Origin of the sequence: Streptomyces sp. NBC_01775, assembly GCF_035917675.1 — a bacterium.
Lineage (GTDB): Bacteria > Actinomycetota > Actinomycetes > Streptomycetales > Streptomycetaceae > Streptomyces.
Genome location: NZ_CP109105.1, coordinates 1 through 56,376, shown reverse-complemented (window position 1 = coordinate 56,376; position 56,376 = coordinate 1). Strand labels below are relative to the sequence as shown.

Genomic DNA, 56,376 nt, shown 5'->3' with positions numbered 1-56,376 from the left:
CGGGCAGGTGATCGGCGGCACCGTCGTCCTCGGGCACGGGCAGGTCGGTCGGCAGGCTCATGTAGTCGCTCATCACGTCCCCTCCTTCGTCGGCCGGTGCGATGCGGCTGTTGCGGTGGGCGGCCCGGTTCAGGTGCGCGATCAGAGCCGCTCGGCGCGCGGTGAGCCCGTCGATCCGCTGGCTGAGCTCGTCGATCGCCTCCCGGTACTCGGCCAGCGAAGCCGGGCAGTCATCGGCGTGCTGATGGCCGACCGCGAGACAGTCCAGGAACGGACGGGTGCGCTCCACGGGGATGCCGAGCCTGCCCAACGCTCGGATCTCCCCCACGAGTCGCACATCACGCTCGGTGTAGTTCCGGTAGCTGTTGGTCAGCCGCTCAGGCGTCACCAGGCCCAGTGATTCGTAGTAACGCACCGCCTTGGTCGTGACGCCCGCCCGGCGGGCCAGCTCGCCGATCCGTATCTGTCTCACCTCGCAGAACCTAAACCTTGCCCCTGAGGGTAAGGTCAAGCCGACCAGCCAGGCCGCGCGAGCGGAGGCGGCAGTCCTTCCCTGTTGAGCACACGCAGGGACGGTGTTCCGGGATGCCGTCTCGGCGCTTAGGACGACGCCAGGCACGAGAAAGCAGATCAGCGTGAGACCAGCGCCGTCGGCGCAACGGCGCACTCCCAGCGCGTACCGCCGATGGCGTGAATACCACCCAATCCAGGGCCGCCCTATTCTCTCGGGCCATGAGAATCCTGATCACCGACACGCTGGTGGACCTGCTGATCGCCACGGTGCACCGGATTGGCGCCCGCGCCGAGCAGAGGGTGACCAAGGAGCTGATCAACGCCTTCAAGCGGGTCTCGGGCAAGGAGAACATCCTGTTCGCGATCGCCGAGGCGTCGCTGGGCGCCCCCGACCAGGAGGTGCGGGAGGTGGTATTCCCGGCGGTGCGCGGGGGCGAGCAGACGCTGAAGGAGCTGGTCCACGAGGGAGGGGCATGTCATCGGCGAGCACGGAGACGGCGCAGTCATCTGTGCCTCCGGCACACGCGTCAACGGCCAGCCCGTCACCGTCCCCCTCCAGCACATGTCCGAACACCTCCGCACCCGACCCGGGCACATCAGCGCCGGGGTCGGCCGCACCCGCTCCGGGCCTGCCGGGGCAGTGGTCTCCACCTTGCGCAAAGCCCTCGCCCTCGCCCACGGCACCGAGGAACTCTCCGTCCCCTACAAGGACAGCTGGCTGGGAACTCCCGTCCGCTTCCAGGCCGGCGAACCTCTAGCGTGCCTCCCGGACCTCGACGCCCGCGAACAGCGCCGGTTCGACACCGCCGCCACCCGACTCCGCGACGCCTACAGGAGGTGTGGACGATCGAGGCCCCGGTGGACCGGGACATCGCCCTGGACGGGCGGGGCGCGGTGCTCGTGCCCACCTTCCACTGGACGGGACACCCTCTCGTCGCCGACCGGCCGGGCCACCCCCTGCACCTGACGTATCCGGCAGGCACCGGCCTGCCCCTCGTCCCGGACGGGCCCGGCGGGCCCCTCACTCCGGACGGGCCCCTCACTCCGGACGGGCGCAGCACGGCGGGCGGGCCCGGCCCGGCGGAGGGCGCGCTGGCCGGCGTGCTCGGGCGGACCCGCCTCAACGCGCTCCTCGCCCTGACCGCCGAGCACACGACGAGCGAGCTGGCCCGCCACCTGCGCGTCAGCAACGCCACCGCGTCCGCCCACGCGACCGCGCTGCGTGGCGCGGGCCTCATCACCACGGCCCGCGCGGGCCGCGCCGTCCTGCACCGGCGCACGGCGCTGGGAGACTTGCTGGTCCAAAGGGGCACCATCCACCCCGGTTGAGCCGAAGGGCACGGGTGGCCCGCCAGGAACGAGCGGCCCGCCTGGAACGAGCGGCTCGCCAGGAACGAGCGGGAGGGAAGCTGCGATGGGCGGGCCGTCGGTGGGGCTGTGGCTGCCGGAGGAGCGGAGCGCGCTCGACGCGGTGCCGTGGCTGGAGGACTTCTGCGGGATACGGCCCGAGGGCGATGGCTCCGGCGCGTTCGACTTCTCCGTCCTGCGCACCGCTTCCCTCGACCGGGCCGGCCTTCCCCGCCTGCGCGGCCCGGAGGAAGCCGCCGTCGGACCGTTCCACCTCGGCCCGGAGTCCCTGGAGGACGAGCGCGCGTGCGGCTTCCCCGGACTCGGCCGTCCGCCGGCCGTCGAACTGGCCCTGCTCGCCTACAGCTCGGGCCCGGACAACCATCTGCTGCTCGGGCACCTCGCCCTCTTCCTCGGCGAACACTTCGACGCCCTGATCGACTTCGGCGGCCTGCTCAGCCCCCTGCCACGGTCCCCCCTCCCGGGCCGGCTCCTGGAAATGCCCTACGCCATGGAGGACGGCACCCCCGGCTACAGCCATGTCGCGGACCGCGTGTTCCTGAGAGCGTGGCTCGGCCACGAAGGCTTCCGGATGGTCAAGTAGCAGGAGGGGCCGCGGCCGGCTGCCTTCGCGCGGTGACCGCAGCCGGTCCGCCACCGGGCGGCAAAGCCCGTCGGTCCGCTACCGGGCGGCAAAGCCCGTCGGTCCGCTACCGGGCGGCGGAGCGCAGGTGGTCCGCCGCCTTGTTCGTCAGCTGTGAGATCAGGGCCGCGTCGTCGCTCTTGGAGAAGTTCAGCTCGACGGTCGCGGCGCCCACGCGCACCAGCACGTCGCCGAAGGGCATGCCGAACACACTCATCTTGTTCCCCACGGTCTCGTCACCGGCCCGCGCTGTCGACCACCGGGCGAAGGTGACCTTCGCGCCGTCCTTGGTCACCCCGGCGGGGCACTCCCCGGAGACGTTCCGGAGCTGGCTCATGGCCCGCTCGGCGGCCTCGGGGCTGCGGTAGTCGACGACGCGTGCGGTGACGTCGCCCGTGCTGCTCTCTTTCAGCGTCCGCTCGACCGCGAGCCGGGGCTTGCCGATGGCGCGGTTCGTCCGGTCGATGAAGGACCGGCACGAAGCGGACTTCGCCTTCATGCCGAAGAGGTTCTGCTGCACGTGATACTGGCCGTCCAGGTGCTCCTCGTCCACCGTCCCGCCCGCGGGCAGGTCATCCACGTTCAGCAGCGCGTTCCGCGCTTCGGCGACGGACAGCGGCGCCGCGACAGGGGACTTGTGCCGCACGCGGGGCTTGTGCGGCTTGTGGAGCTTGCCCTGCCGGTGGGACTTGTGCGCTTCCGCTCGGGCCGACTTGGAGGCCCGCGCCGTCTTCTTGCCAGCCTTTTTCCCGTGCACGCTCCCGCAGCCCGTCGCGCCCAAAATCACCGCGAGCCCGACGGAAACTCCTGCGATCCACCTGTTGCGCAACTGCCTCTCCCCCGTAGTGGCGCTCTCCCAGGAGAGTGCCGGCCGACTGCCGTCACGGCCCATGCGCATGCCTTATGCCCATGCCGGACCTCATGTCCATGACCGCGTGGCGGCCGAGCGTAGTCCACGTCTCTCCGCCCACCCATGCCCCCTCGCGCCGAGGATACGTGGTCACAACACGCGATCGCGCCGGGACGGGCTGGCGGACCCGCTACGACGTCTACGTCGCCGCCGGGACGCCCTCCGGCGTGCCCGTGCGGGAGGTCTGAGAGCGTCCCGTCGGCAACGTGGACGCGGCGACCCCCACGTCGGCACGCGGCGACCCCGGCTTCGCCCGGGTCGACGTTTCCGCGGCCCGGATGAGGTCCGTATCGTCGGTTTCCGTACGGCCCACACCGGCGACGGACACGGCCGCAGACACGGACATGGCCACGGACGGACATGGCCATGGCAGACGCGGCAGACGCGAGAGAAAGGCGGGCGACGGCGTGCGGGAACAGTCCGGAGGAACCGCAGGAGCCGAGGGACCCGGAGGCGGCGGACGCCCGTACGGCCGGGGCGGAGGTCATCAGCGCGGCCGGGGCGGCGCGGGTCAACGCGGCTACGGCGGGCCCCCGCGCGACCGGGGCGATCGCGGCTACCGGGGCGCCGGTGGCGGTCGCCGCGACCACGACGACCGCCGCGCCTCGGCATGACACAGATGCTGTTGGAGACCGGCGTCAGCAACCACGCTGCCCTCGCGTTCTACTCCGCCTGCGGATACGTCCCGGTCCAGCCCTACGTGGACGGCCGAAACCCCGACATCAACCGCGCACTGCGGAAGGACCTCGACGGGACGGGCATTGAGCACTGATGAGGGTCAGCCGGTCACCCACGAACCCCGCTGACCCTTCGCGAATGCGTAAGGCCGATCCCGGCAGCTCTGGACTCGTGAGGAGACCATGGAGGACTTGGACGGGGCGCTCAAGGACTCCGTCGCTGCCTGACCGGTTCCCTTGGCGGCCATGATGAACGCACATGCCCGACGTGTGCCACATGGCATGGGCCACCGCACGCTGGCGCGGCCTTATCCGGTCGGCCGCTCCAGGTCCTGGGCCGGAAGCCTGGTCGCCACGCGCCCTCAGACCAAATGGAGGTGCGCGCCGAGCCGGACCGCGAGTCGGGCTGAGGAATGGCGGACGTGCCGGGCGCAGGGTGACTGGGGAAGCACGTCCTGCCACTTGGCCCAGGGCTGCCGGCTCCAGGACCGCGCGCATGGGGTTGGCACGCTGTTTCAGGGCGTCATCGATGACGCCCAGGCACCTGGTGGTGAAGCCGTAGTCACCAAACCGTTGCGGGACGGGGGGCTTACTGCCTTTCGTGGTCATCGGGTAACTCCTCGGGCCAGGAGGGCGATCAGCGTGCCGAGCACGGTCAGGTAGAGGACCTGTGTCCAGAACTCGGGCGGCGGGGGAGTTCGTGGCGGGGTGTGCGGTTCGCGGCCCAGGGCCGCGAACAGGACCAGGGCCGCGGCCAGACCCGTGTGCAGGCTGGGTGGCTCGGGCATGCTCTCCCTGAGCCGGTCCGGGCTGGCGTCGCGGTGGTGTCGGGCGGCGTGGCGCTGGAGGCGGCGGGCATAGCGGGCTGAGGCGCGCCACGAGGCGCCGACCGGGTCGCGGGCTGCAACGGCTGTCTCCAGCAGGGCCGCGCGCCGCTCGTGCTGGTGCATGTCGGCCCACCGGGCGCGCAGGTAGGGGTCCCGGGCGGCGGCCTGCGGGGTGTTGCCGTACTCGGGCAGGGTGTCGATCAGGTGCGCGATGATGGCCAGGGTGCCGGGCGGGGACCCGATCGGACGGTCATCCATCTTCGCCCTCCTCCTTGTCGGGTTGCGGCACCGCCTCCAGACGGCGCGGCTGGCTGGCGTGCTTGGCTCGGTGCTGAGCCAGTCCGTTGGTGAGCACCTGCGCGAGAGTCCGCTCGTCGCGGTTCTCGGCGGCGCGGATCATGTGTCCGTACTGGTCGCACATCGGACAGGGCCTCGGTTCGGTACGCCGGGCTGCTCCGTTGTCGGGGCCGGGTGTCGGGGTTGCCACGGGTTACCGGCGCTGTCGGGTCTCGCCCGGCCATCGCACGATGCGTGGTCGGGCGTTGGCGAGCTGCACGCTGCGGACGATGTTGATGGTCTTGTGGCGGCCGAGCACGAAAACGTTGCCGTCGCAGAACTCGATCCGTTTGCGTCCGCCGGCCACATCACGCACGTCGATCACGGTCAGCGGGATGCCGCCCACGTTGATGCTGTCGCCTGTGTTGATGCTGGTGCCCGTGACGGTGAGGGCCTGGACGGAAGTCGCTTCAGGCATGGTCGGCTGCTCCTTGCCGGGTCTGGCGCGGGCCGGGCAACAGCTCGGCCCGTCGGGGCTGCTGGACAAGGAGGTAGGGGCGCACCAGGGCGACCGCGCCCTCGTCCTCCTCGGTGTGGGTCTCCAGCTCCTGCGTGTGCTCGGGCAGGCGGTGGTAGGCGTGCGCCAGTGGAGAGGCCGGAGCCTGGCGGTGGGCCGGTGCACGCAGGTTCAGGCGCCGGAGGGAGTACCAGGACTGCCGTCCCAGCCAGATGCCTACGCACTCCGCCAGGTCGAGCAGCAGAGGAGGAAGGGGCGGGGGTGGGCTGGCCTGGGGTACAGGGTCACCTGCGCGTGGTGGGCTGTCACCTGTCCCTGACCCGCGCTCCTCGGCCCGGGTCACAGCTCCACCGCCGGGGATCGGGCGGCCACCAGTTCCAGGGCTGCGCCCAACTGAGCTGTCAGGTCAGGGAGGTTTTGGGGGTCCACTTCGTAGCGGCTGACGGGGGTCTTGCGTGCGTGGGCGCGGGCTTCCCGGCGCAGTCGCCGTGGGTAGAGGGCGGTCAGTTCGGCATCGGGGTGGCAGTCTTCGGCCAGGTCGGCGAGCATGCGGGCGCGCTCTGGCCTCGGGGTGGATTTCCACGCGGCGGTCACGAATTCGGACCGGAGCGCGAGAGGAACACTCCCGTGGGAGCCCATGGCTCTGGCCAGGACGCGCATGAGGGACCGGTGCGGGTTGTATCGGTGCTCGGTCATGTGTCCTCGGTCGGGGTGGGGGTGCAGGTGCAGCGGCCGAAAATCAGGGCCCGCCAACCGGTGTGGGGCTGCACGTGCCGGAGGCCTCCGCAGCGTGAGCACGGACCGGTCTCGACGCTCGCTGCGCGGACGGTGCGGGGCACAGTCGGATCAGGTGCCATTGCGCTCGTCCTCCAGCGCCTCCAGCTCCGACCACACCCGCTTGCCCCAGCCGAAACGGTCGGTGCCCCACTTAGCCGACAGCGCCTCGACCAGCGCGAGACCGCGGCCGTCTATGTCCTCCAGGCTGGTGACCCGGCGCGTCGGCAGGGCGCGGGACATGTCGATCACGGCCACCCGCACGCGCTGGGGGGTGAGCCTGGTGAACGTGACCCGGATCAAGGCGCCTCGCGCGTGGTCAGCGGCGTTCGCCACGAATTCGGTCACCACGAGTTCCGCAGACTCGGCGAGCAGATCGAGACGCCAGACCGCGAGCGCGTGGGTGGCCAGCCGCCTGGCGAGACTGGCGGACTCCGGGAGACGGGGCAACGATTCCGTGTATGCCGGAGCGCCGATCGCAGACGATTGGGCGCTCACGTACCTGTACCCCTTGTTCCTGCAAGGACCGGACGGTGGGGTCTCCAAGAGGTACGAGCTGAACGGTCTGTCCGTGATCTTCTTCGTATTCGCCATGATGCTCACGCCCCAGCCTCAGACTCGGTTCGGCGTCGGCCTGGCGCGGTCGAAGCAGACGGGAGCGCGTTCCTTGTTGGTCATCCTGGGTCCCTCCCTGATTACAGGTAGTACGCAGACTCAACTGCGCGGCATCCTTGGAGGACCAGGGACAACTCGTTTCCTGCATACCGGTATTCGCCAGATGCATACCGGCGGTGGGACGAAGAGGACCAACCTGTATCAACGGTCAGGGGAGCCAATGCAGTGGACAGCCCTCACGGAGGCGTCCCGGGTCGGTGACTACGGGCGCGTGATCCAACTCGCCCGTGAGCAGACGGGCATCTCCCAGAGACAGCTCGGACAAGCCTGTGGGACGAGCCAGTCCGCTATCTCTCGGTTGGAGGGACAAGGAGCCGCAGCCCCCTACGACATGACCCGCCTGGCACGGGCCGCCACACACCTTGAGATCCCGCCGCGGCTAGTGGGTCTCGCTGACCACGTAGCGGTCAATGCCACATGCACGGATGGATCCGAAGTGGAACGGCGCAATTTTTTCGCGGGTGCCGCAGCAGTGGCCACCGCGCCCGCGCTCGCAGCACTCGACACCCGATCGGCGCGAGCTGCCGAGAGTGGCCAGGCTGCCGCGCTTCGACTCGCTACGACAGCCTTCCGGCGCATGGACGCAATCACGCCCTCGCGTCAGTTGGCGGAGCCGGTACTCGCGCACCTGCGCCTGGCACAGACCGTCGCGAGCGAGACCGAGGACAGAACACAGCGTGCTCGTCTCGCATCCGCCGCGAGTGAGGCAGCCAGCTTGGCCGGCTGGCTCTCGTGGGACATGGGGGACTACGGCTCCGCCCGAACCTGGTACGGGACAGCGATTCGCGCAGCACGCAGTTCGGGGAACAAACTGCTGGGGGCCTACCAGATCGGCAGCCTCGCCCAGTTCGAAGCCCACGCAGGCAACGCCGCCCAAGGTCTGGCGCACGTCCGTTCCGCGCGGCGGCAGCTCGGCCACACGCCACCAGCGGTGGCCGATGCGTGGCTGTTCACCATCGCGGCCCTCGCACATGCGGCTGCCGGAGACCGGCCGGCCGCAGACCAGGCGCTCAGGTGCGCGGAGGAAAGAGCCACCCGTATCCCCACCGATGACACACCGCCCTGGCCCTGGGTCTTCCCGTTCACGGGCAGCAAGGTCGCCGCCAGCCGACTCGCATGCGGTGCCCGACTCGGCCACCCGGAATGGGTTTTCGCGTCCCAAGACGATGCGGCCCCCGTGCTCACCTCAGGCCACGACAAGCAGCGGGCCCTCTACGTCCTCGACCTGGCCTCAGCACATCTCGCATCCGGCCGACTGGACGGCGCATTCGCCCTGGCGACCAAGGCCGTGGAAACCGGCGTGCGCTACCGCTCGGGGCGCATCGTGGAGCGAGCGCGCGCGCTGCGCCGCTCCTACACCTCGCCCACGCCGCCCAAAATCGTGCGCGATTTCGACGACAAGCTGTACGGCATCTATCTATGACCACGCGGAGGCAGACATGCGACTGGGAATCACGGGGCACCGAGGGCTCCCCGACAGGACAGCACGGCTTGTCCGCGAAGCTCTTCGAGCCGAGCTCGGAAGGCGTGCTGAGCAGGGGCTCGTCGGACTCTCCTGCATCGCTGACGGTCCCGACAGCTGGTTCGCCGAGGAAGTCCTGGGCCACAGTGGAAGCCTCGAAGTCATCATCCCCGCCAGCACCTACCGAGAAGGCCTGCCCACCTCCCACCACCCGGTCTACGACCGGCTCATTCACCAGGCCAGCGACGTGCACGAGACCGGTCTGACCGAGTCCAACGCAGAAGCCCACCAAGCCGGCAGCGAGATCCTCATCGGCCTGGCAGACGAACTCCTCGCGGTATGGGACGGCAAGCCCGCCCGCGGGTATGGAGGAACAGCCGACGCGGTCGACTACGCCCGGCGAAACGGTGTGCCCGTAACCGTCGTGTGGCCCGAAGGCGCCACCCGAGACTAGACAGCGAGGCTATGGGCGAGAGATCCGAAGCTCATGCTCCGGAGACCGTGCCAGCGCCACGGACACTGGGGGATGCAGCGCCACCGTCCCACCGTGCGTCCGGTGCTCGCCATCCCCCCGGAGATGCGGCTGGACACCTTCGTCCGGCGCCTCCACGGCATCCTCGCCCGCTCCGCTGTCGCCTCCAGCCGCCTGGCCTAGGCCCTCCAGGGCGAGGTCGACGCCTTCTGCGGGACAGCGACGCCTGCCATCTCGTCTCCCGCAGAGCCCCAACTGATCCGGAAGGAAACCCGTATGGCGACTGACCGGCATTTCCCCACTGAGGGTGTCGCTTCAGATCTTTGTGCACACCTTCGTGCGGCCCAATTTCCCGCACACCCATGTCCCGTTGGGCACCCGCTTGTCGACGCCGTACCAGGCCGCGACGGCTACACCGCGATTGTTGGTGACACGGACGCGCTTGCTGGTGTGAGCGTGACCGCCTGGCTTCCGGTAGCTCCAGGCCCGCGCGTGACTCCGCGACTGACGGGGCTTGCGGATATCCACCGAGAGGAGGCGCTCCCCGCGCCCGCGCGGGTCGGTCGAGACGGCCAGACACGTCGTGTGTCGGCAGTTGTGGTGGAGCCGTGATTTCGCCTCTGCGGGGGCCCCTCCCAGTAGTCCGGCCAGGAGTACACCGACCAAGACCGCGACGATCCGCGAACGCCTCATGGTTCTACCTTCCGTTTATCAGTCACTCGGGACCGGTGAACGGAAAGATCATTTGATGTGTCACGAAAACAGAGGAGAGTCCACTCGCTCGTGTCGATGTACGCGACTTCCTGTCCGGACCGGTCGAGCCGGGCGGCCGTGAGGTGTCGCTCTCGCACAGCAGCTGCTGCCACTCGGGGACGGCTGGTTCTGTAGCCGTCCGGTGGAAACACCCGTCGGCGAGTCTGAGGCACTCCTCTCGGCCCGCCGCCTCGGAGCAGCCGAAGGTCCACGGCATGGTCAAGAAGGAGGAGCGGTCGTGCTTCAGCGGCACGGTCCGATCATGGCCGCTGGGCCCGACCCCTATCGGTTGGTGCGCCTGCGGGTATGGCTTCTGATTCACGTGTGCAGCCTGGGGCGTTCACGCTCACGAGCGTGCGGTGTGGGCCAGGCGAGGTCCATGTGTGACTGCCGTTGCGTCTCAGGCCCTGTGTTTGCTCGGTCACTCAGTGCTGTTATGGTCACGTCAGCCACAGGGGAGGGGCGCCGGTGCGTGGAGTGAGATGGCTGTCGTGTGTCGTAGTGCTGGCTGCGGCGGCAGTGGGGTGCTCGGGGACCTCTGATGGTGGCGGGTCAGGCGGAGGTACTGGCGATAAGGGGGCGGCCAAGCAGGACCAGCCGCCGGAGCGTCTCAAGAAGCTCTCGGTGCCCAGCGACTACGACGGCACCCAGGGCTGGCAGCAAACGCTGAAGGGGCGTCCCCCCAATGCGGGTTCGGTACCCGTCACGGTGGCTGTGAAGTCGGATTCCCTCGCTTATCTGCTGACCGGGCCCAATGGTTACGTTCTCCAGAACCGCGCCCTCGACTCCGGGCGACTGCGCTGGTCCAGCAAGACGTGGAACCCGCCGACCCCGATGGAGAACGCCGCCGGTGATCCGGACACCGGCCAGAAGGCAGAGATACCTGACGTGATTACGGTGACGGAAGACGGACGCGAGTACGTCGTCGTCTGGAGCCACGGTATGAAGGGCAAGGACAAGCTGCACGACGGCCAGGAAGTCGTCCAGCTCTCGGTCTTCCCGGCTACCTCCTCAGGCAATGCCGCCACGCCCGAGCGCAGGATCACGGTCCCCGTCGACGTCAAACTCAGCGAAGAGCTGGAGGTCCGTGACGGCGGCCACGGCGTACTCGTCACCTGGGGCGGCCAGACCGCCGCAGCGAATATCCGGACCGGCAAGGTGACACCGTACGAGAAGGCCGACAAGCTGCTGGAGCAGTGCGACGACAGCGCGTGCTTCGACAGCAAGGTCCGGGCCCTGACGAGCGCCGGCCCCGTGGTAGGCACGGATGGCGGGAAAGGGTTCGGGGTGCCAGATCGCTGGTTCAGCGAAGACCACCCGCCGAGAGGGAAGACGAGCGGGGAACTGCTGGCAGCCACGGATGAGCATCTGATCGCCTCCTGGACAGAAGACGACAGCGGGTTCGGGGGAGACGGCTCGGATCCCGTCTTCGCCGTGCACGATCCCGAGACCGGTGCCATCGAAGCGCGCACGACGTGCACCGACGACGGCTACTCGGAAGGCAACATCTGGGACGGCGGCTCGGAACCCCCGCCATCCACCTCTCCCAACGGGCGCTATCTGGTAGCTGGGTCGGTGGCCTTCGACCTCAAGGAGAAACGAGGAATCTGTCTTACGGGAGACAGCGACACCAAGAAGCTTGTCCTCCTGAGCGTCCAGGACGACGGCACAGCATACGGCGGCACGTCCGCCGAGGACACGGACGAAGAACAGTCCACAGCAGTTGCGGTGCCGCTTACTTCGGGCCGTCCCAAGGCACTCCCAGAAGGCACCCAGGTGCCACTCGTCGTGAGCCGGGGAACGGGAGGCTTCTTGACAAGCAACAAGAACGACGAACTCTCCGTGGCAATCGTCCAGAAACGATGAACTTGCGCGGACGCCACCACCTATGGTCCGTGCCACGGCGGCGACGACGCTGCACTGACCACCACGCGCCATTCTGAGGACCCCACCGCCAGTTCGACCCGACGCAGAGGATGGTGCTACAGCAGGGTGACGGGCACGAGCCGGCCAGCAGCCGCCCTTCCGAGACTGCCCGGCCCAAGGCGCTGAACTGGGGAGCGGCGGACCATAGCGTCTCCGCGTCCAGCTGCCCCATCAGCAGCATCACGTGTCCGCTCGGAGCCACCAGGGCGCGCCATGCTTCCGGCACGGTCATCTGCCCGTCTTCCAGGTGGCGGCCGTCGGGTCCGTTGACCTGGAGCGCGTCTCGTGGGCCGACCCGAATCAACCAACCCGGGCTGGGGGCGGGGGCCTTGCCGAGCGACGGAAGGCGGTGCAGCCCTTGTGCCTGAAGCGCCTCCCCGACCGGGTTCGTCTCTTGTCCGTCGCTTCCCAGCAGCGTGACCTCCGCCTCGAATGCGAGCAAGAGCGCGGGCCGGATACCGCGGGGTGAGGGGATGCCGATCGCTCGCGGGATCAGCTCCGTGACCGACGGGCGAAGACTGCCCGCTTCGTACATTCGGACCTCGGAGGCCGAGCACCGCTGGTGCGCGATCGTGACCGATGTCAGCTCCGGGCTCGCCCGGACCACTACGGCTGCGTCCTCGTGCCGGACATCGCCGGGCGTCTCGCAATCCGTGCAGGTGAAGAGTGTGGTTCGTGTGCGGAGTCGGGCCGCGTGCTGCTGGCCGACGTACTCGGTGACCTCGGGGCTGATCACAAGCGTCACGCGGAACCTCCAGTCACCGTTGAACTGTGTGCCCGGCGGTTTCGGTGGAAGGCAGATCCTCGGGCAGTGAGGGCGGGCGGCACGGTATGCGTCATGCCGAGGTCCGCTTGGCGGAAGAGAGGATGTCGTCGACGACGGCTTCCGTCTCGGGCAGCATCTCGACATCCAGGCGTCGGCAGACCGCCTGGAGTTGTTCGACTGCCTGGTACACCCCGGCGCGGTTCCCGCTCGCTTCCTCGATCCGCATCCAGTCCTGGTAGAGCACATCTGCTGTGTCATCGACGGCGAGCGCGGTGATGACGGCGTGCCGGGCGGCGGCCAGATCGGGGTGGGGGCCGGTGCGCCGCCAGGTGGCGATCGTGTGGGCGACGTCGGTGACGCGGGAGAGCATCTCCTGGATGAGGGGCGCGGCCCAGGACAGGTCGGCGCCCGAGGGCCCGGACAGGGGCCTGCCGCGCACGAGAGCGAGTGCGGCTTCCAGATCGGGCAGCCCGTGCTCGGGTCCTTGGGCCAGGCCGCGCCGGGCCAGGGCCTGGAAACGTGTCCAGTCGCACCGTACCTGCGGGGAGAGGCGGTAGAGGCGCTGGCGGTCGCGCGGCAGGTAGGGCCCGCCGTCGGCACTGGTCCCCAGCCGGGCACGCAGCTCGCTGACGCGGGATTGCAAAGTGGCCTTGGACCAGGCGCGGTTGGGGTCCATCGCCTCGCACAGTTCCTCGGCGCCGCGCCCCGGGCGCAGATAGATCAAGGCTGCCAGCGCGGCCAGCTTGTAGCCGTGCCCCGAGGCGGCGACACCGGTGACCTCGACCGGACCCAGAACCCGGATCTCGGGTGCGTCCGGGTCCTCTTCCGGCGCATCCGGCTCGGCGTCCGGGGCCTGTCCGGGCAACTGGGCACCGCTGTCTTCCTCGTCGTGGAGGAGGGCCATGGCGGGCTCTGTGTCCCTGCGGGGGGCCGGGGTCTTGGGGAGGTGGGCCGGGTCCTTCACCGCAGCGAGCAGGGCCGGGAAGGGAGCGGCCTCCTCTCCTGCGGTGGTCTCTGCTTCTCCCCGTACGACAGCCACGGACGGCGGGGCAGGCGGGGCCGGCGGCGGGGCGGTGGCGGGCGGCTCGGCGCCGGGAACGTGCTGCCACTCCGCCTCGGCAGGGTGGGCGGGCTCCTCGGTGGTGCGCAGGCTGTCCACGAGCTGGGCGTAGTCCTGGTCAGTGACGCGGTTGAGGCGCAGCGGCTGGCCGATCACCGTGCACGCCTGTGGTCCGTCCTGCCCGGCATCCAGGCGCTCGGCTTCGGGGAACACCGATGTCAGGCCCTCGGCGGGCAGCACCAGAGCGACCGGAGCCGACCGGGCCGCGGCCAGCGCATCGGCGAGCGCCCACGCCTGGTCCGGGTCGGCCTGTGCGGCGCAGACCAGAAGCCACGGCAGGGGCCCGTCCGGGTCGTCCTCGGCCGCGCGCTGGTGGGCTTCGACCAGGACCTCTCCCAGGTCCCGGGTGGCGGCGGCCACATCCGGCACCGCCCGCAGCCGTCCCTTGGGCAGCAGCGTGGGCAACTCGTCACCGAGCCCGACGGTGAGGATCTCCGCGTGGTCGCTCCAGGCGCACGTGGCCGCGTCCAGCGCGATGGCCCGGGTCACCTCCCGTACCCGCTGGGGGGTGCCGTCGAGCAGCAGAGTGCGTACGTGCGGCAGATGCAGCAGAAGGTGCTCGCCGCTCTCGCCGGAGCCCGCCGTGACGAGCCCGGGGTAGGGGGCGGGAACCATGGCGAGCTGCTCGCCGGGTGGCAGCGCCGTGTCCGGGCCTGCTTCCCACCAGCCGTCGGACACGGGCACGAACGGCGCTGGCGGGGCGGCGGGTTCGGGGTCGTCGAGGAGGATCTGGACGCTGCGGGAGGTCACCCGCGCGGCCCGCAGCTGCGGCAGGGCCGTGCCGGAGGCAGCGGTGTGGTGGGCCAGGGCCCGCAGGGCGGTATCCAGCCGCTCGACGCTGCCCGGCTCGCCCGCTGCCGTCATGCGCTGCTCGGCCGCGGCCGGTTCCTTGATGGCGATGGTCTCTCCCGGGCGGCGGCGCCGCTGCTGGAGGATCCGCTTGACGCCCAGGGCCCCGCACAGCCCGGCGGCCAACAGCGCCCCGGCTCCCAGGATGTGCGGCGCGCTCACGGCACCGGAGTGCTCCTCACCGGCGCTGCTCGCATCCTGGGAGGGGCCGGCCTTGGGGGTTTGCGGGGGAGAGGCGGGAGCGGGCCGCTCGGTGCTGGGCTTGGCCGTCTCGGAGGCGTGCGGGGCCGGGGTGTGCTGCGGGGCGGGCTGCCCTGCCTCCTGCCGGTCCTTGCCCCGGTCGTCCTTGCTGGGCTCGTCCTTGTCCTCGCTCTTGTCCGGCTTGGTGTCCCGGTCGGCGGGTGCGCTCTTGCCGGGGTCGGGCTGATCGGCTTGCGGGCCGTCACGGTCCGGGGACGGCTTCTCGGCCTCGTGGCCCGGCCGCTGCTTCGGCTGCTCTGGTTCACCGCCGTTCCCGGCCGGCGGTGCAGACTCGGTCGCGTCGGGGAGGGTCAGCTTCTGTCCGGGGTAGATCAGGTCCGGGTCGGGCACCTTCTCCTGGTTCGCGCGGGCGATGTCCGGGTAGCGGCCCGGGTCGCCGTAGGTTTTCTCGGAGATGTCCGAGAGGTTGTCGCCGGTCCGCACCGTGTAGGTGCCATCAGCGGTCTCGGCAACGGGCTTGGGGCTGTGGGCGGCGGCGGGCCGCATCCCTTCTTGCCCGCCGGTGTGCTCGCCGGGCGGCGCCTCGGGCAGGAGCAGTTTCCACCCCGGGCGCAGGAAACGGGCGTCGAAGGTGGACCCGTCGGTCATCGTGCGGCCGTCGTTGGCGTCCGCGATCTCGTGCCAGGCGTCGAAGGACCCCAGCTCCCGCTCGGCGATGCTGCCGAGCGTCTCGGCCGGCCGCATCTCGCGCACCGTGTAGGTCCGCGAGCTGTCCGCCGCACTGGCCTTGGCCTGCTGGGCGTGCGCGGCGGCGGGGGAGTCGGCATGGCCGGTATGGGGGGAGGCTGCTGCCGGCGTCGCGAGGGCGGGGGTGGCCAGAGCGCTGCTGGTGGGCAGCAGTACCAGCACGCTGCCCACCAGCAGTGCGGCGAGCCGCTGGCTGGGGCCGAGCAGCTGGCGGCGGTGCGCTGCCCGGCCACGTACCTGGGCGGCGGTCTCCACCAGGACGGAGACGGCGAAATGGGCCCAGGCGATCCACCCGATGGCCAGCAGGACCATCAGCAGTGCGCCGCCGGTGTCCTGACGGTCCAGCAGGTGCGTCAGATCCGAACGGCTGGCCTCCCACACCTGCGGGGTGGCCCAGCCCAGCAGCACCGGCAGTCCTACCAGCGCGGCCAGCAGGACCAGCACACTCGCCAGCGCCCGCACCACGGCCAGACTGGAGCGCCCGCGCGAGGGTGTGGGGACCTTGGTGGTGCGGCGCGTGCTCACAGGCAGCTCTCTCTCGTCAACGACGGTGGCCGGAAGACTAGTTCTCCGGCTCAGTTACCCCATGCAGGAGGGTGGCGTCGCCCTCGCCGGTCACGGTCCGGGACCCGGGAAGGAAGCGGAACTGGTAGGTGTCGCGGACGAGGATGTGGATGTGCTTGCCGTCCTCGGAGACGGTCACCGAGCCGCTCTTTCCCGCCGAGCGCAGGTACTCCTGGGCGGCTGTGCGGGCTGCCGGCGGCTTCACCCGCAGTCCTCTTCCTTCGACGGCGTCGCCCTCGTCGACGGCCTGACCGCCTGCCCGGGCCGCCTCGCGGGCCAGGGCGTCAGCGTTGGCCGCCGCGCGCATCGTGCTGCCTCCGTCCACGATCAGCACACCCATCAAGGCGAGCAGCGAGGCGGTCATCACTGCCACGAAGACCGGGATCCCGCCCCGATCCCCCCACTCCAGCCAGCCCTGTTCCCGCACGGGCGGCATCCTCCTGCTCATGAGTTCCCCCGCTGGCGGAAGCGGTCGACGGTGCTGGTCCACGTGCCTGTCAGGGTCTTGGAGCCGGGGGCGGGCAGCAGCAGGTCGCTGTAGTCGACGGTGCAGCGCACCGTGACGGTGACCTTGGAGACCTGCCCGACGGGGACGTTCAGCGCCGAGGTGTCGGCCGAGACCTGTGTCGAGGAGCAGGCGATCTGCCCGGACAGGGACTCCCGTGCGGCCGAGAAGGCCGCCTGTTTCGCCGTCCCGGCATCACGGGAGATGGACGCGGCCCGCGATGCTGATTTGGCTGCCGCGTCCACTTCGCTGCCCGCCCGGACTATCAGGCCGGCGGCCAGAGCGAGGCACACCAGCATCACCAGGGCCGGAGTGAGGATCGCCGCCTCGACGGCCGCGCTTCCCCGCTCGGCGCCCCGCCCGCGCAGGGCGTCGATCCTGCTGCCCACCCACGCTGTCACTGGCCGGCCTCCCCCTGCTTGGTCCACCGCTCCACCGGTGCGGAAGCCGACTGGGTCACCCGCAGGCCGTCCATACCCGGCACCAACGAGGGCGCCAGCCCGGACACCTCGATGCGCACACGCGTGGCCGAACTCCCAGCGGTCGAGACCGTCGCACCGCGAAGGTTGTCTCCTGCCAGCCGCCCGACCAGGTCCTGGGCCTCGCGTGCCCCTCCGGCCGCTGACCCCTGGTACTCCGAGCCGCGCTGCGCTCCCTCCCGGGCCGCCGTCAGCGCGGCCTCCGCAGCCCAGTGCCAGGTGATCGCCTGGATACCGAGCCACGCGAGCACCAGCATCAAAGGCAGCACGATCGCCGTGGTCACCGCAATGTCGCCCCGGTCCGACCTCAAGGCGGCCTTGAGCGAGCGTCGGCGGCACGCGCTGCACCTTCCCCCCGGCATGGTCAGAAGACCGATTCCAGTTTGCCGTTGGCCTTCATGATGACGGCGGTGATGGTAGCCGCGATGGCGATCGCGCCGCCGATGGCCGCAGCCCAGATGATGACCGTGGACACGGCGATCTCGCCGGCGTCCGCGCGGTCCTGCATCTCCGCGCGTGCCGCCTCCCACTTGTCCGTGAAAGCCAATGCCAGCATGGTCACGCTGACGGCGAATCGGTTGATCACGTGTAACTCCTCTCCTCTTTCCGGCGGCGCCTAGCCGCCGATGGTCAAAATCCGCAGGACGGCCGGGAATCCCATCAAGAACATCAACAGGACGGCCACAACCGAGATCGGGGCCGTCATCTTTTCGCTGTCCGAGTTCGCCTCGGCCGTCTGCTCCTCCAGCAACTGGGTGCTCAGGCTCGCTGCGCGCTTGCGCAGGGTGTCGGCGACCGCAGCCCCGTCGTGGCTGGATTGCCGCATGATGTCGGCGACATCATCCAGCGCCGGAAGATCCAGCTCCCGGGTCAGTTCGCGCAGCGCCTGCCACGGCGGGATCTTCTCCACCTGGGCGCGCATCAGCGCCTCATCCACCCGGCGGAAGGCCCACCCGTCGGCAACCTTCGCCGTCCGCGCCAGGGCCTCGGTCGGTCCGCTGTCCGCCCCCCGCTGGAGAGCGATCAAATCCAGGTAGGCGGCCATCGCGTAGGCGAATTCGCGGCGGGCCCGCTTGGCCTTCGCCCGCACCTCCAGGTCCGGCACGATCCACGCCAGCGCGGCCGTCCCCAGACCGAAGACACCGGGCACGAAGAACGGCACTGGCAGGCCGACGAGCATCGGGGGAAGCAGGAAGAGCCACGGCCACATGAACCCCATGCCGGCCAGCGCCGCTTTCTTGAGGATCAGCTTGGCCGGGGACGTCCCGAGCAGTTCCAGCTCCCGCACAGGGAGCTTGAGGCCCGGCACGCCCGACAAGCGCCGCATCACCCACTGGCCCCACACCTCATCCCGGTCATAGCCGCCCGAGGCGCCCCGCGCCGAGCGGGAGGACGGGGGCTGAAGAACCTGCCCCAGTCCCGGACGGGCGGGCATGAGAGCCCGCACGAGGAGGGCCAGGCCCAACCCCATGCCGCACCCCAGCACGAGCGCGCTCGTGTTCATACCCGCACCTCCCCGGCGCCTGCGCCCACCGGCTCGTCCTCGGCCACGCGCGGGGGCAACTGCACGGCGCTGCGCGGGTCCGCGATCAGGAGACGGGGGGCAGATGAGGGGATCGACAGCTGACGGACCCACACCAGCGTGGCGGCCAGCAGCAGCGCGACGACCGCCAAGACCAACTGGCCCATCAGCGAGGCGTAGGGAGCGGTGTAGGACGGGATCATCAGGCCGAGGCCCACCACTCCCAGCAGGATGTAGATCAGAATTTTCAGCGTGGTGCGGGACTTCTTCCGCTGCGCTTCGATCTTCTGGCGGCTGGCGACTTCCGCGCGTACGGCCACCGCGTACAACTCCAGGGAATCAGCCAGCCCGCGGCCCCGGCCCGCGGAGGTCACCGCGAGAATCAGCGCCGCCGCCACCCGGTCTCCCGTCACATCGTCGATGTCGTCGGCGAAGGCACGCAGCGCCGTCTCCGGTGCCACCCGCAGCTCCAGCCGCTCACCCAGGTCCGCCACCGGCCCCGCGATCGGCTCCGGGCACCCGGTGCGGGAGTCCTTCATCGCCTGGAGCAGGCCCTTGCCCACGCGCAGTGCGTTGCTCAGGCGCTGCGTCCATTCCGCCAGCGCCTCCAACTGGTCGATGCGCACCGCCGCCTGCTTGATCGGCGCGAGCAGCCACGGGATACCCGCGAGCGCGCAGGCGCCCACCACAGCCAGCACGAACACTCCGGTGGCCAGCCACACCACCACGAACACGGCTGCGGCCAAGCCCAGCTGGACGCGGGTGCGCGCCCGCGCGTTCTGGCTCGCCGCCCCCGTGCGCCGGGCGGCCTGCCACCGGCGCAGCAGCCCAGGCCGGGCCGGCCGGCTCGTTCCGTACACGGCGTGGACCAGTCCGATCAGTCCCGCGCCGGCACCGAGCCCGTACAACAATCCCCACAACATCACCGGGCACCACCCCAGCGCAGGGGGAGCGGAGCTTCCCATGCCGGCCGGTCCAGCGCTTCGGGCGGCATGCCCGCGCGCAGCAGGTCCAGCTCGCAGGCCGGCGACATGAGGGGAACCGCCCGCACCTCCCCGGCCTCCTGGTCAGGGCCGAAGAGGGTGTTGGTGGCCGGTTTCCCGTCGGCGCTCTCCCCGCCGGTGATCTCCAGAACGTGGGAGATGTAGCGGTGCCGTCCGCCGCCGCTGCGCCGCTCGTTGATCATTTCGATGTGGACGATGAAGTCCAGTCCGTTACGGATCTGCCGGTAGGCCAGCGTCTCCGACAGGTTCTCCCTGGACAGCGCGTACAGCTCGGCGATCCGGTCGAAGACCCCGTAGGGGCTGCGCGCGTGGATGGTCGAGAGGCTGCCGCCCTCACCGCTGGTCAGGGCCTGCATCATCGCGATGATCTCGGCGCCGCGTACCTCACCGACCACGGTGCGCTGGGTGCCCATCCGCAGTGAGGGGGCGATCAGATCCTGGAGGGTGTACTCGCCGGCGGCGCGGCCATCAGCGGTGCTCTCCCCGGTGGCCTCCCGCCCTTCCAGGGCGATGACCTGGCGTGCGTGCTCGTTCTCGTGGGCGAACAGCTCGAACTCGCTCTCCAGCGTGGCGATGCGCTCGTCCGGGTCGTACTCGCGCATCAGCGCCCGCAGCAGCGTGGTCTTTCCCGACCCGGCCTTGCCCGAGATCATCAGGTTCTTCTCGGCGTGGATGGCCGCGACCAGGAACTGTTGCAGGGACCGGTCGAGCAGGCCCAGCTTGACCATGTTCTCCAGCGTCACGTCCCGGTGGCGGTGCTTGCGGATGTTCGCGCACGTCCACGGCGTGACTCCGGTGAACGCCTGGACGCGGGAGCCGTCATCCAGCCGCAGCGCCAGCTCCGGTTTGGCCTCCGGGGAAAAGATCTTCTCCTGCTGGCCGTGGCTGGTGTTGCGGGCCAGGTCCTGGAGGAGCTCGCGCAGCTCCTCATCCGACCCGGCCACCGGGGGCAGCCGCACGAGTTCGCCGCTGCCCAGGTCGCCCCATACCTGGTCGTACCGGTTGATGTGGATGTTCTCGAAGCGGGGGTCATCCAGCAGCGGCTGGAGGCGGCCTGCGCGGAAGAGGAGGTCGAAGACGTAGCGGGCGAGCGCGGTCTCCTCCTCGCCGCTGGGAGCCGTCCCGCGCTGGGCGGCCACCCGCCCGTACCACGTGGCGACTTCGTCGTTGATCCATCCCAGGCAGCGCTGTTCCCGGTCGGCCCGCGTCATGTGCGGATGGTCTTTCCGGGCCTGAGCGAGGTGCTGGCTGACGCGCTGCTTGATCTCCTGGGCGTCGGCCTCGCGCACCAGCGTCTGGGGCAGGTCCGCCTGCGGCCGTGCGGCGGGCACGCGGGAAGCGCCCAGGGCAGGGCCCGCCGGCGGGGGCGGCTGCACAGCCGGTGGTGGCGCCACCGGCCCGCCCGGGGGCTGTGCCGGGCGGCGCAGCGGTGCGTTCGGGTCAACTGGCCTACCCCGCATGGTTGACCGACCCCCTTCCGGTCACCTGCTCAAGGCGGCGGCTGTGCTGGATCCGGCGCTCGGCCATCTGCTGGACGAGGGCCTCGGCCAGCAGGCGGGCAGCGAGCATCAGCCGGCTGCGCTCGAAGCGCCGCTCGGGCGCCGCGCCGTGCGAGAAGAACCGCGCCTGCTTGGGCGCGTAGGGCAAGGTCCCCACCAGCGGTACTTGAAGACCGCGCTGCTTGCGTAGCTCGGCCAGCGCATGGGTGGCGGGGTGTTCCTCCTCGATGAGGACGAGCCCCAGGTGCCGGACCTGTTCGCGTAGTCCCTCCAGCCGTACGGCGGCGGCCTGCAAGGAGGGGAGGGTGGTGCGGGCGATGAGTACGACCGCATCGGCCCGGCGGGCCAGCACAGCTGAGGGGCCGAAGGCTCCCGAGCGGCCCAGGTCGACCAGGACGTCGTGCTGATGGGACTCGATCCCGGCGAACTGGTCGGCCAGCAGCCCCCATACCGGCGCGAAGCCGGGGGCCTCGCTCAGCGGGTTCGCGAAGCCGGGCAGTACCGCCCGTCCGGGACGGGGCTGCGTGTTCTGCTCGTCCTCCAGGGCGACCAGTTCGCTCCAGAACGCCGTATGCAGGTCCTGCGCACCGCGGCGGCCGGGAATGGTCAGGTTCCCCAGCCCGTACCCGGTGCCCAGCCGTCCTTGCAGGGCGCCGCTGAGGACTGTGCCGCCGTCGGGGTCGCACTCGGCCGCGATCAGCGTGCGGCCCGTTGGCAGCGGCCACGCCGCCTGGAGCGCCAGCATGGTCGTGGTGGTGCCGGGGGAGCCGGGGCACCCGGCGAGCGCTACTACCGCCATTACGAGCCGTCCGGGGTGTCCAGGGCGAGCGCCGCGGTCTCGCTCGCCGACCATCCCAGCACCTTGGGGCCGTCGTCCTTGAGGACGGCGACGTCGACCACGCGGGTACCGCTGCCCTCCTCGGCGTCACCGACCTTGATGACCCGGGCCGGCACGCTCTCCTGATCGGTCTCGGGCTGCTTCCCGGACGCGGACGGGGCGGGCTCGCTCCCCTCCTTCTGGACGCGCACGACCTCCACCCGCTGGCCGGGGGCCAGCCCGGAGGCGTGCACCAGGGCTGGCTTGAGGCCGACCGGCACCACCTGCTCGCCCTTGGCCACCAGCGTGGTGCGCGATACCTGCGAGCGGGACAGCAGGGAGCCGGCCTTGAGCCCGACCGCCGCACGCTGGCCCACGAGAGCGTCCTGCTGGTCGGCCGGCACCGGCTTGAGGCCCTGGTCGACGGCCACCTGCGTGGTGCTCAGATCCCCGGCGGTGAGCTTCTCACCGGCCTGGACCTCCCGGGCGACGGTGACCACCTGCTGACGGTCCCCAGCCGAGTTGAGCATGAGCGCGAAGCCCAGCCCGCACCCTGCGATCAGCGCCACGGACAACGTTGCCAGCCAGGGGCTGCGCCGCCGCGCCTTGTACGCCTTCGGAACGGTCACCCCGGACGTCGTTCCGGCTGTCTGGGCCGGGATGCCGGGGGCGTGCTCCGGCGGCCTGGCCGTGGTCTTGCTCAAGGTCCTGTCCCCTCACACATGTGCGTCCTTGACGATTCAGTTGCTGCCGACGACCTGGCCCTCGCCCACCGGGACGGTCACCTGGGAGTCACGGACCTCGTCGAGCGCGCCGCTCTCCCCGCCGCCGGTGACCTCCCACTCCACGTTCCAGGTCGCGGTGGCGGTGATGGTGAAGCGCTGCTTGGCCGCGCGGGCCGAGGTGGTGGCGTAGGTGTGGCCGCAATCGGGCGACTTGGCCAGCCCGTAGCCGCGCTTGTAGGCCGCGCCGCGCGTGGTGCAGGTGACGCTCTTCCCGTCGCCCATCTTCCACACGACCTTGGACACCTTCGCCGTGGCCGTCACCGTCACATCGCCCGCCGACGCGGACGCCGTGTTGGGCCCCCAGCGGGTCTCGCCCGCCCCGGCCCGCAGCCACAGCGGCACGCCGACCGTGTAGGTGCCGCCCGCCTTCGGGCTGACGATCTCCGGCCCGAGCAGCGTCATCTCATCCATGGCCTGCCGGGCCAGTTGCGCCGGGTCGACGGTGACCTTGCCGGGCGGGTCCTCGGCGAAGAACATCCCGCCCTGTGTCTCGGCGTCCGAGTCCTTGTCGCAGGTGCGCCAGTAGAAGTTGCCCTTCTTCGGGTCGTGCCCTTCCCACACACCGCTGTTGGCCGGCGGCTGCTCGATCTTCTCCACCTGGCAGGGGGCGGGCTTACCCGCCTTTGCCTTGCCGCCGCCCGCCTTTCCCGCAGCAGGGCCCCGGTCGCTGCTCGCGGGCTTCCTCGGGGTGTCGGCGCACACCGCCACGTTGAACGCGTCGTGGCCCTGGCACATCTTCCCGGCCGTAGGTGTCCGCGCCTGAGCGTCCGGCTGCACCGTGCCCGCCAGCGCCAGGGCCGCGCAGCACCCTGCCAGCAGGCGCCGCCTCAGCATGTTCTCCGGGACGGGGTGACTTCCAGCATCCTCCATCCGCGCTTCCCCCAGTCTTCGGCCTTGGTGGTGACGGTGAAGCGGCTCGGCTGGCCCGAGGGCAGCGGAACCACCTTGCCCGAGTCGTGCTTGACGGTCTTCCACGACGAGCTGTCCATGCAGTCGACGATGGTGGCCGTCGCCGCCTTGCCGGGCTTCTCCGGCGTCAGCTTGGAGACCTTGGCCCGGTGCGTGGGCTTGCCCGTCTTCCGGGTCCCGTACTCCTTCATCGAGCGCACGCCGTTGTCGACGAACACCAGAGCGTCCTTGTAGGCGTACTTCTCCACGCCCGCGCCCTTCATCGACCCCTTCGCATACGCTTGGACCTGGGCGTCCCAGAAGTCGCCGTAGGTCTTCAACGCCTCCTCCTTGGCCGCCTGGTCGGGATCAGCGCTCTTACCGGAGGCAGCGCTCTCGCCCGGCGTGAGGGGCGCCGGTTTCGAGGGAACGTCGTCGGCGTCGTCGGACTTCTTTTCCTTCGCGCACGCCGCTGAGCCACCCGCCAGCGCGAGCGACAGCGCGAGGGCGCCCAGCGCACGGTACGACCGGCGCACATACGGTGGGTGACTGAGTGTCACGATGCCTCCCCAAGGGCAGCGCTCCGCCGGCGACGGCGGAGCACGGCGCTGGCCAGCGGTCCAGTCAGGTAGCCGCGGCGGTTGTGGTGATGCGGTCTGCGGTACGAACCCCGTGTTGCTGGAGTCACGCTACGCAACGCACCGGGGACGTCACCACCTCTCGCGCCGCCAACTGGCATATTCCTGCTGCACATCGGTCCCTTGCCTCCCAAATCGCGGCAATTGCGATTACTGATTGCAAGGCACTGTCTTCCGGGCGCGGGTGGTGAGATGGGCATCGTTCCTCCGGTGGGTTGATGGGGCTTCAGGTCAGTTCGGGCTCTACCGTGCTGCCGTCCTCGCCGGGCGGCTGCGCGGGCCCGGCCCGCACCGCGTCCGCGACGGCGGCGGTGTGCTCTCCGACGGCGGCCAGAGCGTCCCGCACTGGCGCCGCCTTGAGATTCGCGTCGGCCGCCTGCCGCAACTGGCCCACGTCCTGGGGGCGGGCGGCATCGGCGAAAATCTCCTCCGGCCTCGGACCGCGGATGCGCAGCGGGCCAACCTGCAGGCCCTGGTGGGTGAGCGAGATGAAGTGCTCGAAGCGATCCAGCGCCGCCAGGTCCGAAGGCTCCACGGCCCCGTCCCACTCCCGGGCGACCACAGTGGCAGCCTCGAAGGAGGCAGCCGTCGACGAGATCACCGAGGCGTTCTGGAGCATCGACTGCCGGGTGGATCCGTTCAGCCGCTGCAACAGCTGCGTCATACCGTGCAGCCGGATGCCGAACTTGCGCAGCTGCTCGCTCACCGAGGCCAGCAGCCCGACGGCTCCGTCGATGGCCAGCAGTTCATCGATGAAGGTGTGGAAGGGCCGCCGCTCCTGGCTCGGGGTGTCTCGCCGTGCGAGACCGGTGCGGTACAGGTCGTGGAAGAGGAGCGAGAGCACGAGCCGGTCGGTGGGCCCGCTCGCCGAGGGGCACACCCATACCAGCTTTCCCTCGTCCATGGCCTCCCTCAGGTGGTAGCTGGAGGTCGGCCGGCCCAGGAACGCCCGGACCGTGCTGCGGCGGCCCAGGCGCTCGATCGGGTTGAGCACCGTGGCGTAGGCATCCGGCGGGATCGTGGGAAAGATGGTGCGCCACCAGCGCACCGCCTCCTTGTCCAGGCCGGCGGCGGCCAGCACCTTCTGCCGCCATGCCGTGTCGGTCAGCAGCGGCTCCACCTGGAAGAGCGTGGCCTGCGCCTGCTCCTTGCCCTCCCGCACGAGCGTGGTGTTGAGGCGCACCAGGGCCTCGGCGGCCTTCGTCATCAGCGTCAGCGCCCGGGGATGGGTGGCATCCGCCCAGCCCAGCACGTCCGCGAAGGCGTCCACCACCGCGTGCGCGACCTGCTCGGGATCCTGACCTCGCTCGACCCCCAGCGTGTTCCAGGATCCGATGCGCGGGTTGGTGCCGGTCCCGGTCAAATCCAGGTACCACAGGCGTTTGCCGATGTGCGGATGCGCCAGGAACGGGGCGACATCCCGCATCGCGTCCCCGTGCGGGTCCACGAACAACCCCCCGGCGCCGGCCCCGTCGTGCGCGAGCGCCACCATCTGCGTGAGGGCCTGCGTGGTCTTGCCGTAGGCGGTCTTGCCCGACCGCACGGAGACCAGGGTCTCCTCCAGCCGGGTGGCGATCAGCCGCTCGCGGCCGTCGGGCCCCCGGTACCAGCCGTGCGGCATCAGCCCCGGCACACCCAGGGTGTAGACGGGCAGGTCGCGTTGACGCAGCGGCATGCGGCAGTGCCGCGTCGGCGGCTTGAGCAGCCCGGCAATCTCCGTCGCATGCAGCCACGCGGAGCGCGAGGCAGTCATCAGCCCGCTGCTCCAGCGGCTGTCGAAGGCGGAGCGCAGCCACCTGTGGTTCGCGTCCAGCCGCCAGGGGCCGACCTGGCGGCCTCGCTGGGTGATCCGGACGTCTCCGGCGAAGACCTGCAACGCCGCCCCGATGTGCCGCATCCGCTGTTCGGCCCGCCCGGCGTGGGCCGCCGTGCACCGCGCCAGGATCTGCACGCGCACCAGGCCGGTACCCTCCGCCAGCTTGCCCAACGTCTTCGCCCGGTCGACCGGCTGGGCCTTGGCGGGGAGGGCCACACGCCGACGGGGCCGGCCGCCATCGCCGTGCATGAAGTCGGCGAACTCGGCACGGAAGGAGTCCTCGGACAGCGACGCGAGAGCAGCCTGCCGCGAATCCCGCTCGGCCTGACGCCGCGCGAACGCGCGCGCTTCGGCGATCCGCTGCCCGCGGCGCAGCCGCAACTGCCAGGGCGGGACCGGCTGGAGATCCACACACAGCTCGACGCTCTCGCCCAGCTCGGTGCGCAGCGTCCCCACCGCGTCGACGAGCGGCTGGAGCGGGTCCGGCACCAGCGGCACCTCCCGAAGACGCGCCACCTGAGGGCCCCTTATCGTGAATTCGGCACGCACCACATGGGGCAGCTCCTTGCTCACCTGTTTGGGAGCGGGCTCCACCTGGATCCCGGACATCGCACTGGTGGTCAGCAGGTGCCGGGCCGCAGACGGTGCTTCCACGTAGAAGTCCAGCGCCCGCTTGGTGGTGCCGTCCGCTCGCAGGCAGGTGCGCAGCGTGCGGGCCCGGCGCGGCGCCCACCACGGGCCGGCGGATGCCGCGGTGCTCCACTGCATCGCAGAGCGCCACAGCTCCTCGGGCTCGGGGTCGAAATTCCGGGCGGGCACCAGCCGGAAGCGGGTGCGCTTACGGATGGCGATGCGGGCCAGGCGGGCCAAGACCGTCTCCGCACCGGCGAGGAGCACCGCTGCTGCCAGGGTGAGGGCCAGGGCGTGCTGGTAGATCCAGGCGGCCGTCGAGGCGGACACCTCGATCAGGGAGAACAGCAGGTCACTCACGCGACACCTTCCAGTGGTCGAGGTTGTGGCGCTGCGCCAGCAGCCGCACGGTGCGGCCTTCCCTGCGCCGGCCCTCGGGGTCGGTTCCGGCCCACACCAGCTGCACCTGGATCCGCCCGCCGCTCGCGCGCCGCGCGATCCCCGCCTGCATCCGCACCTGGGAAAAGCGGTGGTGAACCTGAGCACCCCCTTGGCCGGTGACGTCGGAGTGCCACTCGCGCCAGGCTGAGCGCACGGCCCGCTTCTCGGCGCGCGGGGAAAGATCGGCCGGCCAGGAGCGGGCGAGCCCCCGCTGAATCGCCGCGTCACCCCTGGGGCCTTCACCGGGAACCGGCAGCGGACCCGGGCCGCCGCCGTCGGCCGGAGCCGACGCTTCGGACGCTTCGGGCGCGTCGGACGGGGAGCCGCCGGTGATGCGGGAGCGAGCAGTGGGGCGCGGTGAAGGATTCGATGTGGCACGGGCCGCGCCGCTCTCACGCTTCGGTTCCGCGACGCTGCCGCGGTGCTCTGCGCCACCCTCCCGCTGCGGGGGCGAGGAGGGCCGGGTGACCAGGAAGATGCCCAGGAGCCCCAGCGCGAGGGCGGCGGCCAGCAGCCTCGCCACCTGGGCACGGCTGCGCCCGGCCCCGGGAGGGGAAGGATCGGTGCGGTTCATAGGACCCGTGCACCTCCGGCGAAGCCGTCACTCCGCACCTGCTCGGTGCGCACTTTCGCTCCCGGGCGGGGGGCGTTGAGCATCTCCCCGCCCCCCAGGTAGATCCCGACATGGTTAATGGTGGAGTCCCGGGACGGGTTGTAGGCGAAGAAGACCAGGTCGCCCGGGCGCAGTGCGCCCACCCCTTTCGAGCGGGGGATGCGCTTGCCCACCGATGCCTGATCGGAGGCCAGTCGGGGCAGCCGCACCCCGGCCTTCGCGTACGCGTACTGGGTCAGGCCCGAGCAGTCGTAGCCCGTGATGGACGTGCCGGATTTGCCGCCGGGGGAGCAGCACACTCCCCGGCTGGGCCCTTGCGTACTTCCGCCGCCCCACGAGTACGGGGTGCCGATCTCCTTGCGGGCCGCCTTGATCACCTTGCCCGCGCCGCCGCTGACCGTCGCCCCCGGTCCGGCGCGCGCGGCCAGGGACCTGTAGCGGCGGATCCAGCCGGTCACTTCCTGCACGTACGCCTCGGAATGGTTGTAGGACATCAGCGCCGCGTGCAGCTGGCCGGGCTTGGACAGGTCCCGGCTGTCGCCCCCCAGGTACCAGGCGGCCGACAGCGCGGCGTCGTGGATGTTCTGGGGGTCCTTACGGCCGTCACCGTTGCCGTCCTTGCCCGAGTGCGCCCAGGTGCCCGGCATGAACTGGAAAGGGCCGACCGCCCGTTCGACACTGGCGTCGCCGTCGAAGCGGCCACCGTCGGTGTCGGCGTGGCGGCTGGTGTTGCCGCCGGTGCCATCGCCCACCAGGCGCGGCCCCAGGATCGGCTCGGCCAAGGTGCCGTCGCCGCCGATGCGTCGACCGCCGGCGTGCCCGGACTCCACCTTCGCGATCCCGGCCAGAATGGCCCAGTCCAGCCCTTTGACCTTGGGCCGCTGCTCATGGAACTGGAGGGCGGCTTGCTGGTAGGCAGCCAGCATGGGCGCGGGCACACCCGAGACCGCGGCGATCTGCCCCGCGAGCTCGTCCGGGTTCTGGCGGGAGGCCGCCGCCATGACGCCCAGCGGAAGCACCACGAACACCAGCGCTCCCAGCACCGTCATGCACCCCCACCGGCGTAGCCGCTTCACGAGTGGTCACCGTCCCTTTCGACCCGCCGCCGGGAGCCAGGGGCCTGGTAGCCGAACTCGCCGTCCCGGTAGTGGTAGACGTTCGGCCGCTCCGGCCGCGGGCGGGGCGCCGGGCTGGCCAGCCACTGGTCGGCCTCGCGGACCGGCGCGGTCACCCGGCGGGCGCCCTCCGCCATCCGCCGCGCCCCGGCACCGCTGTCCCTTCGCCAGTGCTCGGCGACGCCGGAGTAGTGCTCGACATGCCGCTTGACCCGGCGCGTGTACTCGCTGCCCTTGCCCCGGCTGCGCTCGACTGCCGCCGGCAGCCCCACCGTCGAGTGCCAGGCCACCTTGCCCGCCCCCAGAACGACCCGGCCGCCCCGTGTCCGGGACATCCGCTCCTGCAACCGCTGTCCGGCCGGCTTCCACTGCTCGTACTCTTCCTCGGCCGGCCCGCCGGACTGCTCCTCGGACTCCGAGAGGATCTCCCCGGTCCTTCCGTCGATCACCGTGCGGACCCCACCGCCACCCTGCGGCCCGGCGCCGGGACCGTGGCCTGCGGGACCACCGCCTCCGCCAAAACGGCCGGGCCCTCCACGACCTGCCGGGCCACCGGGGCCGCCCGCGCCCGGCCCCCGGCTTCCGCCACCGAGGCCGTCTTCGGGCGGGGGCTTCCCGATCCACGCGTGACGGGCGGCTTGCAAGGGCACGCTCACGGGCGCCAGCGCGCGGCGTGCTTCGGCGCGCGCCTGGCCCAGGAAGGCGCCCGGATGTCCGACAGCTCCTCCGCCGTCGGCCAGCGCCGCGACTCCCGCCGACAACTTGGCACGCCGCTGCTGGAAGTCGCCCAGCGGGCCCGAAAGACCCCGGCCCAGGCTCATGCCGCCGCCCAACACCGAGGCCCCGCCGCCGCCATGGCCCACGCCCAGGGAAGCGAGCGCCATCCCGGTCGCCGCGGCCTGCTCTCCCATCAGGTGGCTGCCGCCGATGCGGGCGTACCGCATCCGCAGGGCGAACCGGCTGCCCATGCTCGATGCCTGACTCAGCATCCACCGGTGGCCGACCAGCCCGGCCAGTGCGATCCCGTCGAGGAGGAAGAGACGCTCCACGACCACCGTCTCCTGGCCGCCGGTCAGCACCGCTTTGCAGGCGATCCCCAGGAAGGGGATGAACACAGCGATCCCGAACAAGGTCACCGAGACCGCGGCGAAGATACCCAGCCACTTCCACGCCGCTCCCCGGTTCGGTCCGGGCAAGACCGCCCACGCCAGGGCGAGCAGACCCATGGCCGCGGCCACCACAGCGGCGAACTGCGCCGCGATCAGGGCGACCACCATGGCCAGGATGAGCAGGCCGAAGATGACCGCGGCCAGCAGGACCAGAACCGCGCCCCACACCCGGTTCCAGCTCAGGGTCTCGTTGTAATGGGCGGCGACCTTGCCCTCGTCACCCCGCTGCTTCATGATCTTGCGCTGCGGGGCGCCGCTTTCCACGCTCCCGCCGCTGGAGTTGCAGTACTCCTTGAGCGGGCCGGCGACCATGTCGCAGTCGTCGCTGTGCGGCTTCTGGTAGCCGACGGTCGCCCGGTACGCCTTGTAGTCCGCTCCGTCCTTGCCCTTGTCGAAGGTGCGCCCCCATTGCAGGAGCTGGTACGGCTGCACCACGAGCACGTCGGTCAGGGTGCGGGTGATGGGGCGGGAGACATCCTCAGCGGCCGGGGGCCGCTTGTCGTTCAGGCACGCCTGCCGCGCGGGTCCGACCACCACCTCGCATGTGCGTGCCCGCTTCTTGGCCTTGGCCTCCTCGGCCGCCCTGGCCGTCTGCTGCCTCTGCTTCGCGGTCTCCGGGCTCTTCTCGCAGATCTCGCGGGCGCCGCCCACCACCAGTGCGCACGGATCGTTCTTGTCCTCCTTCTTGGGCTCGCCGTCGGCCTTCGAGGTGATCACGGCGCCTTCCAGAGCGGCCCGCTGGACTTGCTGGACGGGCCCTTCGTAGCCGAGCAGGTAGTCGGGGCGCACCAGCGTGGAGGCGGAAATGGCACAGATCAGCAAGGTCAGCAGGATCTCGCCCGCGCCCTGCCCCACGCGCCCCCGCATGGCCAGCACCAGGCCGAAGACGAACGCCCACGCCAGGAAAAGAGGTACGAGCCCGAGGGGCTCGACTATGCGGTCCCGGTACGCGTCGGATACCTGCTGGGCGGGCGATGCCAGCTTGTCGACGATGGGGAAGCGGTAGGCCCAGTCCACCAGCCAGCAGCACGCACCCACCAGCGTCCGCGCCAGCGCGAAGACGCCGCTGAGCAGAAACCGCATGGCGCTGTCGCCCAGCCCGTCACCGCCGCCGGTCAGCTCGTAGTCCTCCAGGCGCTCCCCCTCGGGTGTCTTCACATTCCAGGGGGCCAGCAGCCCGCCGCCGTCGTCCCCGGCAGCCAGCGTCCGCTCGCCGGCCGAGGCCGGGGCGGCCGAGGCGGCCAGGAGGCCCACCGCCCCGACGAGCACGACCAGCGTGGCCCGGCTGCCGCGCTTCACCGCGGCCTCCTCTGCGCGAGCATCCACACGCCGCCCAGTCCCAGCGCGCTCAGACCGAGGACGGTCACCTCCGCAGGCGGGCCGGGCGCGCTCTCGCCGCCCATCTCGTCCGAGCCAGAGCCTGAGCCCGGCGCGGGAGTGTCCTTCGCTTCGGTCCCGGCGGCATCGTCGTCCTTGTGGCACAGGCTGCGGGCGGGGCCCACGACCAGGTCACACGGGTCACCGGCGTCGTCCGACAGGGAGCGCTGGGCTCCGGTGTGCTCAGCGGTGAACGCCTTTCCGGTGCGCGGCAGCAGCCAGGATCCGTCACCGGCAGCCGCGAGCCACACCAGAAGGCTCGCGGCGGCCAGGACCACGGCCACGCACACGGCCGCAGCCGGCCTGCGCCACGGAGCGGTGAACGTCGAGCTGTTCATCCTGTTCATCAGCGCCACTCCCCGGCGGGCTCGGGATCTTGTTCGGTGTCGGCCAGCAGCCCGCGGGCCTGCTGGGCGGTGACCGGCTCTTTGTTGTCCGTGCGGGGCCGGGGCCCGGCCGAGAGGTCGCCGGGGGTGGTGAAGATGCCGCGTTCGATACGGGGCTCGGGCGGTACGACCACCTGCATGCGGCCCACCCGCATCCGCGGATCGCGCACCAGCATCTCCCCGGCCCGGCGGGCATCACCGGCCGGCGACAGGTCGCTCGTCACCGTCCGCAGCAGCGTCTCGTTGTCCCCCGGCAGCCCGAGGAACTCCAGCCCCCGCGCGGCAAGACGCTCATCCGCGGTGCGGGCAAGGAAGCGGTGGGCCAGCAGGCCCCGGATCCCGTCACTGCCCAGCTCTTCCACGTTGTGCCCGCCCAGGGCCATTCCGGCGCCGTGCTTGCGCCCGTCGTGCACCACCTCGTGCACCAGCGCCAGGCCCTCGGCGCTGGAGGTGAGCCAGTAGCACTCGTCCAAAGTGATCAGGCAGAACCGTTCGGGGTCCTCGAAGGCCACCTGCCGCGCGAGCGCCGCCAGCAGATACAGCACCGCCCGGCCGATCAGAGCCTCGGTCGGCTGGCTGCGCATCAGCTCCGGGTTGGACACCGCTTCGCGGGGCGGCAGCGTGAGACCTGCGGTGGTGATGACGACCCAGTCGGCGCCCATGTCCGCGTTCAGCGAGATCGGCGGCAGCTCAGGGTCGAAGACCGCGGCGGCCAGCGGCTCTTCGGAGACCATGGTCAGCAGATCGCGGAGCATCGCGGCCTCTTGGCCACGGGTGGCGCCCTCGTCGGCCATGTCCTCCAGCGCGGCGATGACGGCCGCCATCGACGGCGCCGCCGATGCCTGCGCCATGTTGATCGCGCTCTTGAGGACGGCGCCCTGCGCGGTCAGCGGCCCGATGCCCAGCTGAAGCGTCAGATACGACAGGGCGTAGTGGGCGGCGGTGGCCGGGGGGAAGACCCGCAGCGGATCCAGCGACATTCGCGCCTGGCCGGCGTCGACCACCTGAGAGCGGCCCGGCGCCGCGGTCCTGGCGAAGTGCGCCCACTCGCGCACCGGGGTGCGGTCGATGACGATCGCCCGGCTGCCGCGGTCCACCAGCCCGGCGGTGATCAGCTTGAGGAGCACGGACTTGCCCGCCCCCAGGTCGCCGGCGACGCCGAGGGAGGCGCTGAAGTTCTCCAGCACGCTCAGCGCGACGTCCAGCAGCACCGGCCGCACCGTCCCGGCATCCTGGCTGACACCGATCATCTGGCCGCGGGCGTCTCCGAAGCCGCCTCCGACCAGCGCGCCGCCCAATACCCAGTCCTCGCCGAGCTGGTTTTGCACGTACTGCGTCGTCTTGGGCGGGGTGGGCGTGCCGGGCAGAGACAAGGCCAGCAGTTCCTCCTGCTCCCCGGCGGGACGGGCCAGGCGGTAGTTGGCGCCCCGTACGCGCTTGCTGAGCATCCCGGCCCGCTTGTCGCACACCTGCGGATCCGGGCCCCACACCGTCAGCACCGTGACGGCCTGGACCTCCACCTCGACGGTCGACTGAGAGGCCCGGGAGTCCAGTTCCCCCAAGTCATCGGCCGCGTCGTGCATCTCCTCGGGCAAGCCGGTCGCCGTGTGCGCCGCGTACTGGTCCGCCTGGTCGGCCAGCTCGCGCTTCTTCCGCTTGACCTGCTCCTTGACTTCCTCGGTGCTGATCATCTTCAGGTCGCACACGAAGTCCACGGGGAAGGGCAGCTCTTCCAGACGGGCCAGCAGATCCGCATTCTCGGCTGCGACCGCGCGCGGCATCTCGGTCAGCGGAAGGTGCGCCTGGTAGCCGGTGCCCGCCGCCGACTCGACCTGAAGCCAGGTGCGCCGCACCGGCGACGGCGTCGCCCTGCGCCGCTTCTTGCCGCGCGCCGGCTGCTGCTTGTCGCCGTCCTGGTCCCGGCCGCCGCCCTCCAGGACGCGGACCTGTCCCAGGTCCTGGTAGCTGGGGGTGCGCAGCACCGAGCCCAGCACCCGGCCGCCCCCGGCCTCGCTCGCGGACGCCTCCACCAGCAGCGGCTCCTCCAGCCCGCGGTGCACGGCGTGCTGGTGCATCCAGATGATCTCGGCGGGGCGGGCCGGACGCATCGGGACCGTGGAGGCGATCTCCGCCTCGATCTGCGCCGCCCGGCTACGGAAGGAGTCCACCTCCTCTTCCGGCACCGGAGCGGGACGCAGGCCCAACAGCGCCGAGATGTCCGCCCACACCCCGCCCAGCGCGGCCGAGATGTCCGCGCGGCGCCCCGGCTGGTCCAAAGGAACCGTCAGCCACCAGGTGCGCTGGTGCATCTCCAGGCCGTCGAGCAGATCCAGCTGCGCGCTGGCGATGTCCGCCCAATGAGGGCGCTCCTCCAAGTCGACGCCTTCCAACATCCGTCCGACGACCTCGCCCGCATCCAGCTGGGCGCACAGGCTGTACAGGCGTGCGGTGCGCGGCAGCGAGCGCACCAAGGTGGTGAGCCGGTTGAGCAGTTCGTCCCGCTGCTGGCGCCCCATGTAGCGGGCGCCTTGCGGCTCCAGGCGCCATACCGCCCATACCGGCCCAGCGGCGGACCACATCAGGTGGTCGACCAGATGACGGATCGCGACCCGCATCACGCCCTCCATTCGTTCGCTACGGCTTCGGGAGTTGTTGGGGAGGCGACGGCGCCGCGCTGCGCCATCAGCCGCTGCAAAGCGGTCGGGGCAGGCGCTTCCACAGCGGGCCGGGGCGCCGAAGGGGCAGCAGCCCGCCTGCTCTCGCGGACCGGCCGGGGCCCTGCGCGCGGAGCGGGGACGACGTTGGCCGCCTCCTCCTGCGCAGGTCCACCGGTGTTTTGAGCGCGGGTGTCGATGACGTGGAAACCGCCGTGCAGCACCCGCGCCCGCGCCGGCCGTACCGGCCGGCCGGCCATACGGCCCGCGCGCGGCTGGAGCGCGAGCTTCACCAGACCCAGCGCCACATACAGGGGCACCCGGCCGCCCACCCGCGTGCGCCGAGCGGCCCATACCGCGCCCGCCCAGGCCACCACGGGCACCGGCCCCATCCACGACCAGAGGCTGAACGTCTTGATCAGAACGAAGGCACCCACGGAGGCGATCAGCAGCTGCGCCGCGTTGTACGGGCCCAGCCAGATGGTCCAGTCCCCGATCTTGCCCAGCACCCACGGAAGGTGGCGCGCCCTGGTGTAGGAGCGGCTCACCCGCCCGGCCGTGGCCGTCACGCCGTCCTCCCCGCCACGGGCTCAGCCACGGAGCCCGGCGCTGTTGCCGATCGGGGGGTCTCGACCTGGACCGTGCTGGGGGAGTCCGCGCCGTTCAGCTCTGTGCTGAAGGCGTCGGACAGGTCCTCGCGGGAGTTGTAGATCGACAGGCAGATCACCAGGCCCAGCAGGGCCCCGATCCCGGCCTTGAGGCTGAACCTCTTGAAGATCTGGTAGACGACCACGACGAGCAGCGCGAGCTTCAGCGTGGCCTCGGCCCAACCGGTGCCCATGCCCAGCAGGTGATCGCCGATGTCCTCGAACTCTCCGGCCAACTGCACATACTCCTGCATGGGGTTCACCACCCCGTCCGCATCGCACCGGGGGACGTGACCGCGGCGGCTTTGCGCACCACACCCGAAGACTGCGCAGCGGCCTGCGCACCCTTGCCGGAGGAATGCTCCAGCCCGCTCTCCAGCGCGCCGACCTCCCACCGGCCGTCCCGCGCCACCAGCCGCAGCGCGTACGCCAGCGGCCACGTCCCGCCGTCCGCATCCCGCGCCGTCACCATGGCGCGCACCCGGACGCGCTCCCCGTCCTTGCCGACCCGGCCCTCACCGTCACCCGAGGCGGCGGTGACCGACTCCACCCGCACCTCCTCATACGGGGACGGGGCGACCGCGGGCAGCGACACCCCCGGCGCCAGATACCGCTCCGCGCCTCCGGACCCGCCCACGTAAGAGGACAGGAAGTCCTCGACCGTGCCCGCCAGAGGAGAAGAGGCATTGACGCTCTTGCTGTAGGGGTCCGGCGCCTGCTTCGCGGCCTTCGGGGCGGACACTTCCGCCGGGGCCGCCGATACGGTGAACCGCGCACCTCCGCCCGCCTGCTGACTGCGCACCGGCACCGAGAAGTACCGCGGCTCCGGGGAAGAGGTCTGCACGGCGACCGTCACCGACCACCCACCCGCGCCCACCGGCTGACTGCGCACCGCGCCGACCCGCTCCACCCGGGGGGCCTCGTCGCCCCATTCCGGCATCCGCACCCCGGGCGCCATCGACTCCAGCGCTCGGCTGCGATCCCCCTCCTGACCTGCACTGCGCAACCAGCAATCGACGAAAAGCGCCGCGTAGCCGCCCGGATCCGGCGCGCTGCGCACCGTGCTTTGCGCAGCGGCCTTCGGCGCGCTGCGCACCGGGGCCGAGTCGGCTGCGCAAGACACCAGCAGCGCGACGGGGCCGGCGGCCAGCGCGGCATACACCGCCAACTGAGACAGCATCACCGAGCGGTAGCGCACCGGCCGCACGGACTGCGCGGGTGGTTCAGCGGACCCCGGATCGCGCTCCCGGCGCCGGAAGGGAGTGGGCATCTGTGCTCCTGGTGGAAGAGGCGGTTTCGATGCCCACAGAATTCGCCCGGCCGCTTACCGCCCCGCTTACCACCAGCACCCCGATGCCGTCACAGGCACATCACAAAACCCGGGGTAAGCGGCGTGGTAAGTACCACCGGCGCGTGGTAAGCCGCCCGGGCCCCGTGGTAAGCGGAGCCGCCACAGCCGCCCCGTGCACCTACCACCGCAGGTCAGAGACGTGCGGGCGAGACGCTCGCGTCCCGCTCAGCGACGGTCCAGGCCGACCTGACTCGAAACCGTCCCGGCCATAAGGACAGCGAAACGCCCCTTTCCTGAAGACCATCGGGGCCTAGGTGTGTTGTTCGGGGAGGTTGGTGATGCGGCTGGCTGGGGTGTGGCCGCTGATTCCGGTGTGGGGTCGGTGGTAGTTGTACCAGTCCAGCCAGTCGGGGAAGGCTGCCTGTCGCTGGGCGTCTGAGGTATAGGGCTGGTGGTAGGCCCATTCGTCGAGCAGGGTGCGGTGGAAGCGTTCGACCTTGCCGTTGGTCTGTGGGCGCCATGGTCGCGTCCAGCGGGGAGAGATGCCCAGCTCGTGGCAGGTCTGGCGCCAGGTGTTCTTGGTGTAGGCCCAGGCGTTGTCGGTCAGGACACGTTCGACGGTGACGCCTTGTCGGGCGAACCATGCCGTGGCCCGTTGGAGGAAGTCCGCGCAAGTCGGGGCCGTCTCGTCGGGCAGGTCTTCGGTGTAGGCCAGGCGGGAGTGGTCATCGAGCGCGGTGTGGAGGTAGGCGTATCCCATGCCGTGGCGACGGTCCTTGTTCGGGCTGCCCGCGGCCCGGCCGAGGACTTTGTGGCCGCCGCCGTCGGGGATGCGGCCGAGTTTCTTGACGTCGACGTGGATCAGCTCGCCGGGGCGGGAGCGCTCGTAGCGGCGGACGGGTTCACCGGTGGCCCGGTCGAGGACGGCCAGGGCGGGCGAGTCGTGACGTTGGAGGATGCGGTGGGCGGTGGAGGCGGCGACGCCGGTCCGTGCGGCCAGGCGCAGCGGGCCGATCCGGTGCTCGCGCCGCATCCGAAGCACGCGGGCCTCCTTATGAGGCGGTGTCTGCCAGGGGCAGCGGGCAGGGCGGCTGGAGCGGTCGTACATGCCCGTCTCGCCGTGCCGGCGGTAGCGGCCGGCCCAGCGGGCGGCGGTGGTGTGGCTGACCTGGAAGCGCTCGGCCGCCCTGCGTACCGGCCAGCCGTCCTCGACGACACACCTGGCCAGACGCAGCCGACCGGTCGGCGTCAACGGGGCGTTACGGTGGATCACGAGGGCCTCCTGCACTCGGCGGTAGATGTCGCAATCCACACCGAGCCAGAAGGCCCTCACCTCGTTCAAGCACCCACCACGGGCGTGTCACCCGTCACCAACGTCCCGGGACAACACACCTAGGCCGTTTCCTGCGGGCATCTTCACCAGCCTTGTTCCGGCCCAGATACGGTGGCGGCATGGCGACGATCCTGCGGCATCCTCGACCTGGGTTCACATGGGACTGGTGGGCCGTCGACGCCGAGGGCTTCCTCGTGCAGTTCAGCGGCGGGCCCGCCCCTGAGCACCTGCTGGCGCATATGGACCGCGTCGACGCCGCAGCCGCGTGGGCCGAGGAACACCGCCCCGCATGGTTCAACCGTGGTCCCCTCCCGCTCCACGGCTTTGGCTGTAGCGGCGAGTTGCCGACCTACACCCGGCACGGGGTCCCGGACTCGCCGTTGCGGCTCTCCGACGCGCCGGCCGTCATCGCGAACGTTGCGTCCTTGGTTGAACTGAACAGGGCAGTGAGAGACACCTGGACGATCTACCTCGACGAGGGATGGGTCTAGGCAACTCGTTATCGCTTGCGGTTCGCAACTGGTCGACTGGCTGCGGGATCACCGCTCGGATGCAACGGCGCCGTAGTTGGTCCTTTGCAGGATCCCGCCCCGGTGAGCGACCGCACTCACCACATCGTCACGGGCGACATCCGGCTTACCAGCGCAGGTCAGCATCCCGTACTCGCACTTACCGCGAGCTCGGACGGGCGCCGGGGGCGCCGGATCAGACGCCTGTGGACGCGGGTTGTATGACACGGAGGAGCTGCTTGACCGTCCGCGTCGACGCGGACCGTGTAGCCACTCCGGCCGCCGGGGGCGGCCATCCCAGGTCGGCCTATGGAAGGGGCTCGCGCTGGGAGCGGATCTTCATGAACAGCACCCCGGAGCTGGCCGCACTCAGTGCCGCCTCTGCGCAAGAGGCGTATCCACCTACGCCCCCGCGAGCCCCACCCGCGATCCCGAAGTCCCGGACCGCCGCCAGGAACCGAACTCCTCCCGCTCGACCTCGGCCAGCCAGCACCCGAAGTCCTTCCCGGCCCGGCGCCGCGCCCGGGAGGCGGCTGCGGCCTCTTCCAGCGAAGCCAGGATCACGTCCCGGATCTGCTGCTCCTCCTGGTTCCGCCACTGCCGCTCGCTGTGCGGGAACCCGAGCAGCGCGACGGGCAGTGCCTGCTGCTCCTGCTCCGGGTGGGAGGCCCGCTCCCGGACGGTACGCACCGCGAGCTCCCACGCTGCCCGTGCCGACGGTGACTGCGGTCCGCGGACGCAGGCCGCTCCGGTCTGCGCGGCGAACTGTGCTTCCGTGCCCGGCCCGGGCTGCTGGTACCCGGCGGCGCGCGCCAGGATGTAGGCGGCCGGGCGCTGGGGCCGCCACTCGCCCCATCCCCAGGACCAGGTGCTCAGCGTTGCGGCGATGTCCTCGCCGTCGAGCCCGCTGTCGATCAGCGGGCGCAGCCCGAACGCCAGCTGCCGCAGCCCGGCGCGCTGCACCCAGCCGACCCGGGGGCGGACCCAGCGTGCGATTTCCACGTCGGCCGCCGCTTGACGGGGGGTGCGTCCGCTCGGCCGTACGACGCTGTCCCGCCGTATGTCCCCCGTGTAGTTCTTCTTTCCCTCCTCCTGCACCTTGGGGTGAGTGGGGGCGGGGGTAAAAGAAGGGGTCCAGCGGGACTGGCGGGGCACACGGGCCCGTGCTTCTTCCACCGCCAGACGCCGGCCGTGCTCGGTCACCCCGATCACCCGCGCCGTGTACCCGGACCCGCCCACCCGGCGTCCATGGGCCTCGTCCCACACGCGCGGCGCGCAGGGGGCATAGAGCGTCGCCGTTTTCGCGAACCCCATGCCGGGCCGGAAGTTCTCCCCGTAGCGGGTGCGCAGCGCGTTCCGCCAGGCCGAGCCGTGCTCCACCCAGGCCAGCAGTCCCAGCTCCCGCAGGATGCGAACCTGGGCGGTGACCCAGCTGCGCGAGCGGCCCAGCCGGACGGTCATCTGCTGCAGCCCGTAGGCCACATGCCCCTGGCTGCTCGCGCCCATCCGGTCGGCGAAGTCGTCGGCGGTGCGCACCGTGCCGGGCCCGGCTTCCGGGTGGAACCCGCGCTCAGTCATCCACCGTGCGGCTGCGCGCAGATCCTCCCCTCGCCGCAGGCGGCGGGAGGCTGTCGTACTCACCTCCTGTGCCGCCGGGTCACGGACCAACTCGAACCGCGCCGGGGCGGCAGCGGACACAGGGGCGGGGCAGATCGAGCCTTGGCTCTCAGCCTGGACGTAGGGCATCATCGCTCCGAGCCGGCGGTGCTCCGCGCATGCAAGAGGCGGACCGCCTGGTGGAAGAGGAAGAAGTACGGCCGCCGTCGGGCGGCGCCTCGTCGGTGCCGGGAGGGCCATCCCGGCACCGACGGCGAAGTCAGGGCGTCACAGGTCCATCCAGTTCCGCCGCTCACCGGATCCGGTCAGCGGCGTCCACACCGGCGCGGACGCGCCCAGCTCCTCCAGGTCCTCCAGCACACCCACGCCGAGCGCGACCTCTGCGGCCAGGGACGCGACAAGCGGGTGCTGGCGCACCATCGCCTGAAGATCCGCGATGCGCTGGGCCTGGGCGCGCGCACCGGCGTTGCTGAGCACGAACAGCACACGGGGGAAGCGGGGATAGGTCTGCTGCCACGACATCCCCGAAGGCTGCGCACCGCGGCGGGGGGCGGGCCGGGAGTGGTAGAACCGCGCATAGCTGATGGCCTTCGCGGCCAGCCGTTCCGGTGATTCGGTCGCCCGGTCGACCTCAACGAAGGCCCGCAGCAGTCCCCGGGCCTGGCCGGTACGGGTGTAGCGCATCAGCGCGTCCGCGATCAGCGTCCGCTCGCCGCCTGCGGCGCCGTCACGCAGCGGGTGCGCCGTCTCCGGCCGCCAGTCCAGCGGTGTGAACTCGTCTCCGCGTCCGCGCGCGTCGTCCAGGAAGGCCAGGCAGGTGCGGGTGACGGTCAGGGTGTGCACGGTGCGCTGGCTGGCCAGCCCTGATCCGCGGCGCGGCGGTTGCGCGGACAGATGTGTCCAGCCGGAGGTCAGGGCGCGGCCGGCGTCGGAGAGTGCCCACACCGACGGGTGATGGGCACGGACGGCCGCCTCCACCAGCCCCTGCTCCTGGAGCTGGCGCAGACAGCGCCGCATGTGGTCCGTCCGGGGCCGGGGCCGGAGGTAGAGCATGCGGTGCAGCTGCGCCGTGTCGGCGGCACGGTGCTGGCAGAGGAAGGCGAGAAGCTGCTCGCGCATCGGCGTGCCCGACGTGCGCGGGCGCGGGGAAGTGGAAGCAACGGGCATCAGGATCCGGGTCCCTCTCGGTATCCCGCGGGAATGCGGGGTCGGAAGAGCGCGGTTCAGCGCTCACCCGACCGAACCCCCCGCCGCTTACCGTGCCGCTCGCCACGGCCACCCGTTCGCGGTCTCGATGCCGTCACAACAGGTCGTCGCCGCTTACCACGCGGGTGGTAAGCGGCGACGACCTGCTGGCCTTCGTTTTCACGTCGCCCTACGACGCCGCGGGACCGGTCCTGAACCGCCACCACGGGCGCGACTGGGGCTGACGGACCCTGCGCAGACTCTGGTCGCCCTGTTCGGTCAGCCGGTAGTAGCGGCGGCGGGGACGGCCGGCTGGTTCCGGTGTCTCCCAGTACGCCTCCACCCACCCGGCGGGGCCGGATCGACGGACGCGGGCCCGCGCCCGGTCCCGTCGTAGATCGTCTGGAGCCAGACCGGCTCCTCAGGGGTGGCGCCCTCGATCACGGTCAGGATCTCCTCGACCAGCTTGGTCACCGGCACGCTGTTCACTCCTTCTCCGACGGCGGCTGGTCCTCGTTGTTCTGCTGCTCGATCCTGCGGCGGGCTTCCTTGACCGCGCGCTCCCAGGACTTGGCGGGCTCGCCCGCACGACGGGCGAGTTCGGCTGCGGTGCCGTGCTTCCAGCCGCCCAGGTCGATCATGTACTGGTGGGCGACGTCGATGCGGTGCTCTGTCACGGGCCAGCGCTGTCCTGCGGTGGCGCTGGGCGTACCGGCGGGCCGACCGGCGGCCCCGGTGTTGTCCCCGTCACGGCCTCGGTCGAAGTCGATGAGGTCCCCACGGCGGAAGGCGGGGATCTGCTTGCCGCTGGGGCCCTCTTCGGTTCCGGCGGGCTCCGGGAAGTATCCGGGGTGCAGACGTCGGTAGCCACGGATCACCGACGCGTCTGTGTAGTGGAACAAGCGCGCTGCGGTGTTGATGTCGACCAGGTCGTCGGGGTCACCTTCGTACAGGGCCGGATCGGTGGGCGTCACCGTGGCCCGCTTCGCGGCCTCCCGGTCCTCCAGGTATTTCTCGAAGTCGAGCTGATCGTAGTAGCCGACCCGGTCGATCGTCGGCCCGACCGGCGGCGGCGTCGGCCCGACGCTCTCCTTCCGGGCGCTGCGGTACCAGTACTTGACGGTGTCCTCACTGACTCCGGCACGCTGCGCCATCCAGGCGCGATTCACGACGGTGCGGCCTTCATGGGTCCGGGTCTGCGGGGTGCTGGCCATGTCTGTGATCTCCCGATCTGGTGAGTGACGCGGTAGTGCGGTGCCAGGGACCCCGTAAACTGGAGGCGGTTCCTTGGCTTCCTTCTTGGTTTGCTTGGGTTGGGACCAGATGGCCGGTGGGACGTTCGGTCGGGGTTGCCGCCCTGGGCCGACACCTTTCGGAGGTGTTTCCCGCCGGCCATCACCTCCCCGCAAATTCGACGAGGGTAATTATGCCCTCGCTATGAGCGGGTCGTCAACTTCTTCTTCTGCATTCTCCCCGCCTTCCTGGCCGCCAGCGGCTTCCAAAGCCCGCTCGTCACCTGCTCCCACCGCTCCCAGAACCCGGGACGCTCCTTGTTGTCGACCCCTGCCGGAGCAGCCACGAGGAACCCTTCGGCGGCCGGGTACTCCTCACCGAGCTCATGGAATGACGCCCGGCTGATGCCGCCGGCAGTCACGACCGGGGAGCCCATCTCGGCGGCCTCACTGCGCAGCCAGGACAGGGCTTCCGCGCGGGACCCGGTGAACTCGCAGCGGACCGAACGCCATGCCTGTCCCTTCACCAGCGGACTCAGGCACGTCACTCGCGTGCATCCCTTCCCATGCCGGTGGCGGCAGTCCCGGCCGGGCATATAGACCCGGCGCACCGCGTACACCGACCAGGTGCACTGGTCCAGCAGCCTGCCGAAGACGTCGAGGGCTGCTGTGTTGCCGTCGTCACGGAGCAGACCGATCAGCGTGGTCCCCCGGCTGTAGAGGGTGGAGCGGGGATTGAGCGCCCGGGCGGTGTACTCCAGCCGCAGCGCCTTCACCGCTTCCTGGGGATAGTCACGGCACCGCCGGAGGTGCTCCTCCCTGGAAGCGGCCACCGCGGGGAACGGGCACTGCACGCAGTAGCTCTTGGGCCAGTTGGCGACGCCGTAGACCTCCTCCAGGTACTGCAGCACACGGCTGCGCTCCCAGCCCCATTCGATCAGCGGATACCAGGTCTCCTCCCGCTCGTGCGCGAAGCTGTCGTACCGCGCGGCCCGGCCCCGCTCCCGCGTGCTCGCCTCGTACCCGATCAGGTGGCGGTAGGAGCGGTCACCGAGCTCGGCCCGCGCCCACGTGTCGATCACCCACCCCTTGTATTTCAGCGAGCACCGACGCTCACCGGCGGCGTACTGGGGCACCGTGCCCGTCTCGGCGAGTTCGTCGGACAGCGCACGGTCACCTCGGCGCCACAGCCGACGGGGGAAACGGGTGTCCGAGAGCACGCGGACACCGTCCTCCTCCAGTGCACCGCCCCGCGCGACTTGGACCAGCCGGATCCGGTGCCGGCGCATCACCGGCAGGATGTGCCGCTCGGCCAGGTCCATCGTGATTTCCCACTCGTCCCCGGTCATCGCGACCACGACGATCACATCGGACATGTCGCTGGCCAGGCCGTAGGCCGTGGGGTCGGCGCACAGCCGCGTGATCGCAGCGGTGGAATCGCCGCCCATGCCCCAGGAGATCAGCGTCTTCCGGCCGCGCCTCACCGCGAACCCCCGGGCTCGTTTTTTTTCGGGAAGGGATAGGCGGTGACAGCGATGGAGTGGCTGCGGCCGTGCCTTCGCGTCGGCCCGATATACCGGGCGTAGCGGTGGTTGCCGTGGTGGTCCAGTACCGTCGCGCCGACCTGTTCGAGCGCCTCGGCCAGCCAGCGGGCCCCGTCCTCGTCCGTGCGGCGGGGCCGGGCGCCGAATGCGACCAGTCTGCGCTCCGCTCCGAGGTGTCCGGCTTCGTCGGCGCGGATCTTCGACTGTGCCCGGTCCGGGAGAACGGTGGCGTCCGGGAGCACTGTCAGGCGGCGCCTGCGGGTGCGGCCGAGATAGTCCATGGAGCTGGCTTGGTACGTCGTGCCCACGTGCCCAGGGTGGAGATCTTCAGGCCCGTTGGGGGTCTGCCGGACGCGGGGCTGAGGATCGGAGTGCGCCACAATGCCCCGGATTCCCCGCTGCGCGGCCAGGCGGAAGGCGTGGGCGACGAACCAGCTCTCGCCGTTTGCGGGCACCTGGTCCAGGAGCACCAGCCGGGACAGCTCCAGGCTCTCCCGGTACGGGACGAGATTCGGGAACGGGCCGGTGAGGACCGCCGGGTGCATGGGGACGCCAAGGGCGAGCACGCCGACCAGGCCCTCACGCCCGGCCCGCGGGTCGGTGGCGTACAGGCCGACGGCCAGCCGTACGGCGGGCCAGGAGCGGCTGTAGTGGTGCTCGGCCACGAAGCGCCGTGCGACGTCGTGATCCAGCATCCTGGCCTGATAGCTGGACTGGTCGAAGCCGCCCTCGCGCCTGCGCAGCCAGCTGTGGCGTCGGTACCGCCAGCGCTGGCAGAACTCCGCAGGATCACCAAGGGGAAGCTGATGGGCGGAAGACATGGATCCTCCAGGGGGTCGGGTTGGGGCCGATCGGCCCCGGATTGCCGTCCGGGGCCGACGGGTTGTGGTTCAGAAAGGGAGGCTCCGCGGGCGGGCGCTCCGGGTTGCGGCGGTGGTTCAGCGGCGGGTTGCGTGTGCGTCCGCGAGCTGGTCGATGAGGTCCTGGCCCCAGCGCAGCGCGTAGGGCAGGCAGTTAGCCTCGCTCTGGTGGCTCGGGCCGCATCCGGGCTCGTTCCGACCGGCGTAGCTCCAGGCCATGGAGTCCGCAGAAGTGAGGGTGCCGGTGGCCAGGGTCAGGCCGCGGAGCTTGAATCCGAACGCGTGCAGCCGCAGCGGGGGCGCCTCTGGCCCGTTGAGGTTGACCAGCTGGTCCAGCATGACCGTTGCGGTGATGGAGCTTTGGCGCCGGCACATGCTCCCGACGCCCACGAGGGGCTCGGCCGCCAGGTCGACCCCTGCGTCGGCGTACATCTGGGCGCACCGCATGTAGGAAGCGAGAGTCCACCCCTGGAGGACCGGGATGACGCGCACGGCCGGTACCAGCGCACGCAGCTGCAGAACGGAGTCGACGGTGCGGCGCTGGTGCTCCTCGACCGTCAGTCCCGTCTTTGCGGTGACCGGTGGTTCGCAGGGCCAGTCCTGGGGCGCTGCCCACTCCAGACCGCCGATCTCGTGGTGGTACCTGGTGATGGATGCTGCGTACTCGGCTGCCGGGATGGTCCATTCGCCGTGGCGGTCGAGCTGCGAAAAGGCTCCGGAATCCAAAGCCCACGGGCCGAGTGCGCGGATGCGGTCGAGGCGGCGCCGGTTCCTGATGCGGGAGTAGGAGACGAACAACGGGTGCGCGACGTGGGGGAGCCAGCTTGGCTGGTGCGTGCCCAGGTAGAAGCGCGGGGGCGGGAGATGGCGCACGGGAGTCCTGTGGTTCAGCAGGGTTGGGGCCGGCCCCGGATTGCCGTCCGGGGCCGGTGCGGGTGGTGCGGTGGCGCGTGGTTCAGCCGAGGGCTTCGCCGAAGCGGGCGAGCCGTCGTGCGAGCTGTACGGCGGCCGTCTCGCGGTCGTGGTCTGTGGCGTGGTTCGCGCGGTCCCACTGGGCGGCAGCGTGCAGCAGCTCGGGCAGTCCGGCGTCGAGCAGCGTCTTCAGGGCGTCGGGGGCGGCGACCAGGGCGGCGACGGCCGCACGTGAGTCGGTGACCGCCTCGGCGGCCTCCTTCGGGGAGTCGACGTCGGTCGGGCTGTGCGGGACGGGGAGACTGGCGATGAGCGCGTGGCGGTCGTAGATCTGGAAGTCGGTGTGCGTCCAGGTGGCGTCGGGTACGCGCTCGGCCTCGGCGCCGGTGGCCAGGGGCCCCTGGGAGAGCAAACCTCCGCCGGGGTTCAGGCGCCATTCCTCGGCGGACAGCGGCAGGGCGACGCGGGCGAGCTGGTCACGGAGCTGGGCGAAGAACGGCAGGGCGTTCGGCTCGGGCATCTTCGGTCTCGCTTTCTGGCGCGGACGGGTAGGAAGGTGGAGCGGACCCCCGGGGGGGCGGCAGGCCGCCCCCCGGGGGTGGTGCTTAGTTCTGCGGGGCGCGGCCTCGGATCTCCTGAAGCGCGCGGATTGCCGTCGCGCGGGCCGGGGCGGCGGGGCAGGGCTCGATGAGCCGCGCCACTTCACTCCGCACGACGTACCTGGCCTGCTCGTCCTGACGTCGGTCGTGGTCCAGGAGACGGGTGATCAGAGCGTCCACATCGCCCGGGGTCGTCGGGTGGCTGACCGCCGGGCACGGGCACACGGGCGAGAGATTCCGGGCGAGCGCGGAGATCCGCTCGGCGTGCTCCTTCCGGGGCAGGCACCCCTCGTGCCGGAGCAGGGGACGCCTGCGGCGCAGGTGGGAGTAGAAGCGCACCCCGACCCATACGGTTCCGGGGCCCTGGCACTCCAGCAGGCACTTCAGCTTCCAGTGCTTGCCCTCCCCGGGGTAGCCGTAGCCCTCCTCGGGCTCCCATCCTTCGGTGGCGATGGTGCCGACGGCGATGGCGGCCGATTCCAAGTTGCGGCGGGTGACGGGGAGGCGGGCGGCGAGGTAGGCCGTGCGCTCTCCCGGTTCGGGCCGGGAGGGAGGCGCGAGGTCGGGCAGTTCGTCCAGGGCGACCTCCCGGCGGTATCGAGTCAGGGTCACCTCGACGGCCCGGAGCTCAGCGGGGTCCACGTCGCGATGGTTGGTCAGCCACTCGTGGTGGTTGCGGACGTCGTCCCCGGTGGGCAGAACGGCCGGGCCGTTGCGGGCGAACCGGTAGTGGCGCTTCACCTCGTGGGCGCCGTCCGGGAGCTGTGGAACGGGGGTTGGCTGGCCGGGGCCGGGCAGCTCGGACAGGCAGATCAGGCGGCGGGTCTCGCGGATGACTTGCTCAGTGATCCGCACATCGGTGTTCCAGTCGAGGCCGCTGTGAAAGGCGTACTGCTGACGGGTGGCATCGGGGGTGCTCAGACTGGTGCTGGTCACCTTCGTGCCGCCGGAGCGGTGGCGGTAGGAGACCGTCCAATGGGTGTGCTTGGCGTGCATGAAGCTGCTTCCTTACGTGCTGGGTTGGGGCGTCGGTCCGGTTGCCGCCAGATCGACGAGAGTAATTCTACCCTATGCGGGTTGTTGTGTCACACCTCCTGTACCGGGGGCACATACAGGACCAGGCGGAGGACGAACGCGGTCAGCGCCGCCTCGGTGGCCCAGGTCCGCGGCTTGGCCCAGGAAACCCGCATGCTGCTGCCGTGCCGGGTGACGGTGGTCTCGCGTGCGGATCGGTGCTGCGTCGACACCCCGGGCGCGCCTGGCAGAAAGGCCGGCGGGGCGGGTACCTTCGCGGGAGGCTCGGGCGCCGTGAGGTCGAGCGCCAGACGGGCCAGAGCCATGGAGCCGTGCACGCAGCCGCCCGAGCAGGAGACCAGGGCGCTGCGCGGGCCTCCGCGCCGCGCATACAGGGCGTGCCGGGTGGGCGAGGCGAACTCCTTGGTATGGACGGCGGCTTGCTCCGCGTCCGGGCGGTCACGTAGAAGCCAGAAGCCGGTCGCCTCCCCCTCGTCGAAGGCCCGGCCCATCGAGACCCCAGGAGCGTTGCGCACCTCGCGAAAAGAGACAATGACTGGTTCAGCACCCCACAGGGGTGTCAGGAACAGTCGTTCGTGTCCGGCCGCCGGGTCGCTGAAGACATGCCTCGGGTCCGGCTGGAGGGGGACGGAGCGGGCCCGCAGGACGGGGGTCCCCCGCGGCCACTCCAGTTCGGCTCCCTGCAAGTGCTCTCGCTGGACCGGGCAGGAAGAACAGGCACCTTCCATCGTGCACCGCCCGTACCCGCCCCACCGCTGACGGCCGGTCATGCTCTCGTACAGCGTGACGTACTTGGTCGGGAGCAGCCCGCACTGGTCGCGAGGACGGCCCACGTGTGCGTTCAGGGAAAGCCGGTTCCCCCCGTGGTCGGGGCGGTCCGGTTCAGGCAGATAGACAGGCATGTAGTCCTCCGGTCGTGACGGGACGGGCCGCCCCGGCGCCGTGGCGCAGCCCGCCGCTGATGGGCAGCGAGCCTGGGAGCGCGCCCCGGCGAAAGCGTTCAGAAGAGGGCAGGTGGACTCGGGAACGGGGGGGCGGGTGCGGGCGGGTGGGGGCATGTGGAGCCGGTAGCGCGGGCTGGCGGTGGCACGGCGCACGAGCTGGGGGGCTCCGGCGTCGAGCCAGCGGGGCGGGTAGAGGGCGCGGACGAGGGCCCATACGCGGGCGCTTTCCTGGCCGGCGGGACCGAGCAGGGGCAGGAGGGTGCGCCACCCGGGAAACGCGTGGTCGTGGGTGTCCTCGACGGCGGCGCGGTCTGCGGTGCGACCGGTGCGCTCCTCGTCCTCCCAGGTGCAGGCGAGGCAGGCCCCGCGGTACTCCTCGGCGTCGTCGCTGGTGCGGCGAGTAAGACCGTGTCCTATGTGGTGAGGCGGACGTTGGTCTGTGTATGGGGCGGGGAACGTGGAGTTGGATTGTTCCGGACGGGTTGTGGGAGGTCGCGAAGCCGCTGATCCCGGCGTCGAGAGTCCGGCCGCAGGGTGGCGGGACGCAGGACACGCCTGATGAGACGGTGTTCGCGGCGATCGTCTATGTACTGGTCAGTGGCTGTGCCTGGCGGTCGTTGCCGCCGTGCTTCGGGATATCGAAGTCGACGGCCCATCGTCGGTTCGTGATCTGGTCGAGAGCGGGCGTCTGGGGCCGGCTACATGAGACTGTGCTGCACCGGCTCGATGACGCCGGCCTCATCGACGTCACCCGTGTCGTTCTCGACTCCGCCCACGTGAGGGCGAAAAAGGGGGCGAACACACAGGCCCGTCGCCTGTGGACCGGGGCAAGCCGGGTTCGAAGATGCACGTTCTGTCGGACGCGAACGGACTGCCCCTCCTCGTCGGCGTCTCCGCCGCCAACGTCCACGACAGCGAAGGGCTGAAGCCGATGGTGGCCGGTCACCAAACGAGACACGACCCTGATCGAGGCCGGTACTTCAAACCTCAGCGGCTGCACGCCGACAAAGCCTACGACCGGCCAGACCTGCGCAGATGGCTGCGCGGCAAGCGCATCGGCGTCCGCATCGCCCGCAAAGGCATCGAGTCCAGCGAGCGGTTAGGGCGCCGCGGATGGGTCATTGAACGCGCCATGTCATGGCTGACCGGCTACCGACGCCTCAACCACCGCTACGAATGCGACCCGGGCAACTACCTGGCCTTCCTCGGCCTCGCAGCCGCCCTGTGCTGCTACAAACGACTCATCCGCCTCACCACATAGGACACGGTCTAAGGGCCGGGTGCCCGCACACATGCGGTGCCCGAGACCGCGAACCGGGAGGGGATTCGATGGAGACGCTGACAACCGTGACGGGTGTGCTGGGGTTAGTGGGCGTGGCGGGGGTGCGCGCGGCCCGCGCGTGGATGTGCGCGCGCACCCGTCTGACCGCCCTCCGTCTGGACCCGGCGCACGTCGCCGCCCGCCAGGACGCCACGCTGTCGGGCAGGCTCGTCACCTACGAGCGCGACTGGCGTGCCGCCGCCACCGACCCGAACCAGAACATGGCCTCCTGGACGCGCCACGTCCAGGAGGCAGCGGAGGAAGCCATCGAGCGCCTGCCCTCCCGCCGCCCCAGCGACCGATTCGAGATCCTCAACAGTGTTCTCTCCCACCTCGCCACCTGCACCCGCGCGGCACGGGAGGCCGCCGCCGCAGCACCCGCCGAGCGCCCCCACTCTCCCGTGGACCGAGAACCGGTCCAATCGCTGTCAAATCAGTGAGCCACTCCGTTGGCCTGGCAGGATCGCACACGGGGGGATCCTGAACGACAGCACTGGGTGAACGCGCAGCCGACTGCAACGATCACTGAGGATGTACGGTCGTGCCGAGGCTGCGCTGAAGCCCGAGTCGCAGAAGCTGTTCACCGAGCCGTGCCTGCACGGGCTGCGCGCCAAGTTGTGCGATGGCGCGCAAGGGGGGCCGGCGCTCCCGAAGTGCCGGAGCGAGTCGCCGCATGATGCGGCGGTCGCTGCTGGGTGGCACGAGGCGGCGTCCTGGGCCGGGCAGTGGGAAGGGCATAGATCACGGCAGAGACTTTTTGAGCTCATTGACGAGCAGTCCTCGTTGATGCGTCGACAGAGCTCCTCTTTTGATCCGGGTGGTCCCAGGCTCGCAGAAGGGGGTGAAGCCTGCGATGAGAAGATCCAACTGCTGTGGGTATCGACGGCCCAGCTCTTGGCGAGCGGCATGCTCCGCCTCATGCCAGGGCTTCGCGACGTCTTCTTTCCGCTGCGCGGCAACCCGGCCCAGCTGCCGGACGTGCATCTGGCACTCGCGCCACCGCTGGCCCAGGGCACGGATGAACCTGCGCCGGTTGATGAGCGCCCAGGCGTCCTCCTCCTTCAACGAACGCACAGCCTTCATGTCGAGAGACGTGAGTTCAGTGGTGAACACTGGCTCAAGTCCGGCCAGTTCACAGTGCCGGTCGCGGAGGTGTTCCAAGGCTCCGGCCCATCGGCGCAGGAGCAGCGGGTGCCGAAGCTCGTCACAGCGGTCCTGCTGGTGGGTGGTGTCGCCGGCCGCCAGGGAAGTGAGCTCGTCCGGCGGCGCGGACAGCAGAGCCTGTATTCTCCCGCTGTCGGACGGCGCGTCGATCAGACCTTTTGTGACGGCATCCTCGATGGCGTCAAAAACGTCACGGTAGGACACGTGGTAGAACGGATGATCCGAAGGCAGGCCGCGCCGGGCCAGTTCCTGTGCTCGTAGTTCTAAGTATTCCTCACGGTAGTGCTTGGCCAAGATCGCCAGGGCTGCGAGCCGGGCATCCTTGAGATGCTCACCCAGCATCTCCCAGCCCTGATCTGCGCGCCTTGCTTTCAGAAGCCCGTTGACCTGTCCCATCCGCTGGAGAACGACGCCCCCACGGCGTTTCACTTTCGTCAAGCGCGGATCACCGGTAAATGCCATGCGCTCGATACTCGACGCAAGTTCTCCTGCGCCCGCGTACAGGGCGTCAGCCCACTGCTCAATCCAGTCGTCGCTGTTCAGAGCCTCGGAAACAGTGGAGTCGACGCGACCGTCAGCCTCGGCAACGGCCGTTGAGACCAGGACATCGAAGTCGACCTCCCACCAGCGCTTGAGTTCGAGGTAGGTCATCGCGCGGATCTCGTGGATCTTCAGGTATCGCGGCATGCTGGGCTCTCTTTGATGAGCGCTCCCGGTTCAGGACCATGATGCGGGAACGCGTTCGGAGGCGGACTCGTACGGCCAACCACTACCCTCCCGACGGCCCCTTTCCTCACCTGAGCGGGGAGACCCGCGCCGCTGCCCTCGGCGGTCGCCGAAGTCCAGGTCGGGCGGATCATCATCGACCCAGCCGGGCACTTTGACCAATATCGAACTAAGATTCGATCTATGAGTGGGTGGCGTGCCCGTGCGGGGCCGTGGGCGACCCTGCCCGACGGCCAGCAGCTTGACGTCATCGTCACCGCCCGCGAGCGCACCTCGGACGGCCGGGTGGTTCGCCTGTGAGGCCATCCTGCCCACCCGCTACGAGCACGCCGACCGGCAGAGAGAGGCGAAGGCCGCACCGACCCGGATCACCGTGGCGGCAGACTCCATCACCCCGATTCCCGGCGAGCGCTACGACGCGGTGCCGACGAAGGGTGCGGACGGCAGTGGTTGGCGGTGCGTACTCGGGGTGTGCGGAATGAGGCGCCGCAGTGGTACGTGCACCGGAAGGACTGCTGGCAGGCCCGGGGCGACTGGAAGAGGCGGCTGGTGACGGCGGCGAAGGCGCCGGCCCTGCTGGCGGACATGAGCGCGGCCCGGGTGTGCGACGTATGCCGCCCCGACCGGAAGCCGCGGACCTGGTCGGCCTCCGCCGAGTATGAAGACCGCCGGGATGGATAGCGCAGGCTCTCTGTCTCAGGCTCTGGCGAGTGCTTGGCGCAGGTCGCGGGCGGCGGATTCCTGACGGTTCCGGGCAGGGATGCTGCGGTAGAGGTCGGCTGCGCGGGTGTGGGGTGAGGCCCTTTCGCCATCCGGAGAGGAATTCGGCAAGCGCCGTCGTGGCAGTGCTACAGGCCCGCGCGGCGTCGCCTTCCCGTAGCCAGCAGGCTGCCGCGTCGATGTGCAGCAGGCCGCGCGTCATGCTGCTGGTCGGAGCGGAGAGCTCAAGGGCACGGTCCTGGCTTGCGCGTGTGGCTCTATCGACGTCACACGGTTCTGGCTCAACTTCCGTGCAAGGGCAACTCTGAGTGACGGTTGGCGGCTGCCGGGTGGCGCGAGAAGCAGACCGAAAATAGATCGTGATCGTCGCGGTGGGGCTGACAGTCTCGCCCGTGAGAGAAGTTGTACTCCGGTTGCAGGAGCTGTTGTTACCGGCGATCGCGGACGTCGCGGTGCTGTCGGTAGACGTCGATATCGCGATAGTCCGTGTTGACGCGCAAGGCACTTCGCCGGGCGCCGCCTGCCCGCAGTGCGGCATCTCGTCGGCTCGGGTTCACAGCTCCTACCTGCGGTTTCCTGCCGATGTCCCGAGCGGTGGGCGAAGAGTCGTACTCCGCCTGCACGTCCGGCGCTTCCGGTGTCTGGACAGGGTGTGTCCGCGCCGGACCTTCGTCGAGCAGATACCCGGCCTGACCCGGAAGCACGGCCAGCGCACCGAGCGGCTGCGCTCCACGCTCGCTTCGGTAGGTCTCGCCCTGGCGGGCCGGGCCGGTGCCCGACTGTCCGCGGTTCTGGGCATCTCCGTCAGCCGAAGCACGGTCCTGCGCCTGGTCCAAGCCCTGCCAGAACCGGATATCCCGTCTCCTCGGGTGGTCGGCGTCGATGAGTACGCCACCCGCAAAGGCCATGCGTACGGCACCGTGCTGGTCGATGTCGAGACCCGGCGACCGGTGGACCTGCTGCCCGACCGGGAGGCGTCCAGCGTGGCCGGGTGGCTCTCCGCCCGTCCCGGGATCGAGGTCGTATGCCGCGACCGTGCGCCCTTCTTCGCGGAAGGCGCCAGGGCCGGGGCGCCACAAGCCATCCAGGTCGCTGACCAGTGGCACTTGTGGAGCAACCTCGGTGATGCTGCCGAGCGTGCTGTCGCCCGCCATCGCCAGTGTCTGCGCGTCCTCCTGCCCGAATCGGTCGGGAAGGAGGACACGGACGAGCCTGTGCTGTCAGGGGAGACTCCGGCCTCGCCGTGGAAGAGTGAGCGGTTCGCCAACCGCATCCGGGCTAGACACGTCACCGTCCACGCAATGCTCGAAGCTGGCCACAGCCGCCGTTCCATCGGTTGTCAGCTCCATATGACACACCGAACAGTCAAGAGCCTGGCTGACGCCGCCAGACCGGAAGACCTGTTCACTGGCCAGTACCGGTTCAATCGAGCCACGGCCGTTGACGAGTACAAGCCCTACCTCGACAAACGCTGGGATGAGGGATGCACGAACGCCTGGACGCTGTGGGAGGAGATCATCCTGCTCGGCTACAACGGCAGCTACGGCATCGTCAGCGCCTACATCAGGAAGAAGCGCACTTCACCCCGCCCTGTCACCGCCCAGCCGCCAACACCTCGCGCTGTCACCCGGTGGATTCTCAGCCGACCAGAGGCCCTCACCGACACCGAACACACCCGGCTGAAGGAAGTCCTGGCCGACTGCCCTGAACTCGAAGCCCTCACCGGCCACGTTCGGTCCTTCGCCGAGATGCTCACCGAGCGCCAAGGCCACCGTCTCCCGCAATGGCTCGACGCCGTCCGCAGCGACAACCTGCCCAGCCTTCACACCCTCGCGGCCGGCATTGACCGCGATCGCGACGCCGTCATCGCCGGACTCACCTTGCCCTGGAGCTCTGGCGCAGTCGAAGGCCATGTCAACCGGATCAAGATGCTCAAGCGTCAGATGTTCGGACGGGCAGGCTTCCAACTTCTTCGCAAACGCGTCCTATTTGCGTGACAGAGAGTGGCCACGTCACGGAAGTTGAGCCAGAACCACTGGTGGTCGATAAAGCCAGCATCAACGCCTGAAAGCCAGCGGTGCTCTCCGGCTGCTGCTTTCCACCGGTGTTCATCGCCTTCGGGCTGGTGTACTTCATCCTGCTGAAGATTGACCAGCCCTCGGGCCTGGTGCTGCCCCCTGAGTGGCGATTCCGGCCCGGGACCTTGCGGGGCGCATGGTAGTCACGAGCCCAGTTGGTAATCGGCCGCAGTCGTTGCTTGGGCAAGGTCTGAGAGACGCCGTCGCCCTACGCCGACCGGGGTTGTGTCTGGTGGGGTTGTCGTGTGTGGCGTATTCCTGGAAGGCCGCACTGGTACAGGGTGCCGAATGCTCGTTCGAGTCTGGGGGGTTGCGCGCAACGTGCTGTCGGTGGGGTGCAGCACAATGATCCCGGCCCGTCGGGGCTGCTGCTGAACATGGCGGTGGCCCCCTGTGTGCGAGACAGAGGGCCACCTTCATGAAGCACCTCACGATGACCTTGGGAGGCCACCATCAGAGCTACTCCTGAGCCTACGGGCTCGCAGTGTCAGTGCAGTAACTGTCATCGGCTGGACAAGCCGCCCTTCGAGCTGGAGATACCGGGACCTCTTCGCCAGGGCAGGGGGCGTGGGCTGCGTGGAATCGCGGCAACCGCAGCTGACGAAGCGACCCGCGTCGCGGTCAAACTCCTGGGGAACGGGGCACTGCTGGCGCTTGGGTACTGGTACAGCCAGCGCTGAACCTCATCGTCGCCGGAGCGCCCTGTCTCTACTTCTTGGGCTCTCCGGCATGGCGGTCCGCATCTGGTCGTTGAGTTCACCGTCGACTTCGTTGCAGGACGACCGCGACATCGTTTTCGTCAAGGAGCACGCCGGCGGCAAGATCCTGAGTCTGAGGAGTGGCGGGCCTTCGTGAACGAGGTGATCATGATGCTGAAGTTCGACTTGATGCCTCTGTGGCGTGTGCTCGGGCCGCTGTGGTCGGGGCTGGCCGGCTGCTCATCCAGCGTCGGGCAGAGAGGTGGGTGGTGAGCGTTGTCCGCGCGGTGTGGCCCTCACAGCGCTCCAGTTGATGTCGTGGCGCTCCTGGAGCGCGGTCAGGTCTGCGGCGCGGTAGAGGGGCACGCAGGGTGCTGCGCTGCGCCGCTGGTGCCAGGAGCGGACCCACCGCACTGGGGTGAGGAGGCCGGCCCGGACGAGGTGCTGGACGTCGACCTCGCGCACCCCGAGCCGTTCGGCTACCTCGTCGCGGAGCAGCTGCTCGCCGTCGTGGCCGGCGCGTTCGACGGCCACGCGGTCGGTGAGCGCTTCGAGGTCCTGGCCGTCGTAGGCGTTGTTGCCCTTGTAGGGCTCCACGGTGCGCAGGAGCCCCTGCCGGGCCAGCTCGGCCACGGCATCTGGCGTCACGTCCATCCCGAGGCGTTGGGTGAGGTGTTCAGCGGCGCGGACGGCCCCCATGTCCGGCACCGAGCCGGCCGCTTCGACAACCTCGTCCAGGCGCGGGGCGATGTCCTCGACGGTCGCCCTCGACCATCGGCCACGGGCTCGGTCGGGCGCCGGCACCCGGTCGAGTCGGCGGGCGCGGTCGAATTGCCACTCCGGGATCCCGAGGTGCTCAGCTAACTGACGGGGCCCCAAACTGCTGGGCGTCTTATGGTGCGCCATTTCTGTTTCCCTTCCGTCGTGTTGCGGAATTCGCTACCAGTCGAGCGAGGGGCCTGCCATTCGACCGTCGTAGGAACTCGGCCCTTCTCCTCGTACAGAGGCGCTGTCGTATTCGCGGGTGCGGAATTCGCAAGAGCAGGGCGCATCCTCATACATGCTCTTTTCGCAATCCTCGTTCAGGTTGTCGTGTGCCATTTGTTTCCCTTTCCACGGCTCGCCTACAGCGCTTTCCTGTCTCCCTTGGCACTGGATGGCAACCCACTGGCAAAGAAGTCGCTTCTTACGCGTTTTTGAGGCCGTTGAGACCCCTGTTCCGGGGCCTGACTGAGGTGTTTTCCAGTGGCGGAGCCACTGAGTGGTGTAGACCTCTCTGCAAGGGATCCGGAAACGGTTCCGGTGACGTGTCGTCAGGTTTCGGGGGTTGTGGACCATCGTCGGGCGGGTACATACTGTAGCGGTACGGGAGCGTGAGCGGCCACCGGTTCGTCCAGGCCGGCACCGCGCACCGGGGGTGGGGACCGGACCCCCGACCAGTCCCCTCCCCACCAAAACCCCACACCACATGCACAAACAGGCAAGGCCAACCCTCACCCTCCAGCCCGCGTCTTTTGCCTGAACCCGCACACCGCCAACCACCGCACCACCCCGCCGTCACCGAAGGTGGCAGCCCACCAGACACCCGACTCAGCGGCGCGGAG

Annotated in this window: 54 protein-coding genes and 3 pseudogenes (1 of these 57 only partly in view); 14 read left to right on the top strand and 43 right to left on the bottom strand. The window is 70.3% G+C overall.

All coding sequences use genetic code 11. The annotated features are described in order from the left end of the window. On the bottom strand, window positions 1-463 hold the 5' end (the start) of the coding sequence (locus tag OHB04_RS40515; protein WP_326693402.1) for a redoxin family protein. 494 nt of this gene lie to the left of the window's left edge; 463 of the gene's 957 nt are visible here — the first part of the coding sequence; its start codon is at window positions 461-463; the stop codon falls past the left edge of the window. Between the two features lie 281 nt (window positions 464-744). Here OHB04_RS40515 and OHB04_RS42105 point away from each other — a divergent pair. The 3 genes and pseudogenes from OHB04_RS42105 to OHB04_RS40505 form a co-directional block, all read left to right on the top strand. Further along, window positions 745-978 (top strand): annotated as a pseudogene (locus tag OHB04_RS42105) (hypothetical protein); the annotation flags it as partial. Between the two features lie 372 nt (window positions 979-1,350). Then, window positions 1,351-1,842 (top strand): ArsR/SmtB family transcription factor, encoded by a 492-nt coding sequence (locus tag OHB04_RS40510; protein ID WP_326809656.1) that lies wholly within the window; start codon window positions 1,351-1,353, stop codon window positions 1,840-1,842. Window positions 1,843-1,927: 85 nt separating this feature from the next. Continuing rightward, window positions 1,928-2,464 (top strand): DUF6368 family protein, encoded by a 537-nt coding sequence (locus OHB04_RS40505; RefSeq protein ID WP_326687335.1) that lies wholly within the window; start codon window positions 1,928-1,930, stop codon window positions 2,462-2,464. A 106-nt stretch (window positions 2,465-2,570) separates the two neighbouring features. Here the strand turns inward: OHB04_RS40505 and OHB04_RS40500 are convergent, their stop codons facing one another. Further along, window positions 2,571-3,260 carry a hypothetical protein gene (locus tag OHB04_RS40500; RefSeq protein WP_326809655.1) on the bottom strand — a complete coding sequence of 230 codons (690 nt, stop codon included), beginning with the start codon at window positions 3,258-3,260 and terminating at the stop codon, window positions 2,571-2,573. 763 nt (window positions 3,261-4,023) lie between these two features. Between OHB04_RS40500 and OHB04_RS40495 the strand changes: the two genes are divergently transcribed. Next, the gene (locus tag OHB04_RS40495; protein ID WP_326693332.1) at window positions 4,024-4,185 is read left to right on the top strand and encodes a hypothetical protein; all 162 of its coding nucleotides are present in this window, start codon (window positions 4,024-4,026) and stop codon (window positions 4,183-4,185) included. 510 nt (window positions 4,186-4,695) lie between these two features. Here OHB04_RS40495 and OHB04_RS40490 read toward each other — a convergent pair. From OHB04_RS40490 to OHB04_RS40465, 6 genes are all read right to left on the bottom strand, one after another. Then, window positions 4,696-5,175, bottom strand: coding sequence for a hypothetical protein (locus OHB04_RS40490; RefSeq protein ID WP_326693333.1), 480 nt, complete (start codon window positions 5,173-5,175; stop codon window positions 4,696-4,698). Then, window positions 5,168-5,338 (bottom strand): hypothetical protein, encoded by a 171-nt coding sequence (locus OHB04_RS40485; protein WP_326693334.1) that lies wholly within the window; start codon window positions 5,336-5,338, stop codon window positions 5,168-5,170. The genes OHB04_RS40490 and OHB04_RS40485 overlap by 8 nt, the downstream gene beginning before the upstream one ends. A gap of 69 nt (window positions 5,339-5,407) precedes the next feature. Further along, window positions 5,408-5,671: a hypothetical protein gene (locus OHB04_RS40480; protein WP_326693335.1), complete on the bottom strand. Its 264-nt coding sequence runs from the start codon at window positions 5,669-5,671 to the stop codon at window positions 5,408-5,410. After that, on the bottom strand, window positions 5,664-6,053 hold the full coding sequence (locus OHB04_RS40475) for a hypothetical protein (RefSeq protein ID WP_326693336.1): 390 nt from the start codon (window positions 6,051-6,053) through the stop codon (window positions 5,664-5,666). Before OHB04_RS40475 ends, OHB04_RS40480 begins: the two co-directional genes overlap by 8 nt. Next, window positions 6,050-6,406: a hypothetical protein gene (locus OHB04_RS40470; RefSeq protein ID WP_326693337.1), complete on the bottom strand. Its 357-nt coding sequence runs from the start codon at window positions 6,404-6,406 to the stop codon at window positions 6,050-6,052. The genes OHB04_RS40475 and OHB04_RS40470 overlap by 4 nt, the downstream gene beginning before the upstream one ends. A gap of 150 nt (window positions 6,407-6,556) precedes the next feature. Continuing rightward, window positions 6,557-6,934, bottom strand: a complete 378-nt coding sequence (locus OHB04_RS40465) for an ATP-binding protein (protein ID WP_326693338.1) — start codon at window positions 6,932-6,934, stop codon at window positions 6,557-6,559. Window positions 6,935-7,076: 142 nt separating this feature from the next. On the opposite strand from OHB04_RS40465, the pseudogene OHB04_RS40460 reads away from it, so the two are divergent. The 5 genes and pseudogenes from OHB04_RS40460 to OHB04_RS40440 all read left to right on the top strand — a co-directional run. Then, window positions 7,077-7,529, top strand: a pseudogene (locus tag OHB04_RS40460) (helix-turn-helix domain-containing protein); the annotation flags it as partial. Between the two features lie 207 nt (window positions 7,530-7,736). Next, window positions 7,737-8,582 carry a hypothetical protein gene (locus tag OHB04_RS40455; protein WP_326809669.1) on the top strand — a complete coding sequence of 282 codons (846 nt, stop codon included), beginning with the start codon at window positions 7,737-7,739 and terminating at the stop codon, window positions 8,580-8,582. Between the two features lie 16 nt (window positions 8,583-8,598). Continuing rightward, entirely contained in the window at window positions 8,599-9,075 is a 477-nt protein-coding gene (locus OHB04_RS40450) for a hypothetical protein (protein WP_326809654.1), read from the top strand. Between the two features lie 72 nt (window positions 9,076-9,147). Continuing rightward, window positions 9,148-9,276, top strand: a complete 129-nt coding sequence (locus OHB04_RS40445; RefSeq protein ID WP_326809653.1) for a hypothetical protein — start codon at window positions 9,148-9,150, stop codon at window positions 9,274-9,276. Between the two features lie 1,404 nt (window positions 9,277-10,680). Further along, on the top strand, window positions 10,681-11,712 hold the full coding sequence (locus OHB04_RS40440; RefSeq protein ID WP_326809652.1) for a hypothetical protein: 1,032 nt from the start codon (window positions 10,681-10,683) through the stop codon (window positions 11,710-11,712). Window positions 11,713-12,608: 896 nt separating this feature from the next. Here the strand turns inward: OHB04_RS40440 and OHB04_RS40435 are convergent. The 22 genes from OHB04_RS40435 to OHB04_RS40330 all read right to left on the bottom strand — a co-directional run bounded on the left by OHB04_RS40435 (window position 12,609) and on the right by OHB04_RS40330 (window position 37,568). Beyond that, entirely contained in the window at window positions 12,609-15,980 is a 3,372-nt protein-coding gene (locus tag OHB04_RS40435) for a LysM peptidoglycan-binding domain-containing protein (RefSeq protein WP_326809651.1), read from the bottom strand. A gap of 37 nt (window positions 15,981-16,017) precedes the next feature. Further along, the gene (locus OHB04_RS40430) at window positions 16,018-16,467 is read right to left on the bottom strand and encodes a hypothetical protein (protein ID WP_326809650.1); all 450 of its coding nucleotides are present in this window, start codon (window positions 16,465-16,467) and stop codon (window positions 16,018-16,020) included. Beyond that, entirely contained in the window at window positions 16,464-16,925 is a 462-nt protein-coding gene (locus tag OHB04_RS40425; RefSeq protein ID WP_326809649.1) for a TadE/TadG family type IV pilus assembly protein, read from the bottom strand. Before OHB04_RS40425 ends, OHB04_RS40430 begins: the two co-directional genes overlap by 4 nt. Further along, window positions 16,922-17,287 (bottom strand): pilus assembly protein, encoded by a 366-nt coding sequence (locus tag OHB04_RS40420; protein ID WP_326809648.1) that lies wholly within the window; start codon window positions 17,285-17,287, stop codon window positions 16,922-16,924. Before OHB04_RS40420 ends, OHB04_RS40425 begins: the two co-directional genes overlap by 4 nt. Before the next feature lie 80 nt (window positions 17,288-17,367). Beyond that, the gene (locus OHB04_RS40415) at window positions 17,368-17,589 is read right to left on the bottom strand and encodes a hypothetical protein (protein WP_326693345.1); all 222 of its coding nucleotides are present in this window, start codon (window positions 17,587-17,589) and stop codon (window positions 17,368-17,370) included. 30 nt (window positions 17,590-17,619) lie between these two features. After that, a complete protein-coding gene (locus OHB04_RS40410) occupies window positions 17,620-18,507 on the bottom strand; it encodes a type II secretion system F family protein (RefSeq protein WP_326809647.1) in 888 nt (295 codons plus the stop codon). Next, window positions 18,504-19,448: a type II secretion system F family protein gene (locus OHB04_RS40405; protein WP_326809646.1), complete on the bottom strand. Its 945-nt coding sequence runs from the start codon at window positions 19,446-19,448 to the stop codon at window positions 18,504-18,506. The genes OHB04_RS40410 and OHB04_RS40405 overlap by 4 nt, the downstream gene beginning before the upstream one ends. Next, window positions 19,448-20,860, bottom strand: coding sequence for a CpaF family protein (locus OHB04_RS40400; RefSeq protein WP_326809645.1), 1,413 nt, complete (start codon window positions 20,858-20,860; stop codon window positions 19,448-19,450). Before OHB04_RS40400 ends, OHB04_RS40405 begins: the two co-directional genes overlap by 1 nt. Window positions 20,861-20,978: 118 nt before the next feature. Further along, window positions 20,979-21,827 carry a MinD/ParA family ATP-binding protein gene (locus OHB04_RS40395; protein WP_326809644.1) on the bottom strand — a complete coding sequence of 283 codons (849 nt, stop codon included), beginning with the start codon at window positions 21,825-21,827 and terminating at the stop codon, window positions 20,979-20,981. Next, entirely contained in the window at window positions 21,827-22,549 is a 723-nt protein-coding gene (locus OHB04_RS40390) for an SAF domain-containing protein (RefSeq protein ID WP_326809643.1), read from the bottom strand. Before OHB04_RS40390 ends, OHB04_RS40395 begins: the two co-directional genes overlap by 1 nt. Before the next feature lie 36 nt (window positions 22,550-22,585). Further along, on the bottom strand, window positions 22,586-23,464 hold the full coding sequence (locus tag OHB04_RS40385) for an ATP/GTP-binding protein (protein ID WP_326809642.1): 879 nt from the start codon (window positions 23,462-23,464) through the stop codon (window positions 22,586-22,588). Then, on the bottom strand, window positions 23,458-24,078 hold the full coding sequence (locus OHB04_RS40380; RefSeq protein WP_326809641.1) for a hypothetical protein: 621 nt from the start codon (window positions 24,076-24,078) through the stop codon (window positions 23,458-23,460). The genes OHB04_RS40385 and OHB04_RS40380 overlap by 7 nt, the downstream gene beginning before the upstream one ends. A 304-nt stretch (window positions 24,079-24,382) precedes the next feature. Then, the gene (locus OHB04_RS40375) at window positions 24,383-26,962 is read right to left on the bottom strand and encodes an ATP/GTP-binding protein (protein WP_326809640.1); all 2,580 of its coding nucleotides are present in this window, start codon (window positions 26,960-26,962) and stop codon (window positions 24,383-24,385) included. Continuing rightward, entirely contained in the window at window positions 26,955-27,617 is a 663-nt protein-coding gene (locus OHB04_RS40370) for a hypothetical protein (RefSeq protein ID WP_326809639.1), read from the bottom strand. The genes OHB04_RS40375 and OHB04_RS40370 overlap by 8 nt, the downstream gene beginning before the upstream one ends. Next, complete coding sequence (locus OHB04_RS40365; protein ID WP_326809638.1) at window positions 27,614-28,705, bottom strand: C40 family peptidase; 1,092 nt, start codon at window positions 28,703-28,705, stop codon at window positions 27,614-27,616. The genes OHB04_RS40370 and OHB04_RS40365 overlap by 4 nt, the downstream gene beginning before the upstream one ends. Before the next feature lie 23 nt (window positions 28,706-28,728). Further along, complete coding sequence (locus tag OHB04_RS40360; protein ID WP_326809637.1) at window positions 28,729-31,239, bottom strand: hypothetical protein; 2,511 nt, start codon at window positions 31,237-31,239, stop codon at window positions 28,729-28,731. Then, the gene (locus tag OHB04_RS40355; RefSeq protein ID WP_326809636.1) at window positions 31,236-31,664 is read right to left on the bottom strand and encodes a hypothetical protein; all 429 of its coding nucleotides are present in this window, start codon (window positions 31,662-31,664) and stop codon (window positions 31,236-31,238) included. The genes OHB04_RS40360 and OHB04_RS40355 overlap by 4 nt, the downstream gene beginning before the upstream one ends. After that, window positions 31,664-34,318, bottom strand: a complete 2,655-nt coding sequence (locus OHB04_RS40350) for an ATP-binding protein (protein ID WP_326809635.1) — start codon at window positions 34,316-34,318, stop codon at window positions 31,664-31,666. Before OHB04_RS40350 ends, OHB04_RS40355 begins: the two co-directional genes overlap by 1 nt. Then, window positions 34,318-34,926: a hypothetical protein gene (locus tag OHB04_RS40345; protein WP_326809634.1), complete on the bottom strand. Its 609-nt coding sequence runs from the start codon at window positions 34,924-34,926 to the stop codon at window positions 34,318-34,320. Before OHB04_RS40345 ends, OHB04_RS40350 begins: the two co-directional genes overlap by 1 nt. Further along, window positions 34,923-35,258 carry a hypothetical protein gene (locus tag OHB04_RS40340; RefSeq protein ID WP_326809633.1) on the bottom strand — a complete coding sequence of 112 codons (336 nt, stop codon included), beginning with the start codon at window positions 35,256-35,258 and terminating at the stop codon, window positions 34,923-34,925. The genes OHB04_RS40345 and OHB04_RS40340 overlap by 4 nt, the downstream gene beginning before the upstream one ends. A 5-nt stretch (window positions 35,259-35,263) precedes the next feature. Beyond that, window positions 35,264-36,274: a conjugal transfer protein gene (locus OHB04_RS40335; protein ID WP_326809632.1), complete on the bottom strand. Its 1,011-nt coding sequence runs from the start codon at window positions 36,272-36,274 to the stop codon at window positions 35,264-35,266. A gap of 331 nt (window positions 36,275-36,605) precedes the next feature. Then, the gene (locus tag OHB04_RS40330; RefSeq protein WP_326693403.1) at window positions 36,606-37,568 is read right to left on the bottom strand and encodes an IS481 family transposase; all 963 of its coding nucleotides are present in this window, start codon (window positions 37,566-37,568) and stop codon (window positions 36,606-36,608) included. Between the two features lie 179 nt (window positions 37,569-37,747). Here OHB04_RS40330 and OHB04_RS40325 point away from each other — a divergent pair, with 179 nt between their 5' ends. Beyond that, a complete protein-coding gene (locus OHB04_RS40325) occupies window positions 37,748-38,119 on the top strand; it encodes a hypothetical protein (RefSeq protein WP_326809631.1) in 372 nt (123 codons plus the stop codon). A 420-nt stretch (window positions 38,120-38,539) separates the two neighbouring features. On the opposite strand, the gene OHB04_RS40320 is transcribed toward OHB04_RS40325, so the two are convergent. From OHB04_RS40320 to OHB04_RS42100, 11 genes and pseudogenes are all read right to left on the bottom strand, one after another. Continuing rightward, window positions 38,540-39,715, bottom strand: coding sequence for a hypothetical protein (locus tag OHB04_RS40320; RefSeq protein ID WP_326809630.1), 1,176 nt, complete (start codon window positions 39,713-39,715; stop codon window positions 38,540-38,542). A 306-nt stretch (window positions 39,716-40,021) separates the two neighbouring features. After that, window positions 40,022-40,921: a replication-relaxation family protein gene (locus OHB04_RS40315; protein WP_326809629.1), complete on the bottom strand. Its 900-nt coding sequence runs from the start codon at window positions 40,919-40,921 to the stop codon at window positions 40,022-40,024. Between the two features lie 297 nt (window positions 40,922-41,218). Then, window positions 41,219-41,419 carry a hypothetical protein gene (locus OHB04_RS40310; protein WP_326809628.1) on the bottom strand — a complete coding sequence of 67 codons (201 nt, stop codon included), beginning with the start codon at window positions 41,417-41,419 and terminating at the stop codon, window positions 41,219-41,221. A 5-nt stretch (window positions 41,420-41,424) separates the two neighbouring features. Further along, window positions 41,425-42,153, bottom strand: a complete 729-nt coding sequence (locus OHB04_RS40305; RefSeq protein ID WP_326809627.1) for a hypothetical protein — start codon at window positions 42,151-42,153, stop codon at window positions 41,425-41,427. A 221-nt stretch (window positions 42,154-42,374) separates the two neighbouring features. Continuing rightward, a complete protein-coding gene (locus OHB04_RS40300; RefSeq protein ID WP_326809626.1) occupies window positions 42,375-43,655 on the bottom strand; it encodes a hypothetical protein in 1,281 nt (426 codons plus the stop codon). Further along, complete coding sequence (locus OHB04_RS40295; protein ID WP_326809625.1) at window positions 43,652-44,536, bottom strand: Mom family adenine methylcarbamoylation protein; 885 nt, start codon at window positions 44,534-44,536, stop codon at window positions 43,652-43,654. The genes OHB04_RS40300 and OHB04_RS40295 overlap by 4 nt, the downstream gene beginning before the upstream one ends. A gap of 117 nt (window positions 44,537-44,653) precedes the next feature. Continuing rightward, complete coding sequence (locus tag OHB04_RS40290) at window positions 44,654-45,448, bottom strand: deazapurine DNA modification protein DpdA family protein (protein ID WP_326809624.1); 795 nt, start codon at window positions 45,446-45,448, stop codon at window positions 44,654-44,656. Window positions 45,449-45,530: 82 nt separating this feature from the next. Further along, window positions 45,531-46,007, bottom strand: a complete 477-nt coding sequence (locus OHB04_RS40285; RefSeq protein WP_326809623.1) for a hypothetical protein — start codon at window positions 46,005-46,007, stop codon at window positions 45,531-45,533. 85 nt (window positions 46,008-46,092) lie between these two features. Then, a complete protein-coding gene (locus OHB04_RS40280) occupies window positions 46,093-47,082 on the bottom strand; it encodes a hypothetical protein (protein ID WP_326809622.1) in 990 nt (329 codons plus the stop codon). A gap of 89 nt (window positions 47,083-47,171) precedes the next feature. Further along, window positions 47,172-47,636 (bottom strand): hypothetical protein, encoded by a 465-nt coding sequence (locus tag OHB04_RS40275; protein ID WP_326809621.1) that lies wholly within the window; start codon window positions 47,634-47,636, stop codon window positions 47,172-47,174. Between the two features lie 564 nt (window positions 47,637-48,200). Next, window positions 48,201-48,494: pseudogene (locus OHB04_RS42100) on the bottom strand (DUF6349 family protein); the annotation flags it as partial. A 14-nt stretch (window positions 48,495-48,508) separates the two neighbouring features. Here OHB04_RS42100 and OHB04_RS40270 point away from each other — a divergent pair. Together OHB04_RS40270 and OHB04_RS40265 are read left to right on the top strand one after the other, a co-directional pair. Continuing rightward, window positions 48,509-49,326, top strand: a protein-coding gene (locus OHB04_RS40270; RefSeq protein ID WP_326685678.1) for an IS5 family transposase whose coding sequence is annotated in 2 segments (ribosomal slippage) — window positions 48,509-48,851 and window positions 48,851-49,326 — 819 coding nt in all. Because the reading frame shifts where the segments join, the coding sequence is not laid out codon by codon here. Between the two features lie 68 nt (window positions 49,327-49,394). Further along, complete coding sequence (locus OHB04_RS40265) at window positions 49,395-49,826, top strand: hypothetical protein (RefSeq protein WP_326685677.1); 432 nt, start codon at window positions 49,395-49,397, stop codon at window positions 49,824-49,826. 301 nt (window positions 49,827-50,127) lie between these two features. Here OHB04_RS40265 and OHB04_RS40260 read toward each other — a convergent pair whose 3' ends face one another. Further along, a complete protein-coding gene (locus tag OHB04_RS40260) occupies window positions 50,128-51,237 on the bottom strand; it encodes a hypothetical protein (RefSeq protein WP_326685676.1) in 1,110 nt (369 codons plus the stop codon). A gap of 495 nt (window positions 51,238-51,732) precedes the next feature. On the opposite strand from OHB04_RS40260, the gene OHB04_RS40255 reads away from it, so the two are divergent. Together OHB04_RS40255 and OHB04_RS40250 are read left to right on the top strand one after the other, a co-directional pair. Continuing rightward, window positions 51,733-51,957 (top strand): DUF6233 domain-containing protein, encoded by a 225-nt coding sequence (locus OHB04_RS40255; protein WP_326806454.1) that lies wholly within the window; start codon window positions 51,733-51,735, stop codon window positions 51,955-51,957. 431 nt (window positions 51,958-52,388) lie between these two features. Then, window positions 52,389-53,993, top strand: coding sequence for an ISL3 family transposase (locus tag OHB04_RS40250; RefSeq protein ID WP_442815065.1), 1,605 nt, complete (start codon window positions 52,389-52,391; stop codon window positions 53,991-53,993). 1,019 nt (window positions 53,994-55,012) lie between these two features. Here the strand turns inward: OHB04_RS40250 and OHB04_RS40245 are convergent. Continuing rightward, a complete protein-coding gene (locus tag OHB04_RS40245) occupies window positions 55,013-55,678 on the bottom strand; it encodes a hypothetical protein (protein ID WP_326685672.1) in 666 nt (221 codons plus the stop codon). Window positions 55,679-56,376: the final 698 nt, after the last annotated feature.

Excerpts from the sequence above, each read along its gene's own strand:
- OHB04_RS40505 (WP_326687335.1), top strand. The coding sequence starts at position 1,928 with ATGGGCGGGCCGTCGGTGGGGCTGTGGCTGCCGGAGGAGCGGAGCGCG.
- OHB04_RS40495 (WP_326693332.1), top strand. The coding sequence starts at position 4,024 with ATGACACAGATGCTGTTGGAGACCGGCGTCAGCAACCACGCTGCCCTC.
- OHB04_RS40490 (WP_326693333.1), bottom strand. The coding sequence starts at position 5,175 with ATGGATGACCGTCCGATCGGGTCCCCGCCCGGCACCCTGGCCATCATC.
- OHB04_RS40485 (WP_326693334.1), bottom strand. The coding sequence starts at position 5,338 with ATGTGCGACCAGTACGGACACATGATCCGCGCCGCCGAGAACCGCGAC.
- OHB04_RS40480 (WP_326693335.1), bottom strand. The coding sequence starts at position 5,671 with ATGCCTGAAGCGACTTCCGTCCAGGCCCTCACCGTCACGGGCACCAGC.
- OHB04_RS40470 (WP_326693337.1), bottom strand. The coding sequence starts at position 6,406 with ATGACCGAGCACCGATACAACCCGCACCGGTCCCTCATGCGCGTCCTG.
- OHB04_RS40455 (WP_326809669.1), top strand. The coding sequence starts at position 7,737 with ATGGACGCAATCACGCCCTCGCGTCAGTTGGCGGAGCCGGTACTCGCG.
- OHB04_RS40450 (WP_326809654.1), top strand. The coding sequence starts at position 8,599 with ATGCGACTGGGAATCACGGGGCACCGAGGGCTCCCCGACAGGACAGCA.
- OHB04_RS40445 (WP_326809653.1), top strand. The coding sequence starts at position 9,148 with ATGCAGCGCCACCGTCCCACCGTGCGTCCGGTGCTCGCCATCCCCCCG.
- OHB04_RS40440 (WP_326809652.1), top strand. The coding sequence starts at position 10,681 with ATGGAGAACGCCGCCGGTGATCCGGACACCGGCCAGAAGGCAGAGATA.
- OHB04_RS40430 (WP_326809650.1), bottom strand. The coding sequence starts at position 16,467 with ATGAGCAGGAGGATGCCGCCCGTGCGGGAACAGGGCTGGCTGGAGTGG.
- OHB04_RS40410 (WP_326809647.1), bottom strand. The coding sequence starts at position 18,507 with ATGAACACGAGCGCGCTCGTGCTGGGGTGCGGCATGGGGTTGGGCCTG.
- OHB04_RS40405 (WP_326809646.1), bottom strand. The coding sequence starts at position 19,448 with ATGTTGTGGGGATTGTTGTACGGGCTCGGTGCCGGCGCGGGACTGATC.
- OHB04_RS40395 (WP_326809644.1), bottom strand. The coding sequence starts at position 21,827 with ATGGCGGTAGTAGCGCTCGCCGGGTGCCCCGGCTCCCCCGGCACCACC.
- OHB04_RS40385 (WP_326809642.1), bottom strand. The coding sequence starts at position 23,464 with ATGCTGAGGCGGCGCCTGCTGGCAGGGTGCTGCGCGGCCCTGGCGCTG.
- OHB04_RS40370 (WP_326809639.1), bottom strand. The coding sequence starts at position 27,617 with ATGAACCGCACCGATCCTTCCCCTCCCGGGGCCGGGCGCAGCCGTGCC.
- OHB04_RS40365 (WP_326809638.1), bottom strand. The coding sequence starts at position 28,705 with ATGACGGTGCTGGGAGCGCTGGTGTTCGTGGTGCTTCCGCTGGGCGTC.
- OHB04_RS40355 (WP_326809636.1), bottom strand. The coding sequence starts at position 31,664 with ATGAACAGGATGAACAGCTCGACGTTCACCGCTCCGTGGCGCAGGCCG.
- OHB04_RS40350 (WP_326809635.1), bottom strand. The coding sequence starts at position 34,318 with ATGCGGGTCGCGATCCGTCATCTGGTCGACCACCTGATGTGGTCCGCC.
- OHB04_RS40340 (WP_326809633.1), bottom strand. The coding sequence starts at position 35,258 with ATGCAGGAGTATGTGCAGTTGGCCGGAGAGTTCGAGGACATCGGCGAT.
- OHB04_RS40335 (WP_326809632.1), bottom strand. The coding sequence starts at position 36,274 with ATGCCCACTCCCTTCCGGCGCCGGGAGCGCGATCCGGGGTCCGCTGAA.
- OHB04_RS40325 (WP_326809631.1), top strand. The coding sequence starts at position 37,748 with ATGGCGACGATCCTGCGGCATCCTCGACCTGGGTTCACATGGGACTGG.
- OHB04_RS40320 (WP_326809630.1), bottom strand. The coding sequence starts at position 39,715 with ATGACTGAGCGCGGGTTCCACCCGGAAGCCGGGCCCGGCACGGTGCGC.
- OHB04_RS40315 (WP_326809629.1), bottom strand. The coding sequence starts at position 40,921 with ATGCCCGTTGCTTCCACTTCCCCGCGCCCGCGCACGTCGGGCACGCCG.
- OHB04_RS40305 (WP_326809627.1), bottom strand. The coding sequence starts at position 42,153 with ATGGCCAGCACCCCGCAGACCCGGACCCATGAAGGCCGCACCGTCGTG.
- OHB04_RS40295 (WP_326809625.1), bottom strand. The coding sequence starts at position 44,536 with ATGTCTTCCGCCCATCAGCTTCCCCTTGGTGATCCTGCGGAGTTCTGC.
- OHB04_RS40285 (WP_326809623.1), bottom strand. The coding sequence starts at position 46,007 with ATGCCCGAGCCGAACGCCCTGCCGTTCTTCGCCCAGCTCCGTGACCAG.
- OHB04_RS40280 (WP_326809622.1), bottom strand. The coding sequence starts at position 47,082 with ATGCACGCCAAGCACACCCATTGGACGGTCTCCTACCGCCACCGCTCC.
- OHB04_RS40265 (WP_326685677.1), top strand. The coding sequence starts at position 49,395 with ATGGAGACGCTGACAACCGTGACGGGTGTGCTGGGGTTAGTGGGCGTG.
- OHB04_RS40260 (WP_326685676.1), bottom strand. The coding sequence starts at position 51,237 with ATGCCGCGATACCTGAAGATCCACGAGATCCGCGCGATGACCTACCTC.
- OHB04_RS40245 (WP_326685672.1), bottom strand. The coding sequence starts at position 55,678 with ATGGCGCACCATAAGACGCCCAGCAGTTTGGGGCCCCGTCAGTTAGCT.